The organism is Bradyrhizobium sp. 613_E4_N2_2 (assembly GCF_052075995.1).
In the GTDB taxonomy this organism is placed as follows: domain Bacteria; phylum Pseudomonadota; class Alphaproteobacteria; order Rhizobiales; family Xanthobacteraceae; genus Bradyrhizobium; species Bradyrhizobium barranii.
In genome coordinates this window covers 3285955-3341083 of record NZ_CP197234.1, presented here as the reverse complement: position 1 = coordinate 3341083, position 55129 = coordinate 3285955, and the positions used below count along the sequence as shown (strand labels likewise).

The window sequence follows — 55129 nt, the reverse complement described above, 5'->3', positions numbered from 1 at the left end:
GACGGCGTCGATCTCGTGCAGTTCGACGAGCCCGCCTTCAACGTCTACATGGACGAGGTCAACGACTGGGGCATCAAGGCGCTGGAGCGTGCCGCGCAGGGGCTGACCTGCGCCACCGCCGTGCACATCTGCTACGGCTACGGCATCAAGGCCAACACCGACTGGAAGGAGACGCTCGGCGCGCAGTGGCGGCAGTACGAGCAGATCTTTCCGGCGATCGACGCGAGCCCGATCCAGCAGGTCGCGATCGAGTGCCGCAATTCGAAAGTGCCGCTCGATTTGCTCGCGCTGCTCAAGACCAAGATCGTGCAGGCCGGCGTGATCGACGTCGCCAGCGACACGGTGGAGACGGCCGAGGACGTCGTGCAGGTGATCGACGCGGTGTCGAAGTTCGTGCCCAAGAGCAATATCATCGCCACCACCAATTGCGGCATGGCGCCGATGCGGCGGGAGATCGCCGAGGCCAAGCTGATGGCGCTCGGCGCCGGTGCCGCGCTGGCGCGCGAGAAGCTGGGGTGATGGTGCTCCGAACGGCACTCGTCGTCACGGCTCTTGCGGGGATCACATTCGCTGCGCGCGCGGAGGATCGCTCCGTGCTGCTGAATTGCAAGGCCATGGTCGAGCGTGCGTCGAAGGATACGGGTACGGCAACCGAGGCCGAGCTCACCCGCTGCCGCCAGATCATGCGCGAATGGGCGCTGCGCGATGCGCGGACGACGGTGGATGAGCAAGGGCGGCCGCTGAAATAGCCACACGCTCGCTGCGTTCCCTCCCCCTTGCGGGGACGGTCAGGCGCGGTGCGCGCTGGGGTGCAATGTGACCTCATAGCCGGCGCTCATCGCGCGCAGCGTCGATGGCGGGGTCAGCAACTGCGCATCGTCAAGCTCTCGCGCGCCTTCAACATAACCCGCCGTCGACCACAGCAGCGCCCCGCCCTGCATCAGCAGAAAGCTTTCCTCGCCCTGCTGCAGCATCGCGCCGTCTGGAAGCTGGTCGAGCGGCACCAGCAGCGCATGAAGCCGCTTCTTGCCGTGATCGAGCCGCTCGTGGTGCAGCACCGTGTCGATATCGTGCATGCGGACATCACGGACGCGGTTGCCCTTCTCCCACGCAGCCCGGAAGCGATTGGCATCGTCACGGCGGCAGTAGAAGCAGGGGCGATGGCCGGCGGCGAGCGCGGTGGCCTCGTCGAGGAAGAACAGCTCGGTCCAGCTATGCGTCGTCATCACCTCGCGACGGCGGCCGCGGAATTCGCAAACACAGGTGAGCCAGGCCGGCGACGACCACCGCTTCTTGAGCAGCGTCCTGGTCGCGGGATCATGGATGATGCCGCGATTGCCGGTGAACAGGCCACGGTGCGGCGTGGCGATGATGTCGCCGGTCGGCGTGACACGGTTTTGCAGGGGCATGGCCACCTCCACCTGTCATTGCGAGCGAAGCGAGGCAATCCAGAAATGCGTCTGCGGAAATCGTCTGGATTGCTTCGTCGCTTCACTCACGCCGCGCCGTCGCGCAGCGGCGGGTGGTAGGACAGCGCGGTGTCCCAGGGGAAGAAGATCCAGGTGTCCTGCGAGACCTCCGTGATGAAGGTGTCGACCAGCGGGCGTCCCTTCGGCTTGGCGTAGACGGTGGCGAAATGCGCATCGGGCAGCATGTCGCGCACCAGCCTGCCGGTCTTGCCGGTGTCGACGAGGTCGTCGACGATCAACAGCCCTTTCCCCGTGCCGCCGCCGAGCTTCATCGCCGCCTCGGACATGCCCTTGAGGACCTGGAGCTCGCCCTGCTTGTCGTGGTCGTAGCTGGCGATGCAGACCGTATCGATGATGCGGACACCGAGCTCGCGCGCCACGATCGCGGCCGGCACCAGCCCGCCGCGGGTGATCGCGATGACGGCGTGGAACGGGCCGACCTCGTTGAGCCGCCAGGTCAGCGCCCGGCAGTCGCGGTGGAACTGGTCCCACGAAACAGGAAAGGCCTTGCCGGCCCGCTCCTGCGCGCTCAGTTCCGGTGCTTCGCCAGCCATTGTTGTCTCCTGCCAATCTTCATCCGGCAGCCTTTCTGCTACCGGGTGATGTTCAATCCCGCCAGCATTTCCTTCACCGCCGCCATCGCCGCTGCCAGCTTGTCCGCGTCGCGCGAGCGCACCACCAGATTGGTGTTCGGCTTCTGATCTTCGTCCATGAACGGATAGCTGCCGATGATGGTGTCGGGATGGGCGGTGGCGATCGCGCGCAGCGGGCTGCCGATGTCACCTTCGCGCGCATTGGCGCGGACCGATTCGGAGAGCATGCGCACGCCCGACTTCAGCTTGGGCGAGACGATGTCCATCATCGCCTGCATGATCGAGGGCACGCCGGCCATCACGATGACGTTGCCGATCTTGAAGCCGGGGGCGAGGATGGTCGCGCTCTGGATCAGCTCGGCGCCGTCGGGGATGCGGGCCATGCGCAGGCGGGCCTCGTTGAGGTCCTGCTCGCTCCAGCGCTCGCGGAAGCGGGCGACGACCTCCGGATGGTGGTCGATGCCGACGCCGAACGCCTTGGCGACGCTGTCGGCGGTGATGTCGTCATGGGTTGGCCCGATGCCGCCGGTGGTGAAGACATAGGCGTAGCGATGCCGCAGTGCATCCAACGCCGCGATGATGTCGTCCTCGTCGTCGGAGACGACCCGGACTTCCTTCAGGTCGATGCCGATATTGGTCAGGTATTCGGCGATGAAGCCGATATTCTTGTCCTTGGTGCGGCCGGACAGGATTTCATCCCCGATGACCAGAATGCCCGCCGTGACGATGTCGCTCATACCTTAAGTCCCTCACCTGTCGGCCCGACTTTGCCGAGGTAACGCGTTGAAGTCACGCGGTTTTGCTGCCGAAATAAGCAGTCCTCAGCCATTTTTTGAGGCACCCTCCCGGCTGTCCCCGGCAAATGCCACAACTCCATGCTTATCGCGCTGGCCCAGCCCTTGCTACCTCCTCAGAGTCATGCACTCTTGCCGCATGGCCAGGACGTTGCGGTCTTCACGAAGGCCTGACGACCTGTCGAATGGCGCAACGCCTTGCGGAGACAAGTCGGGATCTATGGCAGTCGCGTTTGATGAAATGAACATTCCCGGCGGGGACCTTCGCCCCGCCTATCAGGAGCTGGCGCGCTGGCTCAAGGAGACGCCTCCCGAGGCGCTCGAATATCGCCGCCAGGAGGCCGAGCTCCTGTTCCGCCGCATCGGCATCACCTTTGCCGTCTATGGCGATTCCGAATCCACCGAGCGCCTGATCCCCTTCGACGTGATCCCGCGAATCATGTCCGGCAAGGAATGGGCGCTGCTGGAGAAGGGCCTGAAGCAGCGCGTGCGCGCACTCAACATGTTCCTGCGCGACATCTATCATGGCCGCGACATCCTGCGCGCCGAGGTCGTGCCCGACGACCTGATCTTCCAGAACCCGGTGTTCCGCCCCGAGATGAACGGCCAGCAGGTGCCGCACGACGTCTACGTGCACATCGCCGGCATCGACATCGTCCGGGTCGATGCCGAGGACTTCATCGTGCTGGAGGACAATGCCCGTACGCCGTCGGGTGTGTCCTACATGCTGGAAAACCGCGAGATCATGATGCGGTTGTTTCCGGACTTGTTCGCCCGCCACAGGGTGGCGCCGGTCGAACGCTATCCGGACGAGCTGCTCTCCGCGCTGCGATCGGTGGCGCCGCAAGGCGCCTCCGGTGAGCCGACCGTCGCCCTGCTCACGCCTGGCGTCTACAACTCGGCCTACTACGAGCACTCCTTCCTTGCCGACAAGCTCGGCATCGAACTGGTCGAAGGCCGCGATCTCATCGTCAAGAACAACGAAGTGTTCATGCGGACGACCGAGGGAGTGAAGCGGATCGACGTGATCTATCGCCGCGTCGACGACGATTTCATCGACCCCCTCACCTTCCGCCCCGACTCCGTGCTCGGCGTGCCCGGGCTGATGTCGGCCTATGCGGCCGGCAACATCACGCTCGCCAACGCGGTCGGCACCGGCATCGCCGACGACAAGGCGATCTACTCCTACATGCCGGACATCGTGAAGTTCTATCTCGGCGAGGAGCCGATCCTGAAGAACGTGCCGACGTGGCGTTGCCGCGAACCGAAGGACCTTGCCTATGTGCTCGACAATCTCGGCGAGCTCGTCGTGAAGGAGGTCCACGGCTCCGGCGGCTACGGCATGCTGATCGGCCCCGCCGCGACGAAAGCGACAATCGAGGCCTTCCGCGAGAAGCTCAAGCGCGAGCCGGAAGGTTTTATCGCGCAGCCGACACTGGCGCTCTCGACCTGCCCGACCTGTACGGCAAGCGGCCTCGCGCCACGCCACGTCGACCTGCGGCCCTTCGTGCTCACCGGCAGCAAGAACACCACGATCGTGCCCGGCGGGCTGACACGGGTCGCGCTCAAGGAAGGCTCCCTGGTGGTGAATTCGAGCCAGGGCGGCGGCACCAAAGACACCTGGATCCTGGACGAGTAGTCAGATGCTGTCGCGTACCGCCGAAAACCTCTATTGGCTCGCCCGCTATGTCGAACGGGCCGAGTATCTCGCGCGCACCATCGATGCGACGCTACGCGTCACTGCGCTTCCCGCCGCCTATATCGGCAAGACCAATGAATGGGACTCGGCGCTTCTCACCGCCGGCGTCGCCGCGAGCTTCTATCAGCAATACGAAGTCGCCAACGAGCACAACGTCGTCGACTACCTCTCGTTCTCGGCAAGCAATCCATCATCGATCCGGAACTGCATCGAGGCGGCGCGGCTGAACTCGCGCTCGGTGCGCACCGCGCTCACCAGCGAGATGTGGGACACCATCAATTCGGCCTGGATCGAGCTCCAGGAGGTCTGGAGCAAGGGCACCTCCACGCGCGAGGATCTCGCAAAATTCCTGCGCTTCGTGCAGGAGACTTCGCTGCGCTTCGACGGCTCGGCCTACCGGACCATGCTGCGCAACGACGCCTACTGGTTCTCGCGGATGGGCGTGCATCTGGAGCGCGCCGACAACACCGCGCGCATCCTCGACGTGAAGTACCACGTGCTGCTGCCCGAGGAGGAGCATGTCGGCGGCCCGCTCGACTTCTATCAGTGGAGCTCGATCCTGCGCTCGGTCTCGGCGCTGACGGCCTATCACTGGGTCTATCGCGAGACACTGAAGCCGTGGCTGATTGCGGACTTGCTTATCCTCAACGACACGCTGCCGCGCTCGCTGGCAAGCTGTTACGGCAATCTCGTGCGCAACCTCGACCAGATCGGCGTCGCCTATGGCCGCCAGGGCCCCGCCCAGCGCCACGCCCGCGGCATCCGCAACCGGCTGGAACACAGCAATATGAACGACATTTTCCAGCACGGCGTGCATGAATTCATTCAGGAATTTATCACGGACAATTCCAGGCTGGGCGAAATCATCACAAAGCAGTATTTGATCTGATGTCCCCCGGCTGACGAAAACGGGATATCGTCATGGCCGGGCTTGTCCCGGCCATCCACGTTCTTGCTTTTGCGCGGCGAGGAAGATCGTGGATGCCCGGGACAAGCCCGGGCATGACGAGCTTCTTCGCAATAGGCAGCGGGTCTAACCACTAACTTCACGGTCCACCATGCGCCTGCGAATCCTGCACACCACGACCTATCGCTACGAGCCGCCGGCCACCAGCGTGATCCAGATCCTGCGCATGACGCCCGGCAGCCATGACGGGCAGTATGTGGCGGAGTGGCAGATCGACGTCTCGACCGACACCAAGCTCGACACCCATGAGGACGCCTTCGGCAACGTCACCCATGTGCTGTCCTGCGGACCCGTCGGCGACATCAAGATCACCGCCGAGGGCCTGATCGAGACCCACGACACCGGCGGCGTGCTGCGCGGCGCCGACGAGCGCTTTCCGGCCGGCATGTTCTTGCGGGCCACCGACCTCACCACCGTCAATCCGGCGATGACGGCGGTCGCGCGGCAGTTGCGCAGCGAGGCCGAGAGCGACACGCTCGGCTTCCTGCACACGCTGATGACGCAAATCAGCGATCACATGACCTTCGACGAGGATCCGACCAACAGCGGCACCTCAGCGGCCGAAGCGTTCACGCTCAAGCGCGGCGTCTGCCAGGACTACGCGCATATCTTCATCGCCTGCGCCCGCAGCGGTGGCGTGCCGGCGCGCTTCGTCTCCGGCCATTTCCTGCGCTCCGACGGCACGGTGCACCAGGATGCCGGCCATGCTTGGGCGGAAGCTTACGTCGACGGTCTCGGCTGGGTCGGCTTCGATCCCGCCAACTGCATCTGCACCACCGACGCCCATGTCCGCGTTGCGATCGGGCTCGACTATCTCGGCGCAGCCCCCGTGCGCGGCACCCGCTATGGCGGCGGCGCGGAGACGCTGACGGTGGCCGTGAAGGTCGAGCAGGCCGGCCGCGGCGGGCAATCGCAGTCCCAGTCACAGCGGCAGAGCTAGGCGCTGCGGTATCTCGTCACGAGGCATCCGCGGCGCAATCACGTCGCAGCGTTACAGCTGTAATCGACGACGGCCCGCGCTGAAACCGTCCCGTAGCGCCATCTCTTCAACCTCCGTTGTGATCCGTTTCCGCAACAGAGGTTGAGACAGATGCGGCTTCACGAAAAGAACAAGAAGCATTCCGTGCCCCTGCGCGATCCCCACCAGGACATGCTTGCGGGGATCCGGGAGTTGGCTCCCGAGATCAAGGCCCGCGCCGCCGAGATCGAAGCCGCACGCCGCGTCCCGCCCGACCTCGTGGAACGGCTGCGGTCGATCGGGCTCTTCCGGATGTTCGTTCCGCGGAGCCATGGCGGGCTGGAGCTGGATTTTCCGGCCGGACTGGAGGTTATCAAGGCACTCGCCCGTCTCGACGGGTCGGTTGGCTGGATCGCGGTTGTCGCCGGAGCGAGCAGCCTCTTCGTCGCCGCGTCACCCCCGGAGTTGTACCAGCGCATCTATCAGGACGGACCTGATACGGCGATCTGCGGCTCATCCCAGCCGGGTGGAACAGCAGAGCGCGTGGCCGACGGCTATCGCGTCAGGGGCCGCTGGCCTTTCGCCAGCGGTTGCACCCATGCCGACTGGATCGGCGGGTTCTGCATTGTCACCGAGAACGGCAAGCCGGTCCCCGGCCCGCAAGGCAAGCCGCAGGTTCGCGTCGCTGTGCTGCCGGCGCGTGACTGGGAGATCGAGGACACCTGGCACGCGGCAGGGCTCAAGGGCACCGGCAGCCATCACGTCACGCTGCGGGAGACGCTGGTTTCCGAAGCCCATTTCTTCGATCTCGATGCCGCCCCGCGCCAGTCGGGGCCGCTCTATCAGGCGGTGCGGCAATGGCTGCCATTGGTGCACGGCGCATTCTCGGTGGGGATGGCCGAAGGCACCGTCGACGACCTGCTCGCGCTGGCCGCTACCGGAAGGCAGCAATTGTACGCGGCCGTGCCGATGCGGGAGTCCGAGATCTTCCAATACGATCTCGGCCGGATTTCCGCCAACCTCGGGGCCGCGCAAGCGTTTCACGAGGTCCAGGCCGCCAGCCACTGGCGTCACGCACTGGCGAGAACGCTGAACGACGAAGACCTCGTGATCGAGGGTGCCCGCTCCGCGACCTGGCTCGCCACGACCTGCGTCGGCATCGCGGATGCCTGCTTTGCGCTGGCCGGCGCCAGCGCTGTCTACGACAGCTCGCCGCTGCAGCGGCGCCTGCGCGACCTCCACGTCGCAGCACAGCACGCTCATGCGCAGCAGCGGCAATATGTCGATGTCGGCAAGCTGGCGTTGCGTCGATCGGCCGGACATGCCGGCTGAGCGCTCGAGCCGTGCTACACTCGCGGGATCAGACCTGCCCCCGCGAGGTACCCCATGGCGACCGTAAAGCTGCTTTCGGACGATGAACTCTCCGCCGAGGCGCGCGCCGTTTTCGACGATATCCGCAAGGTGCGGAAGTCGGACTTCGTCAACAATTTCTGGCGCGCGCTGGCGCATGATCCGAAGACGCTGCGGCGGACCTGGGAGAGCATCAAGGAGGTGATGGCACCCGGCGCGCTCGATCCCAAGATCAAGGAAATGCTCTATGTCGCAGTCTCGATCGCGCATGGCTGCAGCTATTGCATCCATTCGCACACCGCGGGCGCACGGGCCAAGGGCATGACCGAGGCCGAATATGGCGAGATGCTCGCCATCGTCGGCATGGCCGCGGAGACCAACCGGCTGGTCACGGCGCTCGGCGTCCCCGTCGACGAGGCGTTTCTCGTCGATGCCGCTGACTGAGCGGCAGAGATAGCTGTTTCGCCGGAGAATGACGACCTCCCCCGGGGAATCGGGGGTTTCATGCCTCCCCGAAATTGGCTAGTAATTCCGCGCAAACGCGTTCGGGGACGGGAAATGACCTATTGTTGCGGAATCCTGGTTCGGGACGGTCTGGTGATGATCGCCGACACCCGAACCAATGCCGGGCTCGACAACGTCTCGACCTTCCGCAAGCTCCACATCTTCTCCAAACCCGGCGACCGCATCATGGCGATCGCCAGCGCCGGTAACCTCGCCATCAGCCAGTCGGTGCTGTCGACACTGACCGAAGGCCTGGAGGACCCCACCACGGGCGAGGTCGAGACGCTGATGAACGCACCGACCATGTTCCAGGCCGCCCAGCGCATCGGCCGGGCGATCCGGGCGGTGCACGCGACCGAAGGACCCGCGCTGCGATCCGAAGACGTTTCCTTCGACGTCTCCTTCCTGTTCGGCGGCCAGATCAAGGGCGCGCGCATGCGCCTGTTCATGGTCTACACCGCCGGCAATTTCATCGAGTGCACCACGGACACGCCCTACCTGCAGATCGGCGAGCACAAATACGGCAAGCCGGTGCTCGACCGCGCCATGCATTACGACGTCGAGCTCTACGAGGCGCTGAAGACCGGCCTGATCTCGATGGACTCGACCATGCGCTCCAATCTCGGCGTCGGCCTGCCGATCGACGTGCTGGTGGTGCGTAGCGATGCCTGCGATGCCGATCTCAACCACCGCATCGAGGCGGGCGAGCCCTATTTCCACGACCTGCGCTCGCGCTGGTCGGCGGCCTTGCGCGCGGCGCATCAGAACATTCCGCGGCCGCCCTACAAGAACGAAAAAGAACCAAAAACCTGACAGCCAACTTGAAGAGAGAAAAGGCAGGAAACGATGAGTGAAGCAAACAAGATCGCAGTGGTGACGGGCGCGGGCACCGGTGTCGGGCGCGCGGCGTCGCTGGCGTTGATGAACATCGGCTTCACCGTGGTGCTGGTCGGGCGCCGGCTCGACATGCTCGAGGAGACCGCAAAGCTCGGCCCCGCAGGCAAGAGCCTGTGCGTCACCGCGGACATGACCAAGCCGGACTCCATTGCCGCGCTGTTCGACAAGGTGAAGGCGACCTACGGCCGGCTCGACGTGCTGTTCAACAATGCCGGCATGGGCGCGCCGGCGGTGAACTTCGAGGATCTCAGCCTCGAGCAGTGGCAGGCGGTGGTGAACACCAACCTCACCGGCCCGTTCCTGTGCACCCAGCACGCCTTCCGCATCATGAAGGACCAGAGCCCGCGCGGCGGCCGCATCATCAACAACGGCTCGATCTCGGCGCACGCGCCGCGGCCGTTCTCGGCGGCCTACACCTCGACCAAGCACGCCATCACGGGCCTCACCAAGGCCTCCAACCTCGACGGCCGCATGTACGACATCGCGGTCGGCCAGGTCGACATCGGCAATGCCGCGACGCCCATGACCGATCGCATGGTCAACGGCCCCGGCGTGCTGCAGCCCGACGGCACCACCAAGCACGAGCCGCGCATGGACGCCAAGGCGGTCGGCGACGCCGTCGCCTACATGGCCGGCCTGCCGCTCGATGCCAACGTGCTGACCATGACCGTCATGGCCACCAAGATGCCGTTCGTCGGACGGGGCTAAACTAAAAAAGTGAAAAACAACCCCATGCACAGTAGGCGGCGTGGGGTTGCGACTTGCCTTTGGCAAACGCGGTGACGTCGGCTAAATCCCCGCGCTGCCTCCACAATCGTCATTGCGAGCGCAGCGAAGCAATCCAGGGTGTTTCCGCGGAGAGATTCTGGATTGCTTCGTCGCTTTGCTCCTCGCAACGACGGATGAGAGAGCGGAGCCCTACTCCAAACTCTCCACCTGCCGCAGCGCCGGAAACAGCTTCATCCACAGCAGCGCGACCGCGACGGTGCAGACGCCGCCGAGCACGGCCGCAGGCATGGCGCCGAGCAGCGCGGCTGCGACGCCGCTCTCGAACTGGCCGAGCTGGTTGGAGGCGTTGATGAAGAGGAAGTTGACCGCGCCGACCCGGCCGCGCATCTCGTCGGGCGTTGAGAGCTGCACCAGCGAGAAGCGGATCACGACGCTGATCGTGTCGGCGGCGCCCAGAATGGCGAGCGACAACACCGACAGCCACATCCAGGACGACAGCGCGAACACGACCGTGGCGACGCCGAACACGATCACGGCCTGGAACATGCGCAGGCCTACATGCCGCGAGATGGCGTGACGCGCCAGCACCATGGTCATCAGCAGCGCACCGACCGCGGGCGCGGCGCGCAAGATCCCGAGCCCCATCGGGCCGGTCTGGAGGATGTCGCGGGCATAGATCGGCAACAGCGCGGTGACGCCGCCGAACAGCACGGCAAACAGATCGAGCGAGATGGTGCCGAGGATCGCCGGATTGCTGCGGATGAAGCGGACGCCGGCGAAGATGTTGTCGGCGTCCGTCCCCTCCTTGGAGACCGCCTGCGGACGCGGCCGGATGAAGCCGGTCAAAATCATCCCGAGAATCCAGAACAGCAGCATCACGGCATAGGCAAGATGCGGCGCGACCGCACAGGCAAAGCCGCCGAGCGCCGGACCCGTGATGGTCGCGACCTGCCCCGCGCCGCTCGCGACTGCGGTTGCGCGCTGGAGCGATCCCTGCGGCGCGATCAGCGGCAGCAGCGCAGCGGTGGTCGGGCTCTCGAAGGCGCCGGCAATGCCGAGCACGAAGGTCGCGATGAAGATCTGCACCTCGCTGACCAGGCCGAGATAGGTGATGATCACGAGATAGAGCGCGGTCGCGGCTTCCACGAGCTGGCAGAGCTGGACCACGCGCTTGCGCTCGAAACGGTCGGCGGCGTGGCCGGCGACGAACACCAGAAGCGCGGTGGGCAGGAACTGCACGAGGCCGACCATGCCGAGGTCGAAGGCCGAGCCGGTGAGATCATAGATCTGCCAGCCGATCGCGACCGCCGCGATCTGGCTGGAGAAGCGCGACAGGCTGCGCGAAAGCAGGAAGAACAGGAAGGCGCGGTGGGCAAGGAGCGCGCGGGCACTGACCGGCGGACTGGCTGATATTGGCTGCTCTGGCATCGCCTCTTGGGTCACCCTGGACCGTCCGCCCCCTGATGTCGACGTGCCCCCGCGTGACTGAGGCGCTCCTGCTTGTCAACAGCGGGAGGCTCAGGTCATCTCCCGGCATTGCGTTTGCAACGCGGGCGCGGCCATAATCATTGGGGGTTTTGGGGACACCATGCTGCGCTTGCAATCGGCACTCGGCATTTTCGCATTGCTGTTGATCGCCTTCACGTTGGCAGAGAATCGCCGCGCCGTATCGCTGCGGCAGGCTGCGATTGGCCTCATCGCGACCTTCGTCACCGCGGCTGTCCTCCTGAAAGTGCCCGTCGTCGCGCGCGCCTTCGGCGCCATCAACGACGCGGTCGGCGCGATCTCCGCGGCCTCGCGCGCCGGCTCCTCCTTCGTGTTCGGCTATGTCGGGGGCGGTCCCCTGCCCTTCGATCTGAAGGTGCCGGGCGCCGATTTCATCCTGGCGTTCCAGGCGCTGCCGATCGTGCTGGTCATGAGCGTGCTGACGACGCTCTTGTTCTATTGGCGCGTGCTGCCGCCGGTCGTGCGCGGCATGGCCTGGCTGCTGGAGCGGACGCTGGGCGTCGGCGGCGCAGTCGGGCTCTCGACCGCGGCCAACATCTTCCTCGGCATGGTCGAGGCACCGCTGTTCGTGCGGCCGTACCTGGCGCAGATGACGCGCAGCGAATTGTTCCTGGTGATGACCGGCGGCATGGCCGGCATCGCCGGCACGGTGCTGGTGCTCTATGCGACGCTGCTGGCGCCGCTCATTCCCGATGCCGCCGCGCATTTCGTCATCGCCTCGGTGCTGGGCGCGCCGGCCGCGATCCTCGTCAGCCTGATCATGGTGCCGGAGACTTCCGACAAGCGCACCGGCGGCGCGCTGGAGGATCCTGAGATGGACGTCTCCGGCCCGATGGATGCAATCGTGAAGGGGACGAGCGCGGGGATCGAACTGCTGATCAACATCGTCGCCATGCTGCTGGTGCTGGTGGCGCTGGTCTATCTCGTCAATGCCATCCTCGGCCTGCTGCCAAACATCGGCGGCGCCGCGATCTCGTTGCAGCGCCTGCTGGGCCTCGTGATGGCGCCGGTGTGCTGGCTGATGGGATTGCCCTGGGACCAGGCGGTGACCGCCGGCAGTCTGATGGGCACCAAGACCGTGCTCAACGAGCTGATCGCCTATGTCGACTTCTCAAAACTGCCGCCCGATACGCTCGATCCGCGCTCGCGCCTGATCATGCTCTACGCAATGTGCGGCTTCGCCAATTTCGCCAGCCTCGGCATCATGATCGGCGGCTTAGGGGTGATGGCGCCGGAGCGGCGCGAGGAGATCAACGCGCTCGGGCTGAAATCGATCGTGTCGGGGACGCTGACGACGTGTTTGATGGGCGCGGTCGTGGGGGTGTTGAGTTAGGCTCTCGCCACCCGTCATTCCGGGGCGCCGCGAAGCGGCGAGCCCGGAATCCATCGGGCGTCAGCACATGCCGAGAAATGGATTCCGGGCTCGCGCTGCGCGCGCCCCGGAATGACATCAGCTCTTCAACTCCACCGTCCTGAACTCCGCCGGCAGGATCACCTCCAGCAGTTCCACGTCATCCGAATAATCCAGGATCATGTGCTTGATCTTCGGCGGCTGGGTCCAGGCGCTGCCTTCCTTCATCAAGGTCTCGCCCTGGCCGTCCATGTAGGTCTTCACCCAGCCCTTGAGCACGTAGACCATCTGGAATTCGACGTCGTGGAAGTGCAGCTTCGACACCTCGTTCGGATCGCAGGGGCCTTGCAGGCGGATCACGTGGGCTTGCGCGAGGCCGTGGCTGGCTTCGGCGATGCCGAGGTCGCGGTACTTGGCGTAGGTGCGCAGGCCGTCGGCCTTGAAGTCTTCCTCGCGGTGATGGCTGATGGCGATGCGCTGCTTGGGACGCGCGGGCTTTTTCGGAACGGCCTTTGCCGGTGTCGTGCGCGCCTTCGCCTTCACCGCCTTGCGCGCCGAGGATCGTGCCACGGCCTTGGCTCCGCTCCGCTTCTTCACCGCGGCCTGGGCTGCACTGCGCGATTTTGTTTTCTTGGCCATGGGCCGCCTCCCTGTTGTTATGGGCGGAGGCTAGCACAGAACGAGATATCGTAGGGTGGGCAAAGCGAAAGCGTGCCCACCATTGCCAGATGCAATCGTGGAGAGATGGTAGGCATGGCGCGAGCGCGCCTTTGCCCACTCTACGATGCCGGCGCGCTGTTCAATGCAGCCGGAACACGCCATCCACGGCGCGCAGCTCGGCCGGCTTGATCAGCTTGGAATGCGCGACGGTGACCGAATGGAGCGGACCGTCGAGCTTCTCCTGCCAGAACGCCAGGAAATCCTTCAGCGCCGGAAATTTCGGAAACATGTCGTAGTTCTGCCAGACGTAGGTCTGGAGAAGCGAGGGATGATCGGGCATCCGATAGAGAATTTGCGCCGTCGTCAGCCCGTAACCCAAAAGCTGTTTCCGGAAATCTTCGGAAACGCCCCCACTCCGCAAGCCCATGCCAACCTCCTTTGCAGGAGCGCATTCAAGGGGCGGCTTGGTCGGTGTGCGCCTTACGAGCCACCCGGTACTGATGCGCTCACATGAGAGAAATGTGACGCAAACTGACAATCCATCTCAAGCCTAAAAGTTTAACAAGCTGTTGAAATTCAATGCTTTAGCAGCAGAGGCGGCTCCGTGCTAATACGGTCACCGGGCGGGTTAACGATGGTAAAGAGATTCTGGCACCCGGGCCTTCAGAGTGCCGATTTTTCTGCTAGAAGCCCTTGCCCCCGCAAAATTCCTGTCCTATTTCAGCCTCGCCTGTGCTAGCACTCGCTGGCACAGACTGCTAACGCCAAAAAATTCCCATACCGTGCAACTACTTAGGAGGACTGCATGAAATTCCGTCCGCTTCACGACCGCGTCGTGGTCAAGCGTATCGACGCAGAAGAGAAGACCGCCGGCGGCATCATCATCCCCGACACTGCCAAGGAAAAGCCCTCGCAGGGCGAAGTCGTCGCCGTCGGCCCCGGTGGCCGCGACGAAGCTGGCAAGCTGATCCCGATCGACCTGAAGGTCGGCGACCGCGTGCTGTTCGGCAAGTGGTCCGGCACCGAGGTCAAGATCGACAACGTCGACCTGCTGATCATGAAGGAAAGCGACATCATGGGCGTCCTCGACGTCCCCGCTTCCAAGAAGAAGGCGGCCTAAGAGCCCCCTCTCCCCACCAGCTAAACACCTAAGGAAAAATCCAGATGTCAGCTAAAGAAGTCAAATTCGGCGTCGATGCACGCGACAAGATGCTGCGTGGCGTCGACATCCTCGCCAACGCCGTCAAGGTGACGCTCGGCCCCAAGGGCCGCAACGTCGTCCTCGACAAGTCGTTCGGCGCTCCCCGCATCACCAAGGACGGCGTCACCGTCGCCAAGGAGATCGAGCTCGACGACAAGTTCGAGAACATGGGCGCGCAGATGGTGCGCGAAGTCGCCTCCAAGTCGGCTGACGCGGCCGGCGACGGCACCACCACCGCAACCGTGCTCGCGGCTGCGATCGTTCGTGAAGGCGCCAAGTCGGTTGCCGCCGGCATGAACCCGATGGACCTGAAGCGTGGTATCGACCTGGCCGTGGAAGCCGTGGTCGCCGACCTCGTCAAGAACTCCAAGAAGGTCACCTCGAACGACGAGATCGCCCAGGTCGGCACCATCTCCGCCAACGGCGATGCCGAAATCGGCAAGTTCCTCTCCGACGCCATGAAGAAGGTCGGCAACGAGGGTGTCATCACCGTCGAGGAAGCCAAGTCGCTCGAGACCGAGCTCGACGTCGTCGAGGGCATGCAGTTCGACCGCGGCTACATCTCGCCCTACTTCGTCACCAACGCCGACAAGATGCGCGTTGAGATGGACGACGCCTACATCCTCATCAACGAGAAGAAGCTCTCCTCGCTGAACGAGCTGCTGCCGCTGCTCGAGGCCGTAGTGCAGACCGGCAAGCCGCTGGTCATCGTCGCCGAGGACGTCGAAGGCGAAGCGCTTGCGACCCTCGTCGTGAACCGTCTGCGCGGTGGTCTGAAGGTCGCGGCCGTCAAGGCTCCGGGCTTCGGCGATCGCCGCAAGGCCATGCTGCAGGACATCGCGATCCTGACCGGCGGCCAGGCGATCTCGGAAGATCTCGGCATCAAGCTCGAGAACGTCACGCTCAACATGCTCGGTCGCGCCAAGAAGGTGATGATCGACAAGGAGAACACCACGATCGTCAACGGCGCCGGCAAGAAGGCCGACATCGAGGCGCGCGTGGCCCAGATCAAGGCGCAGATCGAGGAGACCACCTCGGACTACGACCGTGAGAAGCTCCAGGAGCGTCTCGCCAAGCTCGCAGGCGGCGTCGCGGTGATCCGCGTCGGCGGCGCGACCGAGGTCGAGGTGAAGGAGCGCAAGGATCGCGTTGATGACGCGATGCATGCGACCCGCGCGGCTGTCGAGGAAGGCATCGTCCCGGGCGGCGGCGTCGCCCTGCTCCGTGCCTCCGAGCAGCTCAAGGGTCTGCGCACCAAGAACGACGACCAGAAGACCGGCGTCGAGATCGTGCGCAAGGCGCTGTCGGCTCCCGCTCGCCAGATCGCGATCAACGCCGGTGAAGACGGTTCGGTGATCGTCGGCAAGATCCTGGAGAACAAGACCTACGCTTACGGCTTCGACTCCCAGACCGGCGAGTACGTCAACCTGGTCACCAAGGGCATCATCGACCCGACCAAGGTGGTCCGTACCGCGATCCAGAACGCAGCCTCGGTTGCCGCGCTCCTGATCACCACGGAAGCCATGGTCGCCGAGCTGCCCAAGAAGGGCGGCGCCGGTCCGGCGATGCCCCCGGGCGGCGGCATGGGCGGCATGGACTTCTAAGCGCCGAGCTCTGGCACAACACGGAATGCGAAACCCCGGCAGCGATGCCGGGGTTTCTGTTTTGGGCAAACTCTCTCCCCCGTCATTCCCGGGCGCGCGGAGCGCGAGCCCGGAATGACAGGGCCCCTCACCAGACCTTCCCCAGCCGCTCCATGTGCGGCTCTCCGTCTTCATCGAGCGACCAGAAGATCCGGGTCACCCGCCCGACGAGGTTGTCCATCGGGATGAAACCCATCGTTGCCATCACGCGGCTGTCGCTCGAATTGTCGCGGTTGTCGCCCAGCACGAAGAAATGGCCGGGCGGCACGGTGTAGACATTGGTGTTGTCGTAGTAGCCGTTCTCGACGCAGTCGTAGGTGATGTAGGAATTGCCATTGGGCAGCGTCTCGCGCCAGCGCTTGACCTTGACGCTGCCATCCAGACCGCAGGCGGTGCCGGCGAGCCCGTTTGCGAGCGCGACGCGCGTCACCGGTCTGTCATTGAGGACAAGCTGTCCCTGCCGCATCTGGATGCGGTCGCCGGGCAGCCCGACCACGCGCTTGACGTAGTCGACCGAGGTGTCCTTTGGCGCGCGAAACACGACGACGTCACCGTGCTCGGGCTCGGCGGCAAAGACACGGCCCGAGATCCAGGACGGCGCGAAAGGGAAGGAATAGCGGCCGTAGCCATAAGCATATTTGGCGGCAAAGACGTAGTCGCCGACCATCAGCGTCGGTGCCATCGAACCCGACGGGATGTTGAACGGCTGATACAGGAAGAAGCGAAACAGGAACGGCGGCGACCACAGCACCGGGATCATCAGGATCAGGACGACGATCGCCTTCCATTCCCGCGGCCGGGCCGTAGGGCGGATCGTTTGCTGAAGAGTGGTCATTCGCTTGCCATGATCGAGATTGTGGTCGTCACCGTGAGATTACGCAACCTTCGCGCGCGTGCAATACCCACGCATGGTTTGGTCGCACAGGCGCGCGCACGCGTTCATCGCAAGCGTCGACAATGAACATGTGAAGGGCCGCCCGTGGGCGGCCCTTCTGCTTCATGCAATCTCGGGCGCCTTCAGGCGCACGAGCCGGGTCAGGAGGGCATCGAGGCCCTCGCCGTTGCCGGCGTGGAGGTCGATGCGGCCGACCTTCTCGACCAGCCGCTCCAGCGACTCCAGCTCCTTGAGCCGCAGCAGCAGGGGGTTGTCCTCCATCAGGCGGGCGGTGTTCAGGAGCGAACGCGTCGCCGCGGTCTCCTCCTGCCGACGGATCAGGTTCGCCTTCGCGACCCGCTCCGCCTCCACCACCTTGTTCACCAGCTCCCGGATCTCGCCGGGCAGGATCACGTCCTTGACGCCGAGCTCGGTCACCTCCATGCCGGACTCCGCGACGCGTGCACGCACATAGTCGCGCAGCTCCGCATCCAGCGCCGCCTTCGCAGACAGCACCTCGTCCAGCGTCCGGCCCGCCACCGCCTCGCGGATCGCGAACTGCACCAGCCGGTACAGCCACGCATCCACGTCGGGCACGGTCGCAACCGTGCGCTCGGGATCGACGATCCTGCGGAACGCCGTCAGCGTCACCCGCAGCGCGATGCGATCCTTGGTCAGCATCTCCTGCGCGGTGATCTCGACCGCCTGGGGCCGCAGGTCGAGGCGCTTCACCTCGATCTTGCGGCCGACGGTCCAGAAGGCGTGCCGGCCGGGCGCAAGCCGCTCCACGAGCCGGCCCTCGACATAGAGCAGGCCCGCCTCGTGGTTCTCGACCACCGCTTCCATCACGACGGTCGAGCGGTTGCGCTCGATCATGGTCAGGTGCCGCGCGCCAACCCGGGGATCGGCGGACACATCGATGCGCTCGACATCGATGCGGGTCGCGACCTTCCAGTAGACGCGCACCTGCCAGGGCGTCATCAGATGCACGGGCCGGCCGTCGAGGCTGACGATGGCGATCTCGTCCGCCTTGGTCTCGATCGCCTCGAACAGCTCAGCGGCCAGATCAGGCCGCGCGGCCTTCAGCACCGCGTAGCGATCCGCGGGGAATTCGCTGCGCACCACGTCGAGCACCTCGGCCTTCAGCTCGTGCAGGGGATCGAACAAGCGATGCTTGCCGGGCGCGAGCACGCGCACGAGCTGTCCGTTGCGCGTGAGCAACGCACGCTCGCCATCCTTCACCGTCACGTTCAGCATCAGCAAGTGCCAGGTCATGGCACGCCTCCTTCGTTTGCGCCCGGCCGGATGCCGGACAGCAGGTTTCGTTTGCAAAGGACGTGAGGACGCGGACGACGCTTCCCGGGAAATCAGCGGGCCGGGGCTTGAGCTTGCATGATGACGGGCGCACGCGCGCGATCGCTCGACGCGTGTCGAGCGGTCATGCGGAGCCACCCGGCATCAGCGCAAGCGGTATCGACCCGCGGCGCAAAGCCGGTCTCACAGTGTCTAGGTTCGGACGGAAAGCCTTTCGGCAAAACGGCCGGACTGCGACTGAAGCGCGCGTCCGGTCCTCGTCAGAGGTATCAGCTTTTCAGGCTGAAACGGAGCGCTGGAGCGGGATTCGAACCCGCGACAGGATGAGTAACAGTCATCTGCTCTACCAAACTGAGCTATCCTTTGTGCAAGAGACCGGAATCGAACCGATGCCTTCGGGTGTTCAGCCCGACGCTCTCCATGAGCTACGTCCTGCGTTTGCCCTTCATTCGGCGGAACACGAAACCGCAGAGCGGCCCGCGCCAGTCGGGATCTCAGAGAGCCCGAACCCATGGCCTAGCGAAGGAGGGCGCTAATAGACGAAGCACGTTCGGGTTGCAAGGGGGAAAGCCAAGATTTTTCGTCACGCACTCCGCACTGTGACGCGATGATCACAATGCGATGTGACGTCAACCGCGCGACGTTTCCTGAAAACACGCCCTCACCCAGTCGATCGTCACACGCGTCGCGGGATCGCGCTTGAGGTGGTTTTGCACCAGCAGCCAGGCGTCGCGCCGCTTCGGCAGCAGCGTGGCGCGCAGGCGGCGATCGCCGAGCAAGTCCGCGCAAACATATTCCGGCAACACGCCGGCGGCCCGATGCGCGCGGATCAGGTTACGGATGACGCGAACGTTGTCGGTGACGCAGCGCGCGCGGGGTTGCTTCATGCGCAGGAATTGCATCTCGGGAATGGCACCGAGTTCGTCCGGATAGGCGCACAGCACTGGTTCGCCCTCGGTCGCAACAGGCTCGAAATAATAAATGCGGATCTCGCCGAGCCTGGAGATCGCGAAGTCACCCTTGTCGGGTTTGCGCAGCCGGATGGCGAGATCGGCCTCCCAGCGCGAGAACTTGACGTTCTCGCTCGAGGTGAGGAATTGCAGCGTCAGGCCGGGATTGGCGCGCAGGAAGTCGCTCGCGCGCGGCGACAGCACCTCCTCGGCGAACGTGTTGGTGGAGGCGATGCGCAGGCGGCCCACCGGACCTGCCAGGCTCGCGCCGACGCGACCGATCTCGGCGGCATGTGCGGCCATCGCCTCGACATGCGCCAGCACCGCCTCGCAACTCCGCGTCGGCCTGCGGACGCCGTCGGCCGCCTCGAACAGACGCAAACCGAGCGCACGCTCGATGCGCGACAGCCTGCGCCCGACCGTGGTTTCGTCGATGCGCAGCCGCGCGCTGGCGCCCGCGTAGGTGCCCTCGTCCCTGACGGCAGCGATGATGCGCAGATCGTCCCAGTTCATTGCGTCAGGTTATACCGGCCGGGAGCGGCCTGCAATATCGCAGCCACCCGCTGCAATATCCCTGCATATCAGCAGGCATTCCCGGGGCTATGTTTGTGCAGCCTTTTGCCCCGGAGATTTCCAGACCATGACGACCGCAAAGACCCTGCTGCAGCTCGCCGGTGCCGATCTCGACCCGCCGCGTCTTGGCGACGCCGCGCTGGTGCTGATCGATATCCAGAACGAATATCTCGCTGGTCCCCTCGCTTTGCCCGACGCCCGGCCCGCGATCGCGCGAGCGGCTGCGCTCCTGGCACGGGCGCGCGAGAGCGGAGCCGCGATCATCCATATCGCCCATCGCGGCAAGGCCGGCAGCCTGTTCGATCGCGGCGCCGACCGTGGCGCCATCGTCGCCGAGCTGAGCCCCCGTGCCGGCGAGCTGGTGATCGAGAAGGAGTTGCCCAATGCATTTGCCGGCACTGATTTGCAGGCGCGCCTTGCCGCAACCGACAGGAAGAACATCGTACTGGCCGGCTTCATGACGCATATGTGCGTCAGCTCCACCGCCCGTGCCGCGCTCGACCTCGGCTTTCGCACGACTGTTGACGCCGATGCCTGTGCCACGCGCGACCTGCCCGACGGCCGCGGCGGCACGCTGGACGCCCGGACCATCCACGAGGTTGCACTCGCCGAGCTATCCGACCGCTTCGCGATCATCGCGCGCGGCGATGCGCTGAAATAACGGAGCAACGCGATGCTGCAGCTCTATTTCTCGCCGATGGCCTGCTCGCTTGCGAGCCGCATCGCGCTGATGGAGGCCGGCCTCGATGCGCGTTATCATCTGGTGCATCTCCGGACCAAGACGGTCGCCGACGACGACGGCGATTTCCGCGGCGTGTCGCCGAAGGCCGCGGTGCCGGTCCTGGTGCTGGAGAACGGCGAACGGCTGACCGAAAGCGCGGCGGTGCTGCAATACATCGCCGATGCGAAGCCGGAGGCGGGTCTCGCGCCCCGGTTCGGCGATCCCGACCGCTACCGCCTGCAGGAATGGCTGAGCTTCATCGGCACCGAGATCCACAAGGCATTCCTGTTTCCGACCTTCTGGTACAAGGACGACGGCTCGCTCGCCAAACCGCGTGCAAGGATCCCGCAGACATTGGCGGTGCCATCGGCGCATCTCGCGGACCGCGAATTCCTCGTCGGTGACAGCTTCACCGTCGCGGATGCTCACCTCACCTGGGCCCTGCTGCTGCTCCGTCCCGCGGGCGTCGACATCGCGCAATGGCCAAGCCTGTCGGCCTATCTCGCGCGCATGCAGGCGCGGCCCAGCGTGCGGGATGCGATTGCGACCGAGATGGAGCTGCGCAAGACGGTGGCGGCAAACCCGGCGTGACAGGATGTCACGGTCGCCAAATCTGACGGGCCCACGGCGAGGGCATTGATACCGACGCGGCATGCGCTAATCTGGGGGATATTTTTCGATATTTCCCCTGGAAGGCATTCATGCGTGCTCCTTCTGGAATTTTGCGTCATTTTTTCCTGCCCCTCCTCGCCCTCTGGCTGAGTCTTGGGCTGAGCCTTGCCCCCGCATCGGCGGACACGCGGGTCGCGCTGGTGATCGGCAACGGCGCTTATGTCTCTACAGCGCAGCTTCCCAACCCGTCGCATGACGCCGAAGACGTCGCAGCCTCGCTCAAGCGCAGCGGTTTCGAGGTGTTCCAGGGTATCGACCTGCGCCAGGCCGACATGCAGGACCTGACCATCCGCTTCGCGCGCGCCGCGAGCCGGGCTGACGTCGCGATGTTCTATTACAGCGGCCATGCCATGCAGTACAACGGCGTGAACTATCTGATGCCTGTCGACGCCGTGCTGACGGATGAAGCAGACCTCAAGCGCTTCGTGCGGGTCGACGACATCGTGAACGATTTGCAGCAGGCCAAGAATTTGCGCATCCTCGTGCTCGATTCCTGCCGCGACAATCCGCTGGCCGAAACCTTGAAGCGCTCTGCCGGCTCGACCCGCGCCGCCTCGATCGGACGAGGCCTGTCGAAAGTCGAGGCGCCGCGCGGCACGATCGTGTCGTTCTCGACGCAATCAGGCCAGGTCGCCGCCGACGGCACCGGCCGCAACAGCCCCTACACGACCGCGTTCCTCAAGCACATCGAGGAGCCGCAGGAAATCGGCGACGTCTTTCGCGACATCAGCAGCGACGTCTATGACTCCAGCGGCAAGACCCAGCTGCCGGAGCTCTCGCTGTCGATCATCGGCAAGTTCTACCTGAACGGGCCTGTAACGGTCACGGTCGCACCGGCGGCCCCCCAAGCTGCACCGAAGGCCGATCCCTGCGCGGCCGCCGAGGCGCACTGGAAGGCTGCTGAGGGCATCGGCACGCTGGGTGCCTTTGAGGATCATCTCGCGAGATTCCCGAACTGCATCTTCGCCACCCTCGCCAAGGCACGCATTGAAGGCCTGAAGCAGAAAGTGGCGGTCGCGCCGAGCGGTAACGCCAGAACCACCGGCAGCAAGGATTTTGACGGCAGCTGGGACGTGACGTTGAACTGCCCGGCTTCCGGCAAGGCGCAGGGCTTCACCAGGCCTCTGGTCGCCACCGTGACCAATGGCGTGTTTCACGCCGAGGTGCAGGGTCCGGGCGGTGTCAATCGGCTGGAGATCGACGGCCAGATCCCGCAGGACGGCAAGACGACCTTGAGCGCACGCGGCACGACGGGGGCAAGCACCTACACACTCAACAACCTCGCACCCGGCTCGCCTTACGCCTTTACGGTCGATGCGCAGTTCGATCGCACCCGTGGCAGCGGAAAGCGCAACGAGGCGCGTGCCTGCAACCTGGTTTTCGTCAAGCGCTAAGCCGCGCGATGATCGCGCGGCCTCGCGTACAACGCCTTCTCACACGCCCGTCTGGCTGATGAACTTGGTATTGAAGTAGCCCTCCATCGCCTCGGTGCCGCCTTCCGAGCCATAGCCCGAATCCTTGATGCCGCCGAACGGCACCTCGGGCAGCGCCAGACCAAAGCTGTTGATCGACATCATGCCGGCCTCGACTGCCGCGCCGATCGCAGCCGCCGTCTTGGCCGAGCTGGTGAAGGCGTAAGAGGCAAGGCCAAAGGGCAGCCGGTTGGCCTCCTCGACCACGTCGTCGAATGACGAGAAGCGGGAGATCAGGGCGAGCGGGCCGAACGGCTCCTCGTTCATCGCGCGCGCATCCTTCGGCACATCGCTCACCACGGTCGGCTCGAAGAAGTGCCCCTTGTTGCCGACACGCTTGCCCCCGGTCTCGAGCCTGGCGCCCTTGCCGACGGCATCCTGCACCATGCCTTCGATGGCGGTGACGCGGCGTGGATTGGCGAGCGAGCCCATTTTGGACTCGGGATCGAGGCCGTTGCCGACCTTGAACGCCTTGGCGCTGTCGACGAATTTGTCGACGAATTCGCGGAACACATCGTCCTGCACCAGCATCCGCGTCGGCGAGATGCAGACCTGGCCAGCGTTGCGATATTTCGCCGCCGCCAGGATCTTCGCGGCCGACGTGACGTCGGCATCCCCAAAGACGATCGCCGGCGCATGGCCGCCGAGCTCCATGGTGGCGCGCTTCATGTGCAGGCCCGCGAGCGCGTTGAGCTGCTTGCCGACATGGGTCGAGCCTGTGAAGGAGATTTTCCGGATCACCGGATGCGGGATCAGATATTCGGAGATTTCCGACGGCACGCCGTAGACGAGGTTGATGACGCCATCGGGCACGCCCGCGTCGGCAAACGCGCGAATGAGCTGCGCGGGCGAAGCTGGTGTCTCCTCCGGCGCCTTGACGATGATCGAGCAGCCGGCAGCGAGCGCTGCGGAAAGCTTGCGCACGACCTGGTTGATCGGGAAATTCCACGGCGTGAACGCGGCGACCGGGCCGACCGGCTCCTTCATCGCGATCTGGTAGATGCCGGGGCCGCGCGCGGGGATCAATCGGCCATAGGCGCGCTTGGCCTCCTCCGCGAACCACTCGATGACATCTGCCGCGGCCATCGCCTCCATCCTGGCCTCGCCCAGCGTCTTGCCCTGCTCCATCGTCAGCAGCGGCGCGATCTCGTCATTGCGCTCGCGAATGATCGCGGCGGCCTTGCGCATGATCCGGCAGCGCTCGAACGGCGCGACATTGCGCCAGATCTTGAAGCCGGCGGAAGCGGCCGCGAGCGCCTCGTCGAGATCGGACTGGCCAGCATGCGCGACGATGCCGATCACCTCCTCGGTCGCGGGATTGCGCACCTCGATCACTTTGCCAGAATGGGCCGGGCGCCATTTGCCGGCAATGAAAAGCTGCGTGTTCGAATAGGCCAACAGAGTCTCCTTTTAGGTCGAGCTGTGACAGATGGCGTCCGCGGCGCGCGTCATCTCCGGTCCGAGATAGAGGCGGAAGCGCGGCTCGGCGGCGAGCGTGCGGAAGTCCGTCATCCGCGTCACCCCGCCGCCGGCGACGAACAGGAATTGCCCGGCGATCTCGGCGAGGATGTCGAGGTGCCAGCTAGCTGTCGGATGCATGCAGAGGATGACCAGCCTGCCCTCGTCGCGCAGCTTGCGGAAGAAATCGAGCATGAAGCCGATATAGCCGTCCTGCAGGTTGAACTGCGGTTCGTCGAACAAATGAACCAGCGGCGTTTTTGTCGGCGACGGCGCCAGCAAGGCGGACGGAATGCGCTTGCGGAACCGCCTGACCTGATAGGACTGGTGATAGTGGATCGCGAGCCGGTCGCGCTCGCGATATTTGACGCCATGGATATCGGTGCCCGCGACCAGCACGCGCCCCGAGGTCGGCGCGTTGGAGCCGGTCATCATCTCGAACAGCGTCGTCTTGCCGGCGCCGTTCGGCCCGACCACGCCGACGATGCCCGGCTCCTCCAGCGACAGGTTCGCCTGAAGCGTGAACGTCGGACGGCGGATGACGCGGCCCCTGCTGTAGACCTTGCGGACATCATCGAGAACGAGCAGCGGTGCGGCCACTTATTGTACTCCCAGCAAGCGCTGACGAAGGCCACGATCATCGCGCAAGGTCGCGGCCTCGCCAGTCCAGACGATCCGGCCGCGATCGATCACCGCCGCGTGGTCTGCGACCGACAGCGCGATCTCCGCATTCTGTTCCACGACCAGCGAGGCGATCCCCTCCTCCTTCATGCGCAAAATGGTGGCGAGCACGTCGCCGACGATCTTTGGCGCAAGACCCTGGCTCGGCTCGTCGAACAGGACCAGTCCCGGCGAGCCGACCAGCGCGCGCGCGATGGCGACCATCTGCATCTCGCCGCCCGACAGGTTCTCGCAGTCGCGCTCCATGAGATATTCGAGCGGCGAGAAGATCGCGGCGGCCTCCTTGACGCTCCAGTTGCGAAAGCGCGTGCGCTTCTGCGCGATGGTGAGGTTACGCGCCACCGACAAGGTCGGGCACAGCCGCCGGTCGTCGGGCACCCAGCCGATGCCGGCGCGCGCGATCTCGTGGGTCGGATCGCGCGTCACGTCATGCCCGTCGAAACGAACGGCGCCGCGGCGCGGCCGCGTCAATCCGAGAATCGAGCGGAGCATCGTGGTCTTGCCGGCGCCGTTGGGCCCGAGCAGTGCAAACACCTTGGCGTGCTCGATAGCGAGCGAGGCGCCGAACAGCGCCTGGGTCTCGCCGTAGAAGGTATCGACCCCATCCAGTTCGAGGATCATGCGAACTTCCCGAGATTGGAACGACGCACCCATTCGTTCTGCTGCAGCTCGTGCGGCGTGCCGCGCGCTACCACCTGGCCCCAATGGATGACCGAGATGCGATCGGCGAGCGAGAACAGGAACTCCATGTCGTGCTCGATGGCGACGATGGTCAGCCGGCCCTTCAGGCGCGCCACCAGAGCGGCCAGCCGCTGCATGCCGTCGGAGCCGAGGCCGGAGGTCGGCTCGTCCAGGCACAGCACGCGCGGGGCCTGCGCCAGCGCGACCGCGATCTCGAGTGCTCGGCGGTCCCCATAGGACAGGTCCTTGGCGCGGATATCGCCCTTGTCGGCAAGCCCCACCGCAGCAAGCGCTTCGGACGCCTGCTCGGCAAACCTGCGGTCTCCAGCCGCCGCCCGCGCGATATCGAGGCCACGGGCGCGAAACGCGGGCAAGCCCATCATGACGTTGTCGCGGGCGGAGAATTCGTCGAACAGGGTCATGATCTGAAACGAGCGGGCGATGCCCTTGGCGGCGATGCGGTGCGGGCTCAATCCCGTGACATCCTCGCCGCCGAGCAGGACTCGGCCGCGGCTCGGCTTCACCCTGCCGGTGAGGACGTTGAAGAAGGTGGTCTTGCCCGCGCCGTTGGGACCCATCACGCCGTGAAACTCGCCCTCGGCAACCGCGAGATCGACGCTTTCCAGCACGACGCGATCGCCGAAGCGGACGTGCACACCCGCGGCCTCGATCATGCTCATCGCCCGCCCCCGACCAGCAGTCGCATCGCGGAGGTGCCGCGCCGCCGCAGCGCGTTGAGTGAGTGCTGCTGCGCGGCGGCCGAGAGCGCGCCGGCGATGCCCTCGGGGCGGAACAGCACGATCGCAATGAACAGCAGACCGAAATAGAGCATCCAGGCATTGGTCAGCGCGCCGATCACGTCGCGCGCGGTGAGGAAGAGAAACACGCCGATCACCGGCCCCCAAAAGCTGACGAGCCCGCCACCGACCAGCGTCATCATCACAACGTAGCCGGATTGATGCAGGCTCATGACGTCAGGGAATGCGGCGAGCTGCGCCATCGCGAACAGTCCGCCGGCAAAACCGGACACGGCCGCCGACAGCGCAAACACCGACGCCTTGTAGAGCCACACGTTATAGCCGAGATGGGCGGCGCGAACCTCGCTCTGCCTGATCGCAGCGACAACGCGGCCATAGGGCGAGTGCACCAGCCGCCACAAGACGGCGGTACCGACCGCGAAGACCGCGAGCACGAAATAGTAGAACGCGACATTGTCGGTGAGATCGAACGACACCAGCCCGAAATCGGCCGGCAGCCGTTTAATCTTGAGAAGCCCATCCTCACCGCCGGTGATCCGGTGCGACTTGATCGCCAGCGTCCAGAAGATCTGGCCGAAGGCGATGGTCATGAAGGCATAATAGATGCCGCGCCGATGCGAGATGAACAGCGCCACCAGCACGCCGGCAAGCCCCGCGACCACGGCCGCGGCAGCGAGACAGATCCAGAGATTGGCGACAATGTCGAGCTGGCACAGCCCGAACGCATAGGCGCCGATGCCGAAATAGGCGCCATGTCCGAACGACGGCAGTCCGGCCGTGCCCAGCACCAGATTGAACGCGAGCGCATAGAGCGACCAGATCAGGATCTCGATCCCGAGATAAGGATAGAGCCCGATCCGCGTGATCCAGAGCGGCACCGTTGCAAGTACGAGCCAGAGCACCAGCATCGTCGGCGTGACGAGGCGCGCGGCGTCGGATGAAGAACTTGATCCCACAATCATTCCCTAGGCCTCGAGCACGCTTTTCTTGCCCCACAGGCCGCGTGCACGGAACGTCACGACGGCGACGAGCAGGATGTACATCGACAACAGCGACCATTCGGACGCGTAGGCGCCGGCAAGACCGACACATAATCCAACCAGCAGCCCCGCCACGACGGCGCCCCAAAAGCTGCCGACGCCGCCGAGCACGATCACCAGGAACGCGGGGATGACAGCATCCACGCCCATATGCGGGCGAATGCCCCAGATCGGCGCGACGATGATGCCGGCGATCGCGGCCAGCATGGTGCCGAACACGAACACCAGCAGCCGCAATCGCGACAGGTTGATGCCGAGCGCCCGGACGATCTCGCTGTCATGAGCGCCGGCCTTGACGGTTGCGCCGAATGAGGTCTTTTCGATCAGCAGCCAGACCAGGCCGATGATCCCCGCCGCAATGCCGGCGGCGTAGAAGCGATAGGTCGACCAGATCAGATCGCCGAACAGGAAGCCGCCATTGATGGCGGACGGCACTTGCAGCACATAGTCCCGCGTCCCCCAGACCAGGCGGATCAACTCCTCGATCACCATCGCTGCGCCAAACGTCAGGAGAAGCCCGTACAGCGGGTCCTTGCCGTAGGTCCGCCGCATGCAGAGCTCGATCAGCATCCCGACGAGACTCACGATCACGGGCGCGATCACCAGCGTCGCGGCATAGCGCCAGCCCAGCGGCAGCGTGAGCCACGCTTTGGCAAGATCGGCTGGCAGTGGCGGGCGCGGTCCGGTGAGCTGCATGGCGACATAGGCCCCGAGCGCGAACAGGGACCCATGCGCAAGGTTGATCTGCTCCATCAGCCCGACAATGAGCATGAAGCCGAGCGCGATCAGCGCGAACAACAGGCCAAGCGTCAGGCCATTCAGGAGATGCGGAAGAAGGTCGAACAAGGTTTTGACTCTCGCAACTGGCATTGCTCCCCCAAGCCCTCAAAGGCCCGGGCTGCGGCGCGCGACATGCGCGCCGCTCGTTCCACGACGCGACGCACCGTCGCTAGGAGTCGACGGTCGGCACCTGCTCGTAGGGCGTGAGCTTGCACTTGCCGGGAGCAGCGTCATCGGCTGCCGATTTCGGCTCGGTCCAGCTGATGATCTCGAACAGATCGGTGTTGTCGGCCGGCTTGGCGTTGCGCCGCGCCAGATAGATCGTCTGCTGCATCTGATGCGTCACGGGATCCATGTAAGCGTCGAAATGCTGCATGCGATCGGTTGCCGAGACCTTGAGGTTCTCGATCTCCTTGATGATCTTGACGTTGTTGGTCGACCCTGCCCGCTCGATCGCACGGAGCAGTTCGCGCGTGCTCATGTAGCCGTTGTAGGAGACGTTGCCTGGCACCGGGATCGGGCCGTCCTTGTTGGCGGCCTGCCATTTCTTGACGAAGTCGGCGACGCCGGGCAGTTGCAGCTTGTGATACCAGGTGGTGCCGAACACGCCGAACAGGCTGTCGGGCGCGCCCCAGACATCGGGCCAGTCCTGCTGGTTGTTGATCCAGGCCGGCTTGCCGTCGAGCTTGAGCTGCGCCACCTGCTCGCGCAGTGCCTTGATGTCGTCGCCGCCGATCGCAGTCGCGACCACGTCGGGTTTTGCTTGTTGGATCTTCAGGAGGTAGGCGGTGAAGTCGCGGGTGTTCTGCGGCACCAGCAGATTATCGATGATCTTGCCGCCGGCAGTCTCGACCTGCGCCTTGGTCGCGGCAGACGTGGTGTGACCCCAGACGTAGTCATTGGTCAGCAGCATCCAGTTCTTGCCGATGGAATCGACTGCGTTCTTGACCGATGCCTTGGAGAAATTGGTGCCGTTACCGTCCCAGACGAATTTCACACGCGAGCAATTCTCCCCGGCCTCGCTCGGCGCGGAGGAATTGGTGTTCATGTAGATCACGCCGTATTTGCTGGCGACCTGGGTGATGGCGTTGGCGACGCCGGAATGCAGCGCACCGATCAGGATGGTGCAGTCCTCGCGGGTGATGAACCGCTCGGCGACGCGGCTGCCGGTGGCCGGCGTCGTCTCGGTATCCGCGGTGATGAACGAGACCTGGCGGCCGAGCACGCCGCCTTTGGCGTTGACCTCGTCGATCGCCATCTTGATGCCGCGGAAATCATCCTGGCCGCTGTTGCCGTATTGGCCGCTGGCGTCGCAGGTCAGGCCGAGCTTGATCGGCTTCGCGCCTTGCGCCCACGCGTGATTCTCTTTCCACGGCCCGAAGAAGCTGCCGGTGCAGCCGATGACGCTCGCCATCAAGCTGCCCTTCAGAACGCTTCGCCGTGAGATCTGACGCCCTCTCATCGTTTCCTCCCGTTTTCGAAGTCTTTTGCTTTTTTCTGCGATTAGAATATTCATTCCATTTATTATGTAAAGTGGAATATTTGATCCAAACGGTGAAATGCCGTTAAACAGGCGACCGATCCGGAGACCCGAGACGATGAACGAGGCACAAGGCGCGATGAGCTACGACGAGCTGCGCGGCGCCATTGCGCAGCGGCACCGGGCGCTATCCGGCCGGCTGCAGCAGATCGCGGAGTTCGTGCTCGATCACCCGACCGATGTCGCGCTCGGCACCGTGGCCGAGGTGGCGCAGCGCTCGGGCGTGCCGCCCTCGGCGATCGTTCGCTTCGCCCATGCGCTCGGCTTTGGTGGCTTCACCGAGATGCAGCAGGTGTTCCGCTCCCGCCTCGTCGCCGGCGTCGCGCCGAGCTACAAGGCGCGGCTCGCGCGCATGAAGAGCGAGGAGAAATCGGTGCTCGGCCGCCAGCCCGCCGCGGTGCTGTCGCGCTTCGTCTCGGAAGCGCAATCGTCGCTGGTGACGCTCAGTCAATCCGTGCATGCGCGCGAGCTCGACGCCGCCACCGCGATCCTCGCCAAGGCGCGCGACATCTATCTGCTCGGCCTCGGCGGCTCGTTTCCGGTTGCGACCCACCTCGCCTACGTCCTGCGCAAGCTCGGACGCCGCGTCGTCCTGCTCGACGGCACGGGCGGCAGCATCCACGAGCAGTCGCATGCCGCAACCACGGAGGACGCGCTGGTCGCGATCAGCTTCCGGAACTACTATCCGGATACGGCGCGGCTGTTTCCCGAACTCGTTGCGCGAGGCGTGCCCACGATCTCCATCACCGACAGCCTCCTGAGCCCGATCGTCGAAGGCGCGAGCGTCGTGTTCGAGATCCAGGACATGCCCGAGCCGGCGCTGCGCACGCTGGTCGCACCGATGTGCCTCGTGCAGGCGATGGCGATCGGGCTCGATCTCGCGGCGGACTGACGTTTCATAACAGGAGAAGATCATGGCTGCACATGACGGGAAAGTATTGTCAGGACAGGTGGCGCTGGTGACCGGCGCGGGACGCGGGCTCGGACGCGCCTTTGCAGAGAAGCTCGCCGCGCTCGGCGCCGACGTCGCCATCCACGGCATGCGCGAGAACGGGCCGGCGGAATATGGCGAGGGCACCACCCTCACCGCGGTCGCCGCAGAGATCGGCGAGCAATTCGGCGTCCGCAGCCAGCGCGTGCTCGGCGATCTCACCAGGGGCGAGGACATCGCGCGCGTGATCGCCGAGACGGAAGCAGCCCTCGGCCCGATCGACATTCTCGTGCACAATGCCGGCGGCGACATCGCAGCCGCCGGCGGCAAGCCGGACCCGAACGACGCGGTGAACATCAAGGAGGCCGATGTGCGCGCGGTGCTGGAGCGCAATCTGCTCTCGACCATCCTGACCTGCCAGGCGGTCGCGAAGGGAATGATGGAGCGGCGCCGCGGCCGCATCGTCACGCTCGGTTCGGTCGCCGCGTTCAAGGGCCGCACCCAGGGCTCGATCTACGCGGTGTCGAAGGCCGGCGTAACCCACTACACGCGATGCCTCGCCGACCAGCTCCGCCCCTACGACATCGCCGTCAATTGCATCGCGCCCGGCGATACCCGCACCGGCCGCTTCCTCGGCACGCGCGCGGTGGACCCCGACAGGATGGTCGAGACCGGCACGCTCGACCGCATCGCAACCGTCGACGAGGTCGCGCGCGTCGTCGAGTTCTTCGCCGGTCCCATGGGCGCCTTCGTCTCGGGCCAGGTGCTGAGGATCGACGGCGGCGGACAGTGCTGGCCGGGTTGAAGCAGAGAAGAGAAGAGAAGAAAAGAAAAGGGCCCCTGCAAGCGGCCCTTTGAGATCATCGCGAATTGACTGAGCTCACTCGACCCGCGACAGCACCGCGAGCTTGCGGATGCCCTTGTTACGGTAGGCGTCGAGGAACGCGTAATAGTCCTTGAACGACACGCAGCCGTTGGAATCGCCGTTAGGCCCGAGCATGAAGGTGTGGGCGAGCAAGCCGTCGCGGCCGTAGATCGCGCTCTCGCCGCCGATCGGGGTCAGGCGCAGCGCCGGCACGCCATGGAACAGCGCTTCGCGCGGCTTCAGCGTGTAGATGTGCGGCGGCGTCACGCCGCGCATGCGGACACGCGAGGAGCGCGGATCGTCGAGATTGGAGCCGAGGCCGGAATGCGCCTCGAGCTTGGTGCCGTCGGGCAGGTAAACCATCTTGGCGGTGATGTCGTAGACCGCCGTGTCGCGCTCATAGGGCGCCGAACCGCCGAGCATGGGGTTCTGCTCCCTCGGCGCGATGGACGCGGTCACGCTGGCATCGGCCGAGGCATAGGCCAGCAGCCCGCCGGACGGCTCGCGCTTGCCCCAGAGCTTCTCGACCATCGACTGGCGCGGACCGGTGATCGACATCACCGCGGCCTTGGCGCGATCGGCAAACGATTTCGGCTTCGCCTCAGGCGCCGGCACGATCTCGGCCGGATCGGCCGAAGCCAGTTGTATCTGCGCATCCGGCGCGCGCTTGGCCTTGTCCGCAGACTTGTCGGCAATCTTGGCTGGTGCCGCCGGCTTCAGCGCGTCCGCGACCTTCGCGATCACGCTCTGCTTGGGGGCGTCCTTCGACGCTTCCTTGGCGACGGCGACCTGGGTTGCGGGGGCGGCGCTCGCATTCGACGCCACGCCCTGGGTCGCGGCCGCGGCAAAGCGCTCGTTGAACATCTCGCGCGAGATCGGGGCTGCGACCTGGAGCCGGTCGGGCAGCAGCGCAAAGGTGTCCCTGATGGCCTCGCCGGCCTCACGCAGCGCCACCCTGGGCGCGCGCTTGATCACGGGCTCGTCGTAGCCAATGCTGCCGACGGTCGGATAGACGCTGGCGCCGAGGACGTTGCTGTAGATGGTCCAGCCGGCGCCCATCACGACGCAGCCGATCGCCGCGGCGCCCAGCCAATTGGTGGTGGTCATTTTCCGGGAAGGCTTCCGAAGAGAATTCTTGGACTTCCGTGCCGCGTTACTCTGCGCAGCGATACTCGTACTCATTCGCCTTGCGTCCAGGACGGTGTCACTCAGTCCCCCTTCGAAGTGCCGCTGGTCACGATCCGGGAACAGCATCTCGCAGGAGGTCGGAGCGTCATTAAGGCGACTTTTAGTTAAATGCAGATTAAGTTCGGGCAGATGTGAGGCACCGCGTTAACGCTGTCCCATTTCGAGAAAAATGTCCGCAGAACTACGGACTTAGGAGCGTCTGTTAACTATAATTCTCGGCCGGTTCGGCACGTTGGACGGACGTCACAGGCCGCCCCTCTAAGGCCATCCAACCAAGTCGTTTTCGTGGTCTTCAATACCCGGACAATAGCGGGGAAGCGTTGCGCGAGGCTGGTGCGCGCTGCCCTCTCCAGCGGGTGTCAGCAGGGTGGCGGCAGAGCCCGTCCCACATCACACATCGCGCACAGAGTGCTCACGCAGCACGGCGCCCTGACCGAAAGTTGATCGCGCCGGACTGGAAAAGACCGCACCGAGGAAATAGCTCCGAGAGCGGCACTTTTCAGCAGCCTCTGCGTGTGATACGGTACCGTATCAACATCGCTTTGAACTGTGCCAAGCACGCAAACGGAGGCTGGCATGAGAGGGATCGCGGGCGCCGGTATTTTCGCTCTGGCGTGGTTGTTTCAGTTGATCGGGTCTGCGAATGCACAGCCGGCTGTCAATGTCGGCTGCACGGCATCGCCATCGGCTGCGGGCACGCAAGTCTGGCGCTGCGACAACGGCATCACCATCGTTGCGGAAAACGGCGCCAGATTTGAACTTAAGGACGCCAACCGCGACGGACATATTGACTCCGTGGAGTTGAGCAGCAAGGCGCTGCTGATCGAGGTGCCCAAGAAGCCCGGCGGCAATCCCTTCAAGGTGCTGACGCCGCAGGCGATCGCCGCAGTGCGCGGGACCAAATGGGCCGTCGATGTGGCTGAGGCCAAGACCGCGGTCTTCGTTGCTGACGGCCGTGTCGGTGTGAGCCGCAGGGCTCGTGGACGCGGCGTCGTGCTCGGACCGGGCCAAGGCGTCGATGTCGAGGCAACGGGCCCGTTGACCGTCAAGACCTGGGGCCAGCCGCGCGTCGACGCGCTGATGGCAAGACTGGGTCAATAAGGCCTGGACAATTAAGGCCCGCGCAGCAACGCCCGGGCGACAAAGAAGATTGCAGTACGTAATGACTAGACGCGTTCAGATCCTGGTGGCACTCGTCCTCACCGCGCTGTGGGGTGCCGGCATCTATGCCGGCCACGCCAACGGTCATCTGCGCTTTCTCGATCGGCTCGAGGCGACGCTGACGGATTGGCGGACCCAGGTCCGCGGCGTGCAGGCTCCGCCCGATCTCGTCACCATCGTCGCAATCGACGACACCGTCGTGAAACGCGGCGGCAGCTATCCGCTGCCGCGCGCCGATCTCGCGCGCGTCGTCGACACCATCGTGCAGTTCAAGCCGAAGGTCGTCGCGATCGACCTGCTGCTGGTCGACCGCAGCGCTGCGATCGGCGACGCGACGCTGGCCAACACGCTCGCCACCGGTCCCATGGTGCTCGCCGCCGCGGCGATCTTCCCGACCGCCAGCGAGACCGTGGAGCCGGGCACCCAAGGTCCCCTCGCCGCGCTGCCACAGGCCGAGCGCTTCCTGCTGCCGCTGCCCGCCTTCGCCGATCACGCCGAGGTCGGAGTCGTCAACGTCGCGACGGGGCAGTCGGGCTCGCCACTTTCGGTGCCGATGCTGTTCCGGACCCGCGACAAGGTCGAGCTGTCATTTCCCTTGCGCGTCGCGGCGCGCGCGCTCGACAAGCCGCTGACGATCGCGCCGGATCATCTCATGCTCGGCGATCGCGCGGTCTCGACCGACAGCGATTTCGCGCTGCCGATCACCTATTACGGCCCGCGCCGCACCATCCGCACCGTCAGCGCGCAGAGCATCTTCGACGGCACGCTCAATCGCGCGGCGATCGAGAACCGCATCGTCGTGATCGGCGCCGCGGTCGCCGGCGGCGGCGACTTCTATCCGACACCGTTCGATTCCCTGATGCCCGGCGTCGAGGTGATCTCGACCGCGATCACCCATCTCGTCTCCGGTGACGGCATCGTGCGCGACCGCAAGGTCCACATCGCCGACGCGCTCACCGCGATCCTTTTGCCGATGCTGCTGGTCGGCCTGCTCGCCTGGCGGCGCAGCGCGCCCGGCATCATCGCGGCAGCCGCGGTGATGATCGCCTGGGCCGGGCTCAATCTGTTCGCCTTCACGCACGGCGTTTGGCTGAACGCCGCGACGACACTTGCCGCCGCGGTGCCGCCGGTCGCGGTCTTTGCCGGCGTGCAGCTGTGGGCCGGCGGCCGCCGCACGCAATATTTTGCCGCCAAGAGCAGGTCGCTGGCGCAATTCCAGGCGCCCGCCGTGCAGGAATGGCTGACGCGCGATCCGAATTTCCTGTCCAGGCCGGTCCGGCAGGATGCGGCCGTCGTCTTCATCGATCTCTCCGGTTTCACGACGCTCAGCGAACGGATCGATCCGGACGAGCTGCAGCATCTGCTGAGGGCATTTCACGCGCTGATCGACAAGGCCGCGGTCGATTGCGGCGGCCTGATCACCGGCTTTCTCGGCGACGGCGCCATGATCCTGTTCGGACTGCCACACGCGATGCCCGACGACGCGGCGCGCGCGCTGCAATGCTCGATCGACCTGTATCGCAGCGTCGATCGCTGGATCGCTTCGCTGCCGCCTGCCCTTCGCGGCCAGCTTGGTTTCAAGATCGGCGCGCATTTCGGCCCGATCGTCGCCTCCCGCCTCGGCGAAAGCCACCAGCACATCACGGCGACGGGCGACACGGTCAACGTCGCGAACCGCTTGATGGAGGTTGCCGCCCAGAACTGTGCGCGGCTCGCGCTGACCGATACGCTGCTGGATGCGGCCGACTTCCACGGCGCTCCCGACGGCATTCTGTCAGGTCCCCTGCTCACGCAGGTCCGCGGCCGCTCCGGCGTCGTGACCGTCTGGTTCTGGCGCGACCAGAACGGGCCGAGCCAGGCCACCGCCAGGGCCGAGATGATCGACTGATTTTTGGGGCCGCCTACCGCGCTTCCGGCGGCGGCGAGCGGTCGAGCACGTCGCCCTTGGCGCCTTCGAGCAGATCAATGCCGTAGGTCTCGATCACGAGCGGCCCGCGCTTGCGCTGCAATTGCGCAATTTGCGTCACCTTCGCGAAGAGCTCGTCGAGGGCGGTATGGCCGTCCGGGCGCAGCTCGTCGACAGAGATCACCTTGCCGGCAAGCAGCTTTGGATCGGGCTCGGGCATGTTGACCCAGCGGATGCGCTGGTTCTGCTGCAGCACGCAGGTGCCGCGCGGCAGATAGAAGGCGAGCCAGCCCGTGGTGCCGTAGTCCTGCGCGAGCACGCAGGTCGCGCCACTGCGCACGCGCGCCGCTTCGATCTCGGCGGCGAGCTCGCGCCAGCCGACGCCGACACTGCGCACCGTCGCGTCGCGGCGATAGCCCGACAGCCAGCCGGTGTTGGCCTGCACGATCAGCGCGGCAAACATCACGATGCCCACGGGCGCGGCCCAGCGCAGGCAGAAATCCGCGAGGCGCTGCGCGCGTGGTTGCCACTGCACGAGATTGGCGGCGGCGGCCGCGGCAACGATGAAGGGCGGATAGACCGGCGCGAACCAGTTGGCCTCGACGCGGGCATGCAGCGAATGCCAGACGAAATAGACGACGATGGTCCAGAACAGCGTCTCGATCAGCACACGCGAGGCCAGCGCGCCGTCCCGGCGCCAGGTCAGCGCGTGCAGGCCCATCGCGCCGAGGATGAAGACGAGCGGCGTTGCGAAGGCGATCTGGGTCGGGATCAGCTCGGCGATGAAGACGGGACGGAAGTCCTCGATCTTGGCGCGCCCGAGCTGCTTTACGAACGAGACCCATTGATGATCCGCATTCCAAAGGATCACCGGCGAGAACAGCGCGAACGCAACGAGACCGCCGAGATAGGGCCAGGGCGAGAGGAACCAGCGCCGCAGTTTCGGCACGGCCGCAAGCCAGATCAGGATCGCGGCGCCAAAGAACAGCGCGGTGTATTTCGACAGCAGCGCCGCGCCGACCGCCGCGCCGACGGCGAGCCACCAGACGCCGCGGCCGGTCTCCAGCACCTTGGCGAGGAAGAACAGCACGAAGCTGGAGGCAACCAGCAGCGGCGCATCCGGCGTGACGATCAGCGTGCCCACCGAGGCCATCATGGTCACGTTGAGCAGGATGGCGCTCGTCGCAGCCACCCGCGCGCCGCCGAACAGGATGGCGGCGGAGCGGTAGATCGCGTAGCTCATCGGCAGCGCGAGCAGGATCGAGAACACGCGGACGCCGAGCTCGGTGTCGCCGGCGATCATGGTGCCGGCGCGGATCACATAGGCGACCATCGGCGGGTGGTCGTAATATCCTCCGGCGAGGTTCTTCGACCACATCCAGTAATAGGCTTCGTCGAAGGTGATCGGCGTGAACGCGGCCGCGACCAGCCGCAAGCCGACCAGCGCAACGATCACCAGCGCGGTATTGCGGACGATCCGCGCGTCAGCCCCGCCCATGTCGAGCTATTTCTTGCGCCAGACGAACAGTCCGGACATCGCGTAGTTCCACACCACGCCCATCAGCGCGCCGGCCATGCCGGCCAGCCACCAGATCGGCTCCTGGTCGTAGACCGAGAAGGCGACGCCGACATTGGCGAGCAGGCCGACGCTGCACACGATGTAGAAGGCGATCAGGCCGCGCAGCAGCGCAAAGCCCTTCAGCCGCTGGTCGCGATAGGTGAGGAAGTTGTTGAGGACGAAGTTGCTGGTCATGGCGACGACGGCGCCCGCGGCCTGCGCCTCCGCGAACGGCGCCTTGAACAGCTGAAGGGCGATGAACAGCGTGGTCAGATGCACCACGAGGCCGACGCCCCCGACCATCGCGAACAGGATGAAGCGAAGCGAGACCGCATCGTTGGTGAACTTGGCCAGCACCAGGCCGAGAAAATCCAGCGCGACCATGGAATCGAGCTTGCTCTCGCCGTGCTGGCGCTCGCCGAATGTGTAGGGAATTTCAACGGCTCGCAAGCTACCGTTCGCGCTCGCGACGAGGTCGAGCAGGATCTTGAAGCCGTGCACCGACAGCTTCGGCGCCAACTCCTCGAAACGGTCGCGCCGAACCATGAAGAAGCCGCTCATGGGATCGGCGATCTCGACCCGCAACGCCTTCCTGGCGAGTTCGGTCGCAAGCGCGCTGGCGCCGGCGCGCTGCTTGTTGAAGCCTTCGCTCTTGTAGCCCTCGATGTAGCGGCTGCCGACGACGAGATCGGCCTGGTCGCTTGCGAGCAGCAACAGCATCTTCGGCAGTTGCGTCTCGTCGTGCTGGAGGTCGGCATCGATCACGGCCACATAGGGCGCGCTGGAGGCCAGGATGCCCTCGATGCAGGCGCCCGACAGGCCGCGGCGGCCGATGCGGCGGACACAGCGCACGCGGTTGTCGCGCTGCGCCAGCGCCCGCACGACGTCCCAGGTGCCGTCGGGCGAATTATCGTCGACGAACACGACTTCCCAGGCGACGTTGGCGAGCGTCGCCTCCAGCCGCCGGTAGAGCACCGTGACGTTGTCGCGCTCGTTGAACGTCGGGACGATGACCGACAGTTCCGGCGCCTCTTGAGCCTGCGGGGGAGTGCCGGAGCCCGGTCTGATCGCTTCATTCATGACGGCAGCGTATATCCGCCACGTCCTGCGCTGCCAAGACGTTGCGCTGCCAAGATCTACCGAGCCGGGGGTCTTTGGGGAAAGGCCCAAAAAGGGCCCAAAAATGCCAACGACCCCGGAACGGCGGACCGCGCGTACATCCGGCGCAAGCCCAAGCTATTCCAAGGTCGTTCCAGCGCCGGAGGTTTCACTCAACGTCGCCGTTAGAAGCTAGATAGGTACGGCAAAACCGCTTCGCAAGGGGGCATAGCGGCTCTTTTTCAGACCCTTGCTAGTTCGGGACTTCCTTGATCACCGGCCCACGCGGCACGGGGGCGGCCGGGACAGCGGGCGCTGCGGCCGGAGCCGGCTCGGCCTTTGCCGGCCTGGGCGGCTTGCCGTACTGGCCGATCGGCCCCAATACGACGGCGACCGCAAGCACGACCGCCGCGACGATCGCGCCCAGAATGCCACCCACCGACTCAGACGACATGGAAGCCCATCCCTGTTCCAGATGCGTCCAGCAATACCATGGATGCGCGCGGAGCTGGAAGAGCCCTCCGCGGAGGAGCGAATGGCGAGTAGCGAATGAAGAGCGCTGGCTTTCGTGCCCTATTCGCTATTGGCCATTCGCCACTCCCCTACTTCGTCGGCGGCCTGTGCTTGACGAAGGCCGTCACGATGTCCTTCTGCGCCGACTCGACCGCTCTGTTCGCGGTGGCGAGATGGGCGCCGGCATCGATGTTCGGATATTGCGTGGTGAGATAGTCGAGCAACGCCACCCGGTAATATTGCCGCTCCGACGGACAGGCGCCCGCGACCGAGCGGCCGAAATCCTGTTCCGACATTCCCTGATTGGAGTCGCGCGAATATTCCCGCGCCAGGCAATGCCAGTAATCGTCGCGGCCCTGCATGGCGAGCTTCTGCGCACCCTTGGCATCGTCATCATCGTCGGCCATGGCACCAAACGTCATGGCAGCAGATGTCATCATGACGATCGCCGCTCCCACCATCAGCATCCGCATTCTTGTTCTCCTTTTGCGCGGGTCCCGTTGCGACCTTAGACGGGACGGCGCAACTGGCCAATCACATCTGGTTTGATTAGGATGAGGTCCCTCCCCGTCGATGCGAGACCCTCCCGTGGCCAAAGCAAAAACCGCGTCCAAAAAATCCGGCAACATTTTCATCGGCGTGGGCGGCTGGACCTTCGAGCCCTGGCGCGGCGTGTTCTACCCGGAGAAGCTCACGCAGGCCAAGGAGCTGTCCTATGCCGCCTCGAAGCTGACCTCGATCGAGATCAACGGCACCTATTACGGCTCGCAGAAGCCAGAGAGCTTTCGCAAATGGGCCAGCGAAGTGCCCGATGGTTTCGTGTTCTCGGTGAAGGGACCCCGCTTCGCCACCAACCGCCGCGTGCTCGCCGAGGCCGGCGATTCCATCAAGCGGTTCTATGATTCCGGCGTGCTGGAACTCGGCGACCATCTCGGACCGGTGCTGTGGCAGTTCGCGCCGACGAAAAAGTTCGACGGCGCCGATTTCGGCAAGTTCCTGGAACTGCTGCCGCGCAAGCTCGATGGGCGCGCGCTGCGCCATGTCGTCGAGGTCCGCCACGACAGTTTTTGCGCGCCGGACTTCGTCGCGCTGATCCGCGAGTTCGAGACGCCTGTCGTGTTCGCCGAGCACGGCAAATATCCGGCGATCGCCGACGTCGCCGGCGACTTCGTCTATGCACGGCTCCAGAAGGGCAATGACGAGATCAAGACCTGCTATCCGCCGAAGCAGCTCGATGCCTGGGCCAAGCGCTTTCAGGACTGGGCCGAGGGGAGTGAACCCGACGATCTGCCGAAGGTCGACGAGGCCAAGCCGAAGAAAGAGCCGCGCGACGTGTTCGCCTATGTCATCCACGAGGGCAAGGTGCGCGCACCGGCCGGCGCCATGGAACTGATCGCGCGGGTGAGCTGAGGATGGTTCATGGCAAAGGCGAAAAAGCTCTTCACCATCGGTTATGAACAGACGCCGCCCAAGGCGGTGCTCGACGAGCTGGAAGAGGCCGGCGTCAAGCTCGTGGTCGACGTGCGCGCGGTGACCTCTTCGCGCCGGCCCGGCTTTTCGAAGAAGCAGCTGTCCGCGGGCCTCGATGAGCGCGGGATCGCCTATGTCCATCTCGCCGCGCTCGGCACGCCGAAGGAAGGCCGCCTCGCCGCGCGCAGCGGCCAATACGATGTGCTGGAAAGGATCTATTCAAAGCACCTGAAGACGCCGCAGGCCAGGGAAGAGATGGACGAGCTCTCGGCGCTGGTGATGAAGGCCGGACCGGTCTGCCTGCTCTGCTACGAACGCGATCACACCCATTGCCACCGCCAGATGATCGCGGAGATCATCGAGGAGCGCGATGGCGTGGCGGTGAGAAATTTGGCGGGGCGGCAGGTGTGATCGTCCCGGGCATGACGGAGAGACCCTACCCCTCTCCCGCCAGCTCGAACGTCCCCTCCATAATCTGCACGCAATGGCCGCCGACATAGGCATCAAGAAGGGCGCCGCCCTCCTTTTCCACTGTCGTCCGCAGGATGCTCGGCCGGCCCATGTCAAAACCCTGGCCGATGGTGAGCTTCAGCTCGCCGTCGCGGAGTGGATCGAGCGTGGCGAGCAGCGCGGCGGCGGCGACCGTTGCGCTGCCGGTGGCCGGATCCTCGGCGAAACCGCTGGCACCGCGCATGAACATCCGCGCCTGGAGGTCGCAAGGCGCCTGCGCCGCCGGGATATCGCGCGTGTAGAAATAGATCGAGAACGCGCCGTCGCGCGGCAGTGTCCGGCCGAACGCCGCAGCATCGGGCGTCGCCCGCCGCAGCGCGTCGCGCGAATGCAATTCCGCGACGACGAACGGCGTGCCGACGCCGACGACTTCCGGCACATGGCGATCGGTCCTGACGTCGTCCGCGCTCAATGACAGGCACGCGGCGACCTCGGCGGCGGACAGCTTTGCAAGACGCGCCAGCGGCTGCGGCGCAGTCAGCTCGGCGCCGACGACCTTGCCCTGCTCCCGCCAGATCTCGACCGGCACGATTCCGGCTTTCTCTTCGAACAACAATCGCGGCCAGGGCTCATTGCTGCGCCGGGCCAGCACGAAAGCGGTGCCGACATTGGGATGACCCGCGAAGGGAAGCTCCCTCACCGGCGTGAAGATGCGGACCTCCGCGTCGTGGCCGGGGTTGTGCGGCGGCAGCACGAAGGTCGTCTCGGAATAGTTGAACTCGGTCGCGATCGCCTGCATCTGCTGCGTCGTGAGCCCACTGGCGTCGAGCACCACGGCAAGCTGGTTGCCGCCGAAGGCGCGGTCGGTGAACACGTCGACGGTGATGTAGCGGCGCTGCATCTTCACTTCCTCATGAAAGTCGCGGCCTCAACCGGCCGCATCGCCGGCAGTCTACAGGCCGGCGACATCGCTCGTCATGCCCCAAAATTCGGAGCATTCGGAGCAATCGCGCGAGGAGATCAAAAGGGAGAATCAGAAGCGGAACAGCTGATGCGGCGATGCGAGCACCCGCGCGCGCTCGCCGTCATCGACGATCAGCGCATCGAGAAACTGCCTGTTTTTCGCGTAAGTCTGCGACGCCTCGAACTGCGTGTGCGGCCAGTCGCTGCCCCACAGCAATCGATCCAGGCCGTAGGCCTTACGCAGCAGCGGATAGGCCTCCTTCGCAAAACTCTCGCCGCTCGCGCCGTTGCGATACGGCGCCGAGGTCTTGACCCAGACATTTCGCGTCGCGCCGAGCTTCAGCACCGACTGGAAGCCGGGATCGGCGACACCGAGTTTCGGATCCGGCAGCGCATAGTGATCGAGCACGACGGGGACGCCATGGTCGAGCAGCTGCGGCGCCAGCAGTGCGAGATCGGACGCGTTGCGCTGGAGCTCGACTTGCCAGCCCATCGATTTCACGTTTCCGAGCAGCGCCTTCCATTCGCCGGCAGCGAGATCGGGCAAGGACTGGCCGACGAGATTGAGGCGGATACCGACGACGCCGGCGCGATCAAGCGCGCGCAGTTCGTCCGCGGTCACGGAAGGATCGACCACCGCGATACCACGCAGGCATCCGCCGGAAGTTTTCAGGCTCTCGACCAGATAGGAATTGTCGGTGCCGAGAAAGCTCGGCTGCACCAGCACGCCATTGCTCATGCCATTGCGGTCGAGCTGCTCCAGATAGAGCGCCAGCGGCGCATCGTAATCTGGGGCATAGCGCCGGCCGGGCGCGAGCTTGAGGCCGCGGTGGAAGACATGGGCATGGGTATCGATTGTCGGCAAGCTCGTCTCACTCTTCGCTCGGCTCGCGACGGCCGTGGCCGACACGAGGGATACAAGGCCTGTGCCGAATTGGCGGCGCGTCAGGCCACGCTCGCGGGATATCATGGTGACCGCTCCCCATCCGGCGTCAGGCGCGCGTCGCCGCGGCTTGTTCGAAAACCTTGCCGCGGGTTTCGGGCAACAACACCACCGCGATCAGCACCAGCGAATAGGCGAAGGCCGCATCGATGCCGATCGCCGGTCCGAGCCCGATATGGTCGCTGAGATAACCCACGAGGAAGGGGAACGCGGCGGAGACGATGCGGCCGAAATTGTAGCAGAAGCCGACACCGGTGCCGCGCACGCCGGCCGGATAGAGTTCGCTGAACAGCGCCGCCATGCTGGCCGGAATGCCGGCGGAGAAGAAGCCGAGCGGAAAGCCGAGCACCAGCATCTCGCCGTTGGTCAGCGGCGCGAAGATGTAGATCAGCACGGTGACGATGCAGGCGCTGGCGAAGAAGGTGACATTGGCCCTGCGGCCGATGCGGTCGCTGATGATGCCGCTCGCGATGCAGCCGCAGAAGAAGGCAACGATGATGACTGCGAGATAGCCGCTGGAGCCCAGCACCGACAGATGCCGCACTTCGCGCAAGTATGTCGGCAGGAACGTGGTCAGGGCCGCGTAACCGCCGTGGGCGCCGATTCCAAACAGGCCTCCGATCAGCGTCGAGCGCAGCACGTCACGATGGAAGATGCCCGAGAGCGTGGCGAAGAATGGCGTCTTGTCGGCTGCGACCGCGCGCGGCGGCTCCTTCAAGCCGCGGCGTATGAAGATGATGAGGAGCGCGGGCAACAGCCCCAGCGCAAACAGCAGCCGCCAGGCGATGTCGGCGGGTGCATAAGTGAACACGAGGGCCGAGAGCAGCACAGCTGCGCCCCACCCCACGGCCCAGGCGCTCTGCACCGAGCCCAGCGCCTTGCCGCGATGCTCGGGGCGAATGATCTCGGCCATCAGCACCGCGCCGCAAGCCCATTCGGCGCCGAAGCCGAGGCCCTGAATCGCCTTCAGGATCAGGAGCTGGTTGTAAGTCATCGCGAACGCGCAGGCGAAGGTCGCGAGCGCAAAGGTCGCAACGGTAATCTGAAGCGCCTTGACGCGGCCAAAACGGTCGCCGAGCGCGCCGCCGAGCCAGCCGCCGAACGCGCCGAAGAACAGCGTGACCGAGCCGAGCAGGCCCGCATCGGCCTTGCTGATGCCGAAGGCGGCGATCAGCGCGGGAATGGCAAGGCCGAACATCTGGACGTCGAGCGCATCCAGCGCCCAGCCGCCAAAGCTTGCCCAGAACGTGCGCCGCTCCAGCGGCGAGCTTTCGCTGTACCAGTTTGACATTGTTTCTCCCTTGAATTCGTTATTGCTTGATGTCGTTGAAAGGTCGCTCTCACCTGATCTCGGCGTGGTAGCGGAACCGGTCGGCCGGCCCCCTCGACCTGCGCCATTCGATCGGCCGCCGCTCCAGATCGAGCGCGAGGCGCTCGATCACGATCAATGGTGCGTGCGCTTCGAGGCGCAGCAGCCGGGCCTGCATCTCGTTGGCCATTTCGACCGTCAGAATTTCCTCGGCCGACACCACCACCTCCCCGCAGCGCTCCTCGTAGAGCGGATAAAGCAGGTCGCCGAATTCGGCGGTGTCGATCTCCAGGATCGGTGCGAAGCGCGATTGCTGGAGCCAGATTTCTTCGGCGAGCAGCGGTACATCGTCGATCAGGCGCAGACGCGACAGGCTGATCACGGGCTCGCCGACAGGGATGCGCAGCGCCGACGCAACGGCCGAATTCGCCGGAACGCTCTTGCGCCGGATGATGCGGCTCTTCGGCACGCGCCGCTCGCCGCTCTCGGACTGGAAGCGGAAGAAGCGGAATAGCGAGGAGTTGAAGCGCGCCCGGCGCACGAAGGTGCCGCGGCCCTGCTGGCGCTCCAGCACGGTATCGGCAACGAGCTGATCGATCGCTTTGCGCACGGTGCCGATGGCGACGCCGTAATGCGCCGCGAGCTCGGCCTCCGACGGGATCGGCTCGCCCGGCCGCCATTCATTGCGGTTGATCCGCGCGGCGAGGTCGTCGCGCAGGCGCTGGTAGCGTGGCAGGCGGTCGTCGTGCGGGGCTGCATTCATATAGTCATATAGATGACTATATGAGATAGGAGTCAAGCACTACCAAGGTACCGCAATCGAGAAACCGGCGATGCCCGCGGGGGACGCGAGGTCGGGCCGGCGGACGTTGCCAACCCGACCTCGCCTTGCGCGTTAATTCGCTGCCCTCGGCGTGCAGGGCGGCTGCTTGTAGGGCGCTGAGGCAAACGCGCCCTGTGCCGGAGCCCTCACGCAATCCGCAGCCGCCTGAGGCGAGGCGCGCCGCGGGGCGACGTCGCGAGCGGCTGCGGCCTGGGTTTGATAGACGGCGGCGGCGATCAGGGCGGCCGAGACAAGGGTCAATCGGGTCATGGGTTCTCTCCGCGTGGCAAACGGAAGCCGAGAGGTTTCGGCGTCCTGACAATATGAGCGGAAATCGCCGTGAGATATTTCATCACGCGCCTTCAACGAAACGCGAGCACCCTCACCCCAGTTGAAACACCGCCACCTTGTGCTCGTAGCCGCGAATCGCGACCTCGCCGAGTGCGACGGCGTCCTCACCGTCGTCGCCGAGCGCCTCGCGGACGGACGCGGAGATCAGCAGGTGCGAGCCGAACTCCTTGTTGAGTGCCTCCAGCCGCGAGGCGAAGTTCACGGTGTCGCCGATCACCGTGTACTCCTTGCGCCGGGGCGAGCCGATATTGCCGGCAACGACCTCGCCGAAATGGATGCCGATGCCGATCCGCAGCGGCCAGCTCGTTTGCGCGTTGATGCGGTCCATCGCGGCCAGCATCTCGCGGCCCGCGGCAACCGCGCGGTGCGCGGCGTCGGAGGCCTCCAGCGGCGCGCCGAACAGGGCGAGGAAGCCATCGCCCAAAAACTTGTTCACGATGCCGCCCTGACGATCGAGGATGTCGACCAGCACGGCGAACGCACCGTCGAGCCGGTCAACCACCTCCTGCGGGGTGCGCAACCGCGCGCTGGCGGTGAAGCCGCGGAAATCGACGAACATCACCGCGACGCGGCGAAGGTCGCCGCCCGCGCTGGGCCCCGCCGCCATCAGCCGTTCCACCACCTGCGGCGAGACGTGCTGGCCGAACAGGTTGGTGACGCGATCACGCGCGGTGGCGGCCGCGATGCTCGCGGCAAATTGCCGCCGCAGCCGCGCGCCGACGGAGCCGGCGAGCACGCCGCAGATCAGGATGATGGTGCTGCGCACAGCGTGAAAGTAGATCAGCGGTTCGCCAGCGTCGCTGGCCGAATTGTAGTACAGCGCGACGGCCAGGAGTTCGGCCGCGGCCACAAATCCCGTGAAGGTGGACAGCCAGAAATCGAGCCGCAGCGTCGAAAGAATGATGAAGATGAAATAGGCCAGTGGCAGCACGAAACCGAGCGCGGGCCCAGCGCCCATGCTGCGAATCTGCAGAATCAGGATGATCGTCGGCAGCGACGTTTCGATGAGAGCGCCGATATAGCGCCTGATCACCGGCAGGTCGCGATCGAGCTTGAGGTTTCGCCTGATCTGGCTATGGACCCAGACCTCGAAGAGGATGAAGCCCCCCAAGAGCATGTATTCGCGGACCAAGCCCTCCGTCCCGCGCCAGACCCGGTTCACGATGGCAGGGTCGATCAGGTAGGTTGCGGTGAGGAACAGGATCATGACGCAGCCCGTCGTGATCAGCGCCCTCACCCGCAACAGCTCGGTGCGCAGCACTTCTCGCGTCAGCTCGCGCTCGAACTCCTCCGACATCACGGCATGCTGCCGGGTCTTCCTGCTGGCAAACCTGACCATTTCTCCCCTCGATTCAGGGGCATTGTGCCTCAATCCAGCGTGCGGCGGAAGCGCGTCACCGCGATGGTCATGGCGACCAGCATCAGGATCGCCAGCGCCAGCGCATCGAAGCGCAAATTCTGCATGGTCGCGCCCTTCAGCATGATGGCGCGGACGATCCGCAAGTAGTGGGTCAGCGGCAGGCATTCGCCGAGATATTGCGCCCAGACCGGCATGCCGGCGAACGGGAACATGAATCCGGAGAGCAGAATGCTCGGCAGGAAGAACATCATGGCCATCTGCATGGCCTGGAGCTGGTTCTGCACCACGGTCGAGATGGTGTAGCCAATCGACAGATTTGTAGCGATGAACAAGGTCGACAGCAGCGCGAGCAGGAACAGATTGCCGAGCAAGGGCACGCCGAACAGGCCGACACCGATGCCGATGATGAGGAAGGCCTGAAGGAAGCCAACCAGCACATAAGGAACGATCTTGCCGAACATCACCTCGACCGGCTTGATCGGCATCGACAGCAGGCTCTCCATGGTGCCGCGCTCGACCTCGCGGGTGACCGAGAGCGCGGTGAAGATCAGCATCGTCATGGTGAGGATAGTGCCGACGAGGCCCGGCACGATATTGAGGCTGGACGACGCGGCCGGATTGTAGCGCGCATGCGCGCGGATCTCGAACGGCATCTCGGGCGGATTGCCGATATAGAGATCGTGCGCAAGCGCGGTCTGCACGACCATGCCGAGCGAGCCGAGCGCGGCGCTGGCCGCAACGGGATCGGTGGCGTCGGCCGCAACCAGCAGCGCCGGCCTGTCGCCGCGCCGCACCGCCCGCTCGAAGCCCCGCGGAATCTCGACGCCGAACAGCACCTTGCCCGATTTCAGCAGGTTGTCGAAATCGTCGACGTCGTGCACCTCGTAGATGAAGCGGAAATAGGCGGTGTTCTCCAGCGCCTTCAACACCGAGCGGGCAAGATCCGAATCCTCCTGGAGCAGCACCGCGCTCGGCAGATTGTGCGGCGTGGTGTTGATGGCATAGCCGAACAGCAGAAGCTGCATCACCGGCAGCATCACGATCATCGCGAACGAGACGCGGTCGCGCTTGAGCTGGATGAACTCCTTGACCAGCATCGCATAGGAGCGCTTCCAGAAGCCGAAGCGCTCGCGGATCGCGTGCGCGGGTGCGGGATGATCGGCGGCGCTCATTGGAAATTGTCCCTGGAACGGCTCATCAATTCGATGAACACGTCTTCGAGCGAGGGCGATGATTTGTGCCAGTGCAGGCCGCTCTTCTCGCGCCACGGCGCGATGTTGGCCTCGAGCGCGGCGACGTCGCGCCCGGAAACGTGCAGCGAAGTGCCGAACGGTGCCACCATGTCCACGCCGGGCTTGCCGGTGAGCGCGGCCGTGAGCCCGTTGAGCTCCTCGCCCGTCACGGTGTAGGTCGTCAGGGCGGACTTCGCGATCACCTCCTCCACCGTGCCGTGCGCCAGCAGATGGCCGTAGGCGATATAGGCGATCTCGTGGCAGCGCTCGGCCTCGTCCATGTAGTGGGTCGAGACCAGGACGGTGAGGCCGTCGGCCGCGAGCGCATGGATCTCGTTCCAGAAATCGCGCCGCGCCTTGGGATCGACGCCGGCGGTCGGCTCGTCCAGCAGCAACAGTTTCGGACTGGGCAGCGTGCAGGCCCCGAGCGCGAGCCGCTGCTTCCAGCCGCCGGAGAGCTCGCCCGCGAGCTGCTCCTCGCGCCCCGACAGCCCGAGCCGCTTGATCATGTCGCGCGCGGCGCCGCGTGCATCGGCGATGCCATAGAGCCGGGCGACGAATTCGAGGTTCTCGCGCACCGAGAGGTCCTGGTACAGGCTGAAGCGCTGGGTCATGTAGCCGACCTGGCGCTTGATCTTTTCGGCATCGCGCCGGATATCGTAGCCGAGGCATGTGCCCTCGCCGCTGTCGGGCGTGAGCAGGCCGCAGAGGATGCGGATGGTGGTGGTCTTGCCCGAGCCGTTCGGCCCGAGGAAGCCGTAGATCGAGCCGCGCTTCACCTGCATCGACAGATCGTGCACGACCTCGCGGCCGCCAAACGACTTGGTCAGGCCCTTGACGTCGATCGCGATGCCGTTGCCGTTGCCGCCGCTCATCGCTTGTCCGCCACCGGCGTTTTTGGATGGAGATAGACGTCAATCGGCTGTCCGACCCGCAAGGCATCGGGCCGCGAGGGTCGCGCCTGGATCAAATAGACCAGCTTGTTGCGCTCATCGAGGCTGTAGATGACAGGCGGAGTGTACTCGGCCGAGGTCGCGATGAAATAGATCTTTGCGGTGAGATCCGCCGCGCAATTGTCGCAAGAGATGCGCACCGTGTCGCCGATCGCAAGCTTCGGCAACTCGGTCTCGGGCACGAAGAAGCGCAGCTTCATGTTGCCGGGCGGCATGATCGAGAGCACCGGCCGCTGCGCCGCCACCATCTCGCCCTCGCGGAAATAGATCTGCTGGATGGTGCCGGCAACGGGCGCAAAGCCCCTGCGCCGCGCCATTCGCGTCTCCGACGTCGCGACCCGCGCTTCGGCGACACGCAAGGACGACACGGCGGAATCGAGATTGGCCTGCGTACCGGAGCCGGTCTTGTTCAGCGAGGCCGCGCGATCATAGGTCTGCTGCGCATTGGCCAGTGTCGCCTTGTTCTGGTTGAGGTCGGCAAGCTGAAGATCGTCGTCGACGGAATAGAGGGCATCGCCGACCTTCACCTCGTCGCCCTCGCGCACATTGAGCTTCGTCACCCGGCCCGCTTCGTCCGGGCTGACGAAGATCATGTCGGCCTCGACCCACCCCTGAAATCCGGGATCGCGCTTGTCCTTGCAGCCGGCAAGGCCGGTTGCAAGGACGAGGGCCACTGCAAACACAGAAAATGCTCGTGACGACCTCATGTCGTCCTCCGTTCGCCAAAAATCAAATCGAGATGGACGCGCAGCATGTCCTGGGCGTCGAGCGGCGCGTGCCGTGCAAACAGGCTCTGCCAGATCACCGCGATCATCGCGGGTGCGACCAGGATCTGCGGATAGCGCGCGAGGTTCTTCTCGCGGATCTCGCCGCGGGCAATGCCGAGCTCGATCAGCGCGCGCATGCCGGCGATCCCGCGCGAGACGACCTCGCGATAGTAGAAATCGGCGACAGACGGAAAGCGCGGCCCTTCCGCCACGATCAATCGCACGAGATCGCCGCGCCTCGTGCCGATGACCTCTTTCAAAAAGTTACCGGCAAAGGCCTCGACGAGATCGCGCACCGAACCCGTCGGCGGCGGCAGCGCATTCAGCTTCGCTACCACCGGCACGATCACAGTGCGCACCAGCTCCTCGAACATCGATTCCTTGTCCTTGAAGTGCAGGTAGATCGTGCCCTTTGCGACACCGGCGCGCTTGGCGATGTCATCGAGCCGCGTCGCGGCAAAGCCGCGCGCGATGAACTCCTCCATCGCCGCTTCCACGATGGCCGACCGACGCTCGGCCGCACGCGTGGCACGGTTCGAAGCGGGCGCAGCGTCGGCGGGCGCACGGCCCTTCGCATCGGCGCGAGCTGCGGTTGGCGTGGCTGCTTTGGTTGGCTTCTTTGTCATCTCCTATTTATGACTGACCAGTCAGTCATAGTCAAGACAGCGATCCAGCCTTATGCAAGCCAACGAATTAGTATTTACTAATGCATTAGCACATGCTAATCGAATACCCATGATCGAAGCCGCCCCAAATCCCGTCACCACCGTGATGCGCGCCCTCGCCGATCCGACCCGCCGTGCCGTGTTCGAGCGCGTGTTCGAGAGCAAGGAGATCAGCGTCGCCGAGCTCACCCGCGGCAGCGGCGTGACGCAGGGCGCGATCTCACAGCATCTGAAGTCGCTGAAGCAGGCCGGCCTCGTCGCCGAGCGCGCCGAGGGCCGCAACGTCTATTACCGCGCCGCGCCGCAAGGACTCGAGCCGCTGGTCACCTGGATGGACCATTACGGCGTGTTCTGGCGCGAGCGTTTCCAGAATCTGCGTGACCTCTTGAAGGAGATCGATCCGTGAGTGCAGCCGAGTTCAGAGCCGGGACAAAAGACATCGTCCAAGACATTGTTTTAGAGGAGGTCTTCCCTCACGCGCCCGAGACGATCTGGAGGACGCTGACCAGCGCCCAGTTGATCGCGCGCTGGCTGATGCAGCCGACCGGCTTCGAAGCCGCCGAAGGCAAGGCCTTCACGTTCCAGACCACGCCGGGCGGCAACTGGGATGGCGTTATCCATTGCCGGGTTCTGGAAGTCGTACCGAACCGGCGCCTCGTCTATGCCTGGAAGGGCGGCGACGAACGCAACACCGGCTACGGCGCGCCGCTCGATACCGTCGTGACGTGGTCCCTCACCCCGGTCGAAGCCGGCACGCGGATCCGCCTGGTGCATGCGGGCTTCGTCATGCCGAGGAACGAGTCGGCCTACACGGTTATGAGCGGCGGCTGGAAGAAGGTCGTCCGCCAGCTCGACGAGATCAGTGGCGAGAAGTGAGTGGGAGATCTTTCGATGACCAAGCCTTTTACCGGCGGCTGCGCCTGCGGCGCGATCCGCTATTCGATTCTCGGTGAGCCGCTGTTCAGCAATCACTGCCAGTGCCGGGATTGCCAGCGCGAAAGCGGTAGCGGCCACGGCTCGTACATGACCTTCGCACGCGCCGGCGTCACGGTGACGGGCGAGGCGAAGCATTGGGACATGGTCGGCGACAGCGGCAACGTGAAGACGCGCGGTTTCTGCACGCAGTGCGGCTTGCCGGTCTACATGACCTTCGCCGCAATGCCCGACATCTTCACCATCCGCGCCGCAAGCCTCGACGAGCCCGCCCGCTACAAGCCGCAGGTGGTGACCTACGCGGCGCGCGGGTACGATTGGGATCGTCTCGATCCCGACCTGCCGAAATTCGCAGGCATGCCGCCAGGGTGAGGCGGCTGTATTTGGAGTGTCGAAGTCTCGGCATCGTCATGGCCGGACTGTTCCGCATGTCATTCCCGACGCAATGCTCCGGTCCGCGCATCGCGCGGTACCCGTTGCATCGCCAATGACAGCAAAAGGATTATCCCTTGGCGTCGCAGGCCCAGGCGCGGATCACGCATTCCTTGCCGCCGTATTTGTAGCATTCGCGCGTGGCGGCATTGAGCGAGGCCGAGATCTTCGGTTTCACGGCATAGCCATAGGCGCCGCACGGGTTGGCCATATCGACCGACATCGCGGCGCAGGCGCGCTTCATGGTCACGGTCGTGCAGTCGCCCTTGCACTGCTTCTGCGCCGCGGCACGGGCCTCGCGCTCGGCGCCGTAATCAAAAGCCTGGCCATAGGCCCCGCACTTGCCGACCGCAAACGCGCCGGCAGCATGCGCATCCGTGATGTAGCGAGCGCCGGCGACACAAACCGACAGCGCAAAGAAAAACATCGCGCAACGGCGCGCGACGACATTCGAAGCCATGGAAAAACCCCTCCCCCCAAGGCAGGTGGAGAGGACTCTAAGCGGTGGTCGTTTCCAGATGGTGAACGAGGGGTTGAAAACGGACGAATGAGGCACGGCCGCAGGCTCAGACCTCATCCTGAGGAGACCGCGTAGCGGTCGTCTCGAAGGATGGCCGCGAGCGCGATCCGAGCCCTCACGGTTCAAGACCGCGCCTTTTCAATTGCAGCTACGTTTTCTCGGCCTGCCCAGCCACGTACAGGAAGAGAACAACTCCGCTTGGCGCTCTTGCCGAAGGATCAGAACTTGTGCCAGAATTCAACCATAGGATGTTGCGGGAGGCAGATATGCTTTCTACCAACGATCGAATTGTATTGGGCACCTTAATTGTTCTCATTCTTTGGCTCTTTCTTTTCCTCCCGGTCTATCACGAGTCCTTCGAAGGCATAGTTGTCGTCTGGGATTTCGTCAGCGCCGTAATTTGTGCTGGGATCGTGCTGTTGCTGCTGCCGAGCTTGTGGGCCCGCATCCATGGGTTATTCGAGGTCTTTTCCGATCTCGCCGCTCCGATCTTCGTGCTGATTCTGGCAAGCGTTATCTATTCGACGGCGCAAATGCGCGAGGTTCTGTGGATCAAGTTTGCACCGGGCATCGATCCGAACGACCCGCTCGCGCCCTTCAGTCTCATGGCTGGCGTCTTCGGAACTGATCTGTGGGCAACGAGTTCGATGCTGCTGTTAGTCATCGCCCTCGGCGTATGGGGACCAGCCCACTTCTACCCATATTCCGACGTTGTCTCAGCATTTCGGCTGTATCCCCACGCGCACCGAATAGCGGATCGCCTGCTCGAAGTCATGTCGCAAGCAAACCGTTTCGGCTTTGCTTGGCTGCTGGCGCCACTGCTTCCGGTTGTTATTTTCTACAACGCACTTGTGCCAACCTTTCCGCTGAAGGGTGAGCTGTTTTACGTGGGGTGGGAAATACTCTTCTATGGGCTGTTGCTGGCCTCCATATTTGGCCTCGTCTTCCTCTACACTCTGCTGGTGTACCTGACATCGCGAGACCGATGGCGCATCGATTTCGTCGTCAGAGCTTTTCCCTACTTGCCTTTGATCCCGTTCGTTACGCTATTCAAGAATTTCCCTCGGCTATCGGAAAGCTTTCTCAGTATCAAACTGAACCGCCAACTGTTCGAAGCGGCTCTTTTCTCGCTGTTTGTCCTGGCTATCTTTGCGTTTGTTCTGTTCTGCATCGTACCGATCGTCTACTTGGCCTCCGGGCTCAACATTATGAGCGTGGTGCAAAATGAGATTTTCACGGTAAATGTATTCTTGGCCGCCAGCTTGTCGTTTTCGGCGACGCTGTTCGGTCTGGCCCGTGAAAAGAAGCGATGGCACGGACTTCACGTCATCATCGGCGCGATGCTCGCGTTCGCGTATTTCGACCTTGACGACAACCACGCTATTCGCAGGCTTGCCGGCCAATCGATAGCTGGAACCTACGTGAAGCCATTAACTCTCGAGGACGGGTTTCAAACCTGGATAGCATCGCGCTCTGATCTCGACCGTTTCGAGGACGGCACCTACCCCGTCTACGTGGTGGCAGCTGAAGGAGGTGGCATCTACGCCGCATACCATGCCGGCATGTTCCTCGCCGCAATACAGGATCAGTATCCAGAATTCGCGCAGCACACATTTGCGATCAGTGCAGTCTCGGGAGGCGCTTTGGGCGCCTCGATATTTTCATCCCTCGTCAAGGCAAGAACACGAGTCGATGCGGCCAGAGCGCCTCAGAATTGGTATTGGGACAATGCACAGAGCTTTCTCCAGAAAGACTTCCTCTCCGATCTTATAAGCGCAACTCTCTTCTTGGACGCGCCTGCGCGGATTCTGCCTTGCTGGAATCTCTTATGCCCCGGAGCAAGTTTGAATCGAGCGCGCGCGCTCGAGCGCTCCATCGAAAATGCTTGGCCGGCAGCGGCACAGGATCGGAAGTATCCAAATCCGTTCAAGTCCGGCATTCTCGGCTCTTGGGATCCCAAAAGTGTGGCTCCGGCCCTGCTCTTAAATTCGACCGAAGTCGAGACTGGCGAACGGGTGGTCGTTGCGCCGATGAGCTTGCAGAGCAGTCAAACGCCGGGTCTCTATAGCCTATCTGACAGGAATCCGACGCTCGATATCCCGCTCAGTACCGGTGTTGGATTGAGCGCGAGTTTTCCATTCGTAAGCCCAGCTGGTTGGTATGCAGCGACAGCTCCAACGGGAGAGAGAATACGTACTGAGAAGCGTCGGCTTGTTGATGGTGGTTATTCCGACAATTCGGGAATTGCTACGGCGCTCGATATCATCGCGCGACTTCAAGCATGCCCCGCCACTCGTCCGGTCGACTGCAAGCCTAAAGCGCGATTCATTCTTCTAGCCCTGGTTAGCCCTCCCGCCGACGACGGATTTGACAACTCTACCTACTCCTTTGGTGAATTGGCGACCCCACTGCGAGCCCTGGATAGCATTCGCTCCGAACGCGGCCGGCGCGCCGTTGCGCAGGCTCAACTATTTATGGACCAAAAGACTTGCGCCGACGCCGATCAAGAAAACCATAGTGCATCGTGCACCGAGGGGAGAGTGCGCAAGGTGATCCTCGCGACGGACGATGTGCGCGTCCCACTCGGATGGGTGCTGTCGGATCGATCCCGTAGAGCGATCGAATGCAGTTTCGGCTTGGAAGCTCATTGTCCTGCAGCGCCAATTGGCAAGAACACGGCTAGCATGCGCGAGAACAACAAGAGGATCGCGCTCCAGATCGGAAAGGAATTGAAAACCGATCGAATGTCCGAATCTTCTCCGCCCACCAACGATGCTGCACATCTTGGAACGGGAGCCATTTCTCCGGCGCGGTGAAGAGAATAGCAGCGACCTCCTACGGGCACCACTATCCCCGCCGTGCCGCTTCCAGCGCCTGCGGCGTGTCGATGTCGAGGAACGCGC

58 protein-coding genes and 2 tRNA genes (2 of these 60 running past the window's edge) are annotated in these 55129 nt (G+C 64.5%); 25 read left to right on the top strand and 35 right to left on the bottom strand.

The genetic code is table 11. From position 1 onward, the window contains the following. Together AB7290_RS15740 and AB7290_RS15735 are read left to right on the top strand one after the other, a co-directional pair. Positions 1 to 519, top strand: the 3' portion of a protein-coding gene (locus AB7290_RS15740; RefSeq protein ID WP_085401607.1) for a methionine synthase. The gene continues 504 nt to the left of window position 1, outside the view; the window shows 519 of its 1023 coding nt (coding positions 505–1023); its start codon lies beyond the left edge, outside the window; its stop codon occupies positions 517 to 519. After that, on the top strand, positions 519 to 749 hold the full coding sequence (locus tag AB7290_RS15735) for a hypothetical protein (protein WP_063982454.1): 231 nt from the start codon (positions 519 to 521) through the stop codon (positions 747 to 749). The genes AB7290_RS15740 and AB7290_RS15735 overlap by 1 nt, the downstream gene beginning before the upstream one ends. Before the next feature lie 39 nt (positions 750 to 788). Here AB7290_RS15735 and AB7290_RS15730 read toward each other — a convergent pair whose 3' ends face one another. The 3 genes from AB7290_RS15730 to AB7290_RS15720 all read right to left on the bottom strand — a co-directional run bounded on the left by AB7290_RS15730 (position 789) and on the right by AB7290_RS15720 (position 2799). Beyond that, positions 789 to 1409, bottom strand: coding sequence for a hypothetical protein (locus tag AB7290_RS15730; protein WP_085401682.1), 621 nt, complete (start codon positions 1407 to 1409; stop codon positions 789 to 791). An 86-nt stretch (positions 1410 to 1495) separates the two neighbouring features. Next, positions 1496 to 2023, bottom strand: a complete 528-nt coding sequence (gene gpt / locus AB7290_RS15725) for a xanthine phosphoribosyltransferase (protein WP_028150009.1) — start codon at positions 2021 to 2023, stop codon at positions 1496 to 1498. A 38-nt stretch (positions 2024 to 2061) separates the two neighbouring features. Beyond that, positions 2062 to 2799 (bottom strand): competence/damage-inducible protein A, encoded by a 738-nt coding sequence (locus AB7290_RS15720; RefSeq protein ID WP_085401606.1) that lies wholly within the window; start codon positions 2797 to 2799, stop codon positions 2062 to 2064. A 277-nt stretch (positions 2800 to 3076) separates the two neighbouring features. Between AB7290_RS15720 and AB7290_RS15715 the strand changes: the two genes are divergently transcribed. From AB7290_RS15715 to AB7290_RS15685, 7 genes are all read left to right on the top strand, one after another. Continuing rightward, a complete protein-coding gene (locus AB7290_RS15715) occupies positions 3077 to 4495 on the top strand; it encodes a circularly permuted type 2 ATP-grasp protein (RefSeq protein ID WP_085401605.1) in 1419 nt (472 codons plus the stop codon). A gap of 4 nt (positions 4496 to 4499) precedes the next feature. Next, positions 4500 to 5444 (top strand): alpha-E domain-containing protein, encoded by a 945-nt coding sequence (locus AB7290_RS15710; protein ID WP_028150006.1) that lies wholly within the window; start codon positions 4500 to 4502, stop codon positions 5442 to 5444. Positions 5445 to 5613: 169 nt separating this feature from the next. After that, entirely contained in the window at positions 5614 to 6462 is an 849-nt protein-coding gene (locus AB7290_RS15705; protein WP_063982452.1) for a transglutaminase family protein, read from the top strand. Positions 6463 to 6612: 150 nt separating this feature from the next. Then, complete coding sequence (locus AB7290_RS15700) at positions 6613 to 7812, top strand: flavin-dependent monooxygenase (protein WP_085401604.1); 1200 nt, start codon at positions 6613 to 6615, stop codon at positions 7810 to 7812. Positions 7813 to 7866: 54 nt separating this feature from the next. Beyond that, positions 7867 to 8274: a carboxymuconolactone decarboxylase family protein gene (locus AB7290_RS15695; protein WP_028154692.1), complete on the top strand. Its 408-nt coding sequence runs from the start codon at positions 7867 to 7869 to the stop codon at positions 8272 to 8274. A 114-nt stretch (positions 8275 to 8388) separates the two neighbouring features. Further along, a complete protein-coding gene (locus AB7290_RS15690; protein ID WP_028154691.1) occupies positions 8389 to 9147 on the top strand; it encodes a proteasome-type protease in 759 nt (252 codons plus the stop codon). Positions 9148 to 9180: 33 nt separating this feature from the next. Further along, positions 9181 to 9939, top strand: a complete 759-nt coding sequence (locus AB7290_RS15685) for an SDR family oxidoreductase (protein ID WP_028150002.1) — start codon at positions 9181 to 9183, stop codon at positions 9937 to 9939. A gap of 210 nt (positions 9940 to 10149) precedes the next feature. Here AB7290_RS15685 and AB7290_RS15680 read toward each other — a convergent pair whose 3' ends face one another. Beyond that, positions 10150 to 11388: an MFS transporter gene (locus tag AB7290_RS15680; RefSeq protein ID WP_085401603.1), complete on the bottom strand. Its 1239-nt coding sequence runs from the start codon at positions 11386 to 11388 to the stop codon at positions 10150 to 10152. A gap of 160 nt (positions 11389 to 11548) precedes the next feature. Between AB7290_RS15680 and AB7290_RS15675 the strand changes: the two genes are divergently transcribed. Continuing rightward, positions 11549 to 12799 (top strand): NupC/NupG family nucleoside CNT transporter, encoded by a 1251-nt coding sequence (locus AB7290_RS15675; RefSeq protein WP_085401602.1) that lies wholly within the window; start codon positions 11549 to 11551, stop codon positions 12797 to 12799. 117 nt (positions 12800 to 12916) lie between these two features. Here the strand turns inward: AB7290_RS15675 and AB7290_RS15670 are convergent, their stop codons facing one another. Beyond that, positions 12917 to 13456, bottom strand: coding sequence for a cupin domain-containing protein (locus AB7290_RS15670; protein WP_085401601.1), 540 nt, complete (start codon positions 13454 to 13456; stop codon positions 12917 to 12919). A gap of 160 nt (positions 13457 to 13616) precedes the next feature. Continuing rightward, the gene (locus tag AB7290_RS15665) at positions 13617 to 13904 is read right to left on the bottom strand and encodes an usg protein (RefSeq protein WP_014494242.1); all 288 of its coding nucleotides are present in this window, start codon (positions 13902 to 13904) and stop codon (positions 13617 to 13619) included. 378 nt (positions 13905 to 14282) lie between these two features. On the opposite strand from AB7290_RS15665, the gene AB7290_RS15660 reads away from it, so the two are divergent. After that, complete coding sequence (locus tag AB7290_RS15660) at positions 14283 to 14597, top strand: co-chaperone GroES (protein ID WP_008139213.1); 315 nt, start codon at positions 14283 to 14285, stop codon at positions 14595 to 14597. 44 nt (positions 14598 to 14641) lie between these two features. Then, positions 14642 to 16282, top strand: a complete 1641-nt coding sequence (groL, locus tag AB7290_RS15655; protein ID WP_071912538.1) for a chaperonin GroEL — start codon at positions 14642 to 14644, stop codon at positions 16280 to 16282. Between the two features lie 127 nt (positions 16283 to 16409). Here groL and lepB read toward each other — a convergent pair whose 3' ends face one another. The 5 genes from lepB to AB7290_RS15630 form a co-directional block, all read right to left on the bottom strand. Beyond that, entirely contained in the window at positions 16410 to 17156 is a 747-nt protein-coding gene (gene lepB / locus AB7290_RS15650) for a signal peptidase I (RefSeq protein WP_085404365.1), read from the bottom strand. Between the two features lie 162 nt (positions 17157 to 17318). Further along, positions 17319 to 18470 (bottom strand): slipin family protein, encoded by a 1152-nt coding sequence (locus AB7290_RS15645; protein WP_085404364.1) that lies wholly within the window; start codon positions 18468 to 18470, stop codon positions 17319 to 17321. Positions 18471 to 18805: 335 nt separating this feature from the next. After that, a tRNA-Asn gene (locus tag AB7290_RS15640) sits at positions 18806 to 18871 on the bottom strand. 4 nt (positions 18872 to 18875) lie between these two features. Continuing rightward, positions 18876 to 18945 (bottom strand) — tRNA-Phe (locus AB7290_RS15635). 193 nt (positions 18946 to 19138) lie between these two features. After that, the gene (locus AB7290_RS15630) at positions 19139 to 19972 is read right to left on the bottom strand and encodes a LysR family transcriptional regulator (RefSeq protein ID WP_085404363.1); all 834 of its coding nucleotides are present in this window, start codon (positions 19970 to 19972) and stop codon (positions 19139 to 19141) included. Between the two features lie 127 nt (positions 19973 to 20099). On the opposite strand from AB7290_RS15630, the gene AB7290_RS15625 reads away from it, so the two are divergent. The 3 genes from AB7290_RS15625 (at position 20100) to AB7290_RS15615 (ending at position 22819) form a co-directional block, all read left to right on the top strand. After that, complete coding sequence (locus tag AB7290_RS15625; protein ID WP_085404362.1) at positions 20100 to 20693, top strand: cysteine hydrolase family protein; 594 nt, start codon at positions 20100 to 20102, stop codon at positions 20691 to 20693. 12 nt (positions 20694 to 20705) lie between these two features. Beyond that, positions 20706 to 21344: a glutathione binding-like protein gene (locus AB7290_RS15620; RefSeq protein ID WP_085404361.1), complete on the top strand. Its 639-nt coding sequence runs from the start codon at positions 20706 to 20708 to the stop codon at positions 21342 to 21344. Between the two features lie 110 nt (positions 21345 to 21454). Then, positions 21455 to 22819, top strand: a complete 1365-nt coding sequence (locus AB7290_RS15615) for a caspase family protein (RefSeq protein ID WP_085404360.1) — start codon at positions 21455 to 21457, stop codon at positions 22817 to 22819. A 39-nt stretch (positions 22820 to 22858) separates the two neighbouring features. On the opposite strand, the gene AB7290_RS15610 is transcribed toward AB7290_RS15615, so the two are convergent. The 7 genes from AB7290_RS15610 to AB7290_RS15580 form a co-directional block, all read right to left on the bottom strand. Continuing rightward, positions 22859 to 24295 (bottom strand): NAD-dependent succinate-semialdehyde dehydrogenase, encoded by a 1437-nt coding sequence (locus AB7290_RS15610; protein WP_085404359.1) that lies wholly within the window; start codon positions 24293 to 24295, stop codon positions 22859 to 22861. A gap of 12 nt (positions 24296 to 24307) precedes the next feature. Further along, entirely contained in the window at positions 24308 to 24955 is a 648-nt protein-coding gene (locus AB7290_RS15605) for an ATP-binding cassette domain-containing protein (protein ID WP_085404358.1), read from the bottom strand. After that, positions 24956 to 25657 (bottom strand): ABC transporter ATP-binding protein, encoded by a 702-nt coding sequence (locus AB7290_RS15600; protein WP_085404357.1) that lies wholly within the window; start codon positions 25655 to 25657, stop codon positions 24956 to 24958. Continuing rightward, positions 25654 to 26397 carry an ABC transporter ATP-binding protein gene (locus AB7290_RS15595; RefSeq protein ID WP_085404356.1) on the bottom strand — a complete coding sequence of 248 codons (744 nt, stop codon included), beginning with the start codon at positions 26395 to 26397 and terminating at the stop codon, positions 25654 to 25656. The genes AB7290_RS15600 and AB7290_RS15595 overlap by 4 nt, the downstream gene beginning before the upstream one ends. Beyond that, a complete protein-coding gene (locus tag AB7290_RS15590) occupies positions 26394 to 27437 on the bottom strand; it encodes a branched-chain amino acid ABC transporter permease (RefSeq protein WP_085404355.1) in 1044 nt (347 codons plus the stop codon). The genes AB7290_RS15595 and AB7290_RS15590 overlap by 4 nt, the downstream gene beginning before the upstream one ends. Before the next feature lie 3 nt (positions 27438 to 27440). Continuing rightward, on the bottom strand, positions 27441 to 28361 hold the full coding sequence (locus tag AB7290_RS15585; protein ID WP_085404354.1) for a branched-chain amino acid ABC transporter permease: 921 nt from the start codon (positions 28359 to 28361) through the stop codon (positions 27441 to 27443). A 103-nt stretch (positions 28362 to 28464) separates the two neighbouring features. Then, positions 28465 to 29757 carry an ABC transporter substrate-binding protein gene (locus AB7290_RS15580; RefSeq protein ID WP_245344239.1) on the bottom strand — a complete coding sequence of 431 codons (1293 nt, stop codon included), beginning with the start codon at positions 29755 to 29757 and terminating at the stop codon, positions 28465 to 28467. Positions 29758 to 29893: 136 nt separating this feature from the next. Here AB7290_RS15580 and AB7290_RS15575 point away from each other — a divergent pair, with 136 nt between their 5' ends. Together AB7290_RS15575 and AB7290_RS15570 are read left to right on the top strand one after the other, a co-directional pair. After that, positions 29894 to 30727 carry a MurR/RpiR family transcriptional regulator gene (locus AB7290_RS15575; protein WP_085404352.1) on the top strand — a complete coding sequence of 278 codons (834 nt, stop codon included), beginning with the start codon at positions 29894 to 29896 and terminating at the stop codon, positions 30725 to 30727. Positions 30728 to 30749: 22 nt separating this feature from the next. Beyond that, positions 30750 to 31571, top strand: coding sequence for an SDR family NAD(P)-dependent oxidoreductase (locus tag AB7290_RS15570; RefSeq protein ID WP_085404351.1), 822 nt, complete (start codon positions 30750 to 30752; stop codon positions 31569 to 31571). A 75-nt stretch (positions 31572 to 31646) separates the two neighbouring features. Here AB7290_RS15570 and AB7290_RS15565 read toward each other — a convergent pair whose 3' ends face one another. Then, positions 31647 to 32738, bottom strand: coding sequence for a DUF2778 domain-containing protein (locus AB7290_RS15565; RefSeq protein WP_085404350.1), 1092 nt, complete (start codon positions 32736 to 32738; stop codon positions 31647 to 31649). A 657-nt stretch (positions 32739 to 33395) separates the two neighbouring features. On the opposite strand from AB7290_RS15565, the gene AB7290_RS15560 reads away from it, so the two are divergent. After that, entirely contained in the window at positions 33396 to 33920 is a 525-nt protein-coding gene (locus tag AB7290_RS15560) for a FecR domain-containing protein (protein WP_063982428.1), read from the top strand. Positions 33921 to 33981: 61 nt separating this feature from the next. Next, a complete protein-coding gene (locus AB7290_RS15555) occupies positions 33982 to 35868 on the top strand; it encodes a CHASE2 domain-containing protein (RefSeq protein ID WP_085404349.1) in 1887 nt (628 codons plus the stop codon). Between the two features lie 13 nt (positions 35869 to 35881). Here the strand turns inward: AB7290_RS15555 and AB7290_RS15550 are convergent, their stop codons facing one another. The 4 genes from AB7290_RS15550 to AB7290_RS15535 all read right to left on the bottom strand — a co-directional run bounded on the left by AB7290_RS15550 (position 35882) and on the right by AB7290_RS15535 (position 39528). Continuing rightward, positions 35882 to 37384, bottom strand: a complete 1503-nt coding sequence (locus tag AB7290_RS15550; RefSeq protein WP_085404348.1) for a glycosyltransferase family 39 protein — start codon at positions 37382 to 37384, stop codon at positions 35882 to 35884. 6 nt (positions 37385 to 37390) lie between these two features. Continuing rightward, the gene (locus tag AB7290_RS15545) at positions 37391 to 38524 is read right to left on the bottom strand and encodes a glycosyltransferase family 2 protein (protein ID WP_085404347.1); all 1134 of its coding nucleotides are present in this window, start codon (positions 38522 to 38524) and stop codon (positions 37391 to 37393) included. A 271-nt stretch (positions 38525 to 38795) separates the two neighbouring features. Further along, entirely contained in the window at positions 38796 to 38996 is a 201-nt protein-coding gene (locus tag AB7290_RS15540; RefSeq protein WP_071912499.1) for a hypothetical protein, read from the bottom strand. 148 nt (positions 38997 to 39144) lie between these two features. After that, positions 39145 to 39528 (bottom strand): hypothetical protein, encoded by a 384-nt coding sequence (locus AB7290_RS15535; RefSeq protein ID WP_085404346.1) that lies wholly within the window; start codon positions 39526 to 39528, stop codon positions 39145 to 39147. Positions 39529 to 39628: 100 nt separating this feature from the next. On the opposite strand from AB7290_RS15535, the gene AB7290_RS15530 reads away from it, so the two are divergent. After that, positions 39629 to 40465 carry a DUF72 domain-containing protein gene (locus AB7290_RS15530; RefSeq protein WP_094184413.1) on the top strand — a complete coding sequence of 279 codons (837 nt, stop codon included), beginning with the start codon at positions 39629 to 39631 and terminating at the stop codon, positions 40463 to 40465. Positions 40466 to 40474: 9 nt separating this feature from the next. Further along, positions 40475 to 40936, top strand: coding sequence for a DUF488 domain-containing protein (locus tag AB7290_RS15525; protein ID WP_085404344.1), 462 nt, complete (start codon positions 40475 to 40477; stop codon positions 40934 to 40936). A gap of 25 nt (positions 40937 to 40961) precedes the next feature. Here AB7290_RS15525 and AB7290_RS15520 read toward each other — a convergent pair whose 3' ends face one another. The 10 genes from AB7290_RS15520 to AB7290_RS15475 all read right to left on the bottom strand — a co-directional run bounded on the left by AB7290_RS15520 (position 40962) and on the right by AB7290_RS15475 (position 50302). Beyond that, positions 40962 to 41876 carry a PhzF family phenazine biosynthesis protein gene (locus AB7290_RS15520; protein WP_085404376.1) on the bottom strand — a complete coding sequence of 305 codons (915 nt, stop codon included), beginning with the start codon at positions 41874 to 41876 and terminating at the stop codon, positions 40962 to 40964. 132 nt (positions 41877 to 42008) lie between these two features. After that, positions 42009 to 42908, bottom strand: a complete 900-nt coding sequence (locus AB7290_RS15515) for an amidohydrolase family protein (RefSeq protein WP_085404343.1) — start codon at positions 42906 to 42908, stop codon at positions 42009 to 42011. 22 nt (positions 42909 to 42930) lie between these two features. Then, positions 42931 to 44172, bottom strand: coding sequence for an MFS transporter (locus tag AB7290_RS15510; RefSeq protein ID WP_085404342.1), 1242 nt, complete (start codon positions 44170 to 44172; stop codon positions 42931 to 42933). A gap of 49 nt (positions 44173 to 44221) precedes the next feature. After that, positions 44222 to 44953 (bottom strand): GntR family transcriptional regulator, encoded by a 732-nt coding sequence (locus AB7290_RS15505; protein WP_085404341.1) that lies wholly within the window; start codon positions 44951 to 44953, stop codon positions 44222 to 44224. Between the two features lie 132 nt (positions 44954 to 45085). Beyond that, positions 45086 to 45283: a hypothetical protein gene (locus AB7290_RS15500; RefSeq protein ID WP_085404340.1), complete on the bottom strand. Its 198-nt coding sequence runs from the start codon at positions 45281 to 45283 to the stop codon at positions 45086 to 45088. A 112-nt stretch (positions 45284 to 45395) separates the two neighbouring features. Next, entirely contained in the window at positions 45396 to 46703 is a 1308-nt protein-coding gene (locus tag AB7290_RS15495) for an adenylate/guanylate cyclase domain-containing protein (protein ID WP_085404339.1), read from the bottom strand. Between the two features lie 29 nt (positions 46704 to 46732). Further along, the gene (locus AB7290_RS15490; RefSeq protein WP_085404338.1) at positions 46733 to 47896 is read right to left on the bottom strand and encodes an ABC transporter permease; all 1164 of its coding nucleotides are present in this window, start codon (positions 47894 to 47896) and stop codon (positions 46733 to 46735) included. Continuing rightward, positions 47893 to 48831: an ABC transporter ATP-binding protein gene (locus tag AB7290_RS15485; RefSeq protein ID WP_085404337.1), complete on the bottom strand. Its 939-nt coding sequence runs from the start codon at positions 48829 to 48831 to the stop codon at positions 47893 to 47895. Before AB7290_RS15485 ends, AB7290_RS15490 begins: the two co-directional genes overlap by 4 nt. Further along, complete coding sequence (locus AB7290_RS15480) at positions 48828 to 49616, bottom strand: HlyD family secretion protein (RefSeq protein ID WP_085404336.1); 789 nt, start codon at positions 49614 to 49616, stop codon at positions 48828 to 48830. Before AB7290_RS15480 ends, AB7290_RS15485 begins: the two co-directional genes overlap by 4 nt. Next, positions 49613 to 50302 carry a TetR/AcrR family transcriptional regulator gene (locus AB7290_RS15475; RefSeq protein ID WP_094184412.1) on the bottom strand — a complete coding sequence of 230 codons (690 nt, stop codon included), beginning with the start codon at positions 50300 to 50302 and terminating at the stop codon, positions 49613 to 49615. Before AB7290_RS15475 ends, AB7290_RS15480 begins: the two co-directional genes overlap by 4 nt. Positions 50303 to 50411: 109 nt before the next feature. Here AB7290_RS15475 and AB7290_RS15470 point away from each other — a divergent pair, with 109 nt between their 5' ends. Genes AB7290_RS15470 through AB7290_RS15460 form a run of 3 tightly spaced genes read left to right on the top strand, consistent with a single transcriptional unit; the run spans position 50412 to position 51646 of the window. Continuing rightward, the gene (locus AB7290_RS15470) at positions 50412 to 50747 is read left to right on the top strand and encodes an ArsR/SmtB family transcription factor (RefSeq protein WP_011088398.1); all 336 of its coding nucleotides are present in this window, start codon (positions 50412 to 50414) and stop codon (positions 50745 to 50747) included. Continuing rightward, the gene (locus AB7290_RS15465) at positions 50744 to 51217 is read left to right on the top strand and encodes an SRPBCC family protein (RefSeq protein WP_085404335.1); all 474 of its coding nucleotides are present in this window, start codon (positions 50744 to 50746) and stop codon (positions 51215 to 51217) included. Before AB7290_RS15470 ends, AB7290_RS15465 begins: the two co-directional genes overlap by 4 nt. 15 nt (positions 51218 to 51232) lie before the next feature. Beyond that, positions 51233 to 51646 (top strand): GFA family protein, encoded by a 414-nt coding sequence (locus AB7290_RS15460; protein ID WP_085404334.1) that lies wholly within the window; start codon positions 51233 to 51235, stop codon positions 51644 to 51646. 130 nt (positions 51647 to 51776) lie between these two features. Here AB7290_RS15460 and AB7290_RS15455 read toward each other — a convergent pair whose 3' ends face one another. After that, on the bottom strand, positions 51777 to 52166 hold the full coding sequence (locus AB7290_RS15455) for a DUF4189 domain-containing protein (RefSeq protein ID WP_028158473.1): 390 nt from the start codon (positions 52164 to 52166) through the stop codon (positions 51777 to 51779). 326 nt (positions 52167 to 52492) lie between these two features. Between AB7290_RS15455 and AB7290_RS15450 the strand changes: the two genes are divergently transcribed. Then, positions 52493 to 55042 (top strand): patatin-like phospholipase family protein, encoded by a 2550-nt coding sequence (locus tag AB7290_RS15450; RefSeq protein WP_161495919.1) that lies wholly within the window; start codon positions 52493 to 52495, stop codon positions 55040 to 55042. A 31-nt stretch (positions 55043 to 55073) separates the two neighbouring features. On the opposite strand, the gene AB7290_RS15445 is transcribed toward AB7290_RS15450, so the two are convergent. After that, positions 55074 to 55129, bottom strand: partial view of an NTP transferase domain-containing protein gene (locus AB7290_RS15445; RefSeq protein WP_085404332.1) — the end only. The gene runs 1549 nt beyond the window's last position; 56 of the gene's 1605 nt are visible here — the last part of the coding sequence; its start codon lies beyond the right edge, outside the window; the stop codon is at positions 55074 to 55076.

Coding starts and splice junctions, on each gene's coding strand:
- AB7290_RS15520 (WP_085404376.1), bottom strand. CDS start 41,876: ATGCAGCGCCGCTACATCACCGTCGACGTGTTCACCGACCGCGCCTTC.
- AB7290_RS15505 (WP_085404341.1), bottom strand. CDS start 44,953: ATGAATGCAGCCCCGCACGACGACCGCCTGCCACGCTACCAGCGCCTG.
- AB7290_RS15665 (WP_014494242.1), bottom strand. CDS start 13,904: ATGGGCTTGCGGAGTGGGGGCGTTTCCGAAGATTTCCGGAAACAGCTT.
- AB7290_RS15695 (WP_028154692.1), top strand. CDS start 7,867: ATGGCGACCGTAAAGCTGCTTTCGGACGATGAACTCTCCGCCGAGGCG.
- AB7290_RS15645 (WP_085404364.1), bottom strand. CDS start 18,470: ATGACCTGGCACTTGCTGATGCTGAACGTGACGGTGAAGGATGGCGAG.
- groL (WP_071912538.1), top strand. CDS start 14,642: ATGTCAGCTAAAGAAGTCAAATTCGGCGTCGATGCACGCGACAAGATG.
- AB7290_RS15710 (WP_028150006.1), top strand. CDS start 4,500: ATGCTGTCGCGTACCGCCGAAAACCTCTATTGGCTCGCCCGCTATGTC.
- AB7290_RS15600 (WP_085404357.1), bottom strand. CDS start 25,657: ATGATCCTCGAACTGGATGGGGTCGATACCTTCTACGGCGAGACCCAG.
- AB7290_RS15545 (WP_085404347.1), bottom strand. CDS start 38,524: ATGAATGAAGCGATCAGACCGGGCTCCGGCACTCCCCCGCAGGCTCAA.
- AB7290_RS15660 (WP_008139213.1), top strand. CDS start 14,283: ATGAAATTCCGTCCGCTTCACGACCGCGTCGTGGTCAAGCGTATCGAC.
- AB7290_RS15670 (WP_085401601.1), bottom strand. CDS start 13,456: ATGGCCAAGAAAACAAAATCGCGCAGTGCAGCCCAGGCCGCGGTGAAG.
- AB7290_RS15565 (WP_085404350.1), bottom strand. CDS start 32,738: ATGACCACCACCAATTGGCTGGGCGCCGCGGCGATCGGCTGCGTCGTG.
- AB7290_RS15680 (WP_085401603.1), bottom strand. CDS start 11,388: ATGCCAGAGCAGCCAATATCAGCCAGTCCGCCGGTCAGTGCCCGCGCG.
- AB7290_RS15620 (WP_085404361.1), top strand. CDS start 20,706: ATGCTGCAGCTCTATTTCTCGCCGATGGCCTGCTCGCTTGCGAGCCGC.
- AB7290_RS15510 (WP_085404342.1), bottom strand. CDS start 44,172: ATGTCAAACTGGTACAGCGAAAGCTCGCCGCTGGAGCGGCGCACGTTC.
- AB7290_RS15580 (WP_245344239.1), bottom strand. CDS start 29,757: ATGAGAGGGCGTCAGATCTCACGGCGAAGCGTTCTGAAGGGCAGCTTG.
- AB7290_RS15540 (WP_071912499.1), bottom strand. CDS start 38,996: ATGTCGTCTGAGTCGGTGGGTGGCATTCTGGGCGCGATCGTCGCGGCG.
- AB7290_RS15685 (WP_028150002.1), top strand. CDS start 9,181: ATGAGTGAAGCAAACAAGATCGCAGTGGTGACGGGCGCGGGCACCGGT.
- AB7290_RS15730 (WP_085401682.1), bottom strand. CDS start 1,409: ATGCCCCTGCAAAACCGTGTCACGCCGACCGGCGACATCATCGCCACG.
- AB7290_RS15615 (WP_085404360.1), top strand. CDS start 21,455: ATGCGTGCTCCTTCTGGAATTTTGCGTCATTTTTTCCTGCCCCTCCTC.
- lepB (WP_085404365.1), bottom strand. CDS start 17,156: ATGACCACTCTTCAGCAAACGATCCGCCCTACGGCCCGGCCGCGGGAA.
- AB7290_RS15525 (WP_085404344.1), top strand. CDS start 40,475: ATGGCAAAGGCGAAAAAGCTCTTCACCATCGGTTATGAACAGACGCCG.
- AB7290_RS15530 (WP_094184413.1), top strand. CDS start 39,629: ATGCGAGACCCTCCCGTGGCCAAAGCAAAAACCGCGTCCAAAAAATCC.
- AB7290_RS15450 (WP_161495919.1), top strand. CDS start 52,493: ATGCTTTCTACCAACGATCGAATTGTATTGGGCACCTTAATTGTTCTC.
- AB7290_RS15630 (WP_085404363.1), bottom strand. CDS start 19,972: ATGAACTGGGACGATCTGCGCATCATCGCTGCCGTCAGGGACGAGGGC.
- AB7290_RS15690 (WP_028154691.1), top strand. CDS start 8,389: ATGACCTATTGTTGCGGAATCCTGGTTCGGGACGGTCTGGTGATGATC.
- AB7290_RS15595 (WP_085404356.1), bottom strand. CDS start 26,397: ATGAGCATGATCGAGGCCGCGGGTGTGCACGTCCGCTTCGGCGATCGC.
- AB7290_RS15470 (WP_011088398.1), top strand. CDS start 50,412: ATGATCGAAGCCGCCCCAAATCCCGTCACCACCGTGATGCGCGCCCTC.
- AB7290_RS15625 (WP_085404362.1), top strand. CDS start 20,100: ATGACGACCGCAAAGACCCTGCTGCAGCTCGCCGGTGCCGATCTCGAC.
- AB7290_RS15480 (WP_085404336.1), bottom strand. CDS start 49,616: ATGAGGTCGTCACGAGCATTTTCTGTGTTTGCAGTGGCCCTCGTCCTT.
- AB7290_RS15500 (WP_085404340.1), bottom strand. CDS start 45,283: ATGACCCGATTGACCCTTGTCTCGGCCGCCCTGATCGCCGCCGCCGTC.
- AB7290_RS15700 (WP_085401604.1), top strand. CDS start 6,613: ATGCGGCTTCACGAAAAGAACAAGAAGCATTCCGTGCCCCTGCGCGAT.
- AB7290_RS15590 (WP_085404355.1), bottom strand. CDS start 27,437: ATGATTGTGGGATCAAGTTCTTCATCCGACGCCGCGCGCCTCGTCACG.
- AB7290_RS15555 (WP_085404349.1), top strand. CDS start 33,982: ATGACTAGACGCGTTCAGATCCTGGTGGCACTCGTCCTCACCGCGCTG.
- AB7290_RS15560 (WP_063982428.1), top strand. CDS start 33,396: ATGAGAGGGATCGCGGGCGCCGGTATTTTCGCTCTGGCGTGGTTGTTT.
- AB7290_RS15735 (WP_063982454.1), top strand. CDS start 519: ATGGTGCTCCGAACGGCACTCGTCGTCACGGCTCTTGCGGGGATCACA.
- AB7290_RS15705 (WP_063982452.1), top strand. CDS start 5,614: ATGCGCCTGCGAATCCTGCACACCACGACCTATCGCTACGAGCCGCCG.
- AB7290_RS15575 (WP_085404352.1), top strand. CDS start 29,894: ATGAACGAGGCACAAGGCGCGATGAGCTACGACGAGCTGCGCGGCGCC.
- AB7290_RS15460 (WP_085404334.1), top strand. CDS start 51,233: ATGACCAAGCCTTTTACCGGCGGCTGCGCCTGCGGCGCGATCCGCTAT.
- AB7290_RS15475 (WP_094184412.1), bottom strand. CDS start 50,302: ATGACAAAGAAGCCAACCAAAGCAGCCACGCCAACCGCAGCTCGCGCC.
- AB7290_RS15535 (WP_085404346.1), bottom strand. CDS start 39,528: ATGCGGATGCTGATGGTGGGAGCGGCGATCGTCATGATGACATCTGCT.
- AB7290_RS15485 (WP_085404337.1), bottom strand. CDS start 48,831: ATGAGCGGCGGCAACGGCAACGGCATCGCGATCGACGTCAAGGGCCTG.
- AB7290_RS15495 (WP_085404339.1), bottom strand. CDS start 46,703: ATGGTCAGGTTTGCCAGCAGGAAGACCCGGCAGCATGCCGTGATGTCG.
- AB7290_RS15720 (WP_085401606.1), bottom strand. CDS start 2,799: ATGAGCGACATCGTCACGGCGGGCATTCTGGTCATCGGGGATGAAATC.
- AB7290_RS15715 (WP_085401605.1), top strand. CDS start 3,077: ATGGCAGTCGCGTTTGATGAAATGAACATTCCCGGCGGGGACCTTCGC.
- AB7290_RS15490 (WP_085404338.1), bottom strand. CDS start 47,896: ATGAGCGCCGCCGATCATCCCGCACCCGCGCACGCGATCCGCGAGCGC.
- gpt (WP_028150009.1), bottom strand. CDS start 2,023: ATGGCTGGCGAAGCACCGGAACTGAGCGCGCAGGAGCGGGCCGGCAAG.
- AB7290_RS15515 (WP_085404343.1), bottom strand. CDS start 42,908: ATGATATCCCGCGAGCGTGGCCTGACGCGCCGCCAATTCGGCACAGGC.
- AB7290_RS15570 (WP_085404351.1), top strand. CDS start 30,750: ATGGCTGCACATGACGGGAAAGTATTGTCAGGACAGGTGGCGCTGGTG.
- AB7290_RS15455 (WP_028158473.1), bottom strand. CDS start 52,166: ATGGCTTCGAATGTCGTCGCGCGCCGTTGCGCGATGTTTTTCTTTGCG.
- AB7290_RS15550 (WP_085404348.1), bottom strand. CDS start 37,384: ATGGGCGGGGCTGACGCGCGGATCGTCCGCAATACCGCGCTGGTGATC.
- AB7290_RS15675 (WP_085401602.1), top strand. CDS start 11,549: ATGCTGCGCTTGCAATCGGCACTCGGCATTTTCGCATTGCTGTTGATC.